The 57,671-nt window shown below is 45.0% G+C and carries 52 protein-coding genes and 1 pseudogene (1 of these 53 running past the window's edge); 28 read left to right on the plus strand and 25 right to left on the minus strand.

What is annotated here, in order from left to right:
* Nucleotides 1–2,867 (plus strand): S-layer homology domain-containing protein (locus tag ACFVSO_RS05470; protein WP_387470917.1); only part of this gene is annotated, 2,867 nt, incomplete at its 5' end.
* A 77-nt stretch (nt 2,868–2,944) separates the two neighbouring features.
* Here the strand turns inward: ACFVSO_RS05470 and ACFVSO_RS05475 are convergent.
* Nucleotides 2,945–3,433: a YfbM family protein gene (locus tag ACFVSO_RS05475; RefSeq protein WP_387470919.1), complete on the minus strand. Its 489-nt coding sequence runs from the start codon at nt 3,431–3,433 to the stop codon at nt 2,945–2,947.
* 334 nt (nt 3,434–3,767) lie between these two features.
* On the opposite strand from ACFVSO_RS05475, the gene ACFVSO_RS05480 reads away from it, so the two are divergent.
* The 6 genes from ACFVSO_RS05480 (at nt 3,768) to ACFVSO_RS05505 (ending at nt 15,808) form a co-directional block, all read left to right on the plus strand.
* Nucleotides 3,768–4,736 (plus strand): ABC transporter substrate-binding protein, encoded by a 969-nt coding sequence (locus ACFVSO_RS05480; RefSeq protein ID WP_387470921.1) that lies wholly within the window; start codon nt 3,768–3,770, stop codon nt 4,734–4,736.
* A gap of 256 nt (nt 4,737–4,992) precedes the next feature.
* Nucleotides 4,993–6,459, plus strand: a complete 1,467-nt coding sequence (locus tag ACFVSO_RS05485; protein WP_387470923.1) for a helix-turn-helix domain-containing protein — start codon at nt 4,993–4,995, stop codon at nt 6,457–6,459.
* A gap of 78 nt (nt 6,460–6,537) precedes the next feature.
* Nucleotides 6,538–7,062 (plus strand): HNH endonuclease, encoded by a 525-nt coding sequence (locus tag ACFVSO_RS05490; protein WP_387470925.1) that lies wholly within the window; start codon nt 6,538–6,540, stop codon nt 7,060–7,062.
* A 413-nt stretch (nt 7,063–7,475) separates the two neighbouring features.
* The gene (locus ACFVSO_RS05495; protein ID WP_387470927.1) at nt 7,476–14,261 is read left to right on the plus strand and encodes an S-layer homology domain-containing protein; all 6,786 of its coding nucleotides are present in this window, start codon (nt 7,476–7,478) and stop codon (nt 14,259–14,261) included.
* Nucleotides 14,262–14,478: 217 nt separating this feature from the next.
* A complete protein-coding gene (locus ACFVSO_RS05500) occupies nt 14,479–15,039 on the plus strand; it encodes an RNA polymerase sigma factor (RefSeq protein ID WP_387470929.1) in 561 nt (186 codons plus the stop codon).
* The gene (locus tag ACFVSO_RS05505; protein WP_387470931.1) at nt 15,017–15,808 is read left to right on the plus strand and encodes a hypothetical protein; all 792 of its coding nucleotides are present in this window, start codon (nt 15,017–15,019) and stop codon (nt 15,806–15,808) included. The genes ACFVSO_RS05500 and ACFVSO_RS05505 overlap by 23 nt, the downstream gene beginning before the upstream one ends.
* 68 nt (nt 15,809–15,876) lie before the next feature.
* Here ACFVSO_RS05505 and ACFVSO_RS05510 read toward each other — a convergent pair whose 3' ends face one another.
* The 6 genes from ACFVSO_RS05510 to ACFVSO_RS05535 all read right to left on the minus strand — a co-directional run bounded on the left by ACFVSO_RS05510 (nt 15,877) and on the right by ACFVSO_RS05535 (nt 22,211).
* The gene (locus tag ACFVSO_RS05510) at nt 15,877–16,875 is read right to left on the minus strand and encodes a FecCD family ABC transporter permease (RefSeq protein ID WP_387470933.1); all 999 of its coding nucleotides are present in this window, start codon (nt 16,873–16,875) and stop codon (nt 15,877–15,879) included.
* The gene (locus ACFVSO_RS05515; protein WP_387470935.1) at nt 16,868–17,878 is read right to left on the minus strand and encodes a FecCD family ABC transporter permease; all 1,011 of its coding nucleotides are present in this window, start codon (nt 17,876–17,878) and stop codon (nt 16,868–16,870) included. The genes ACFVSO_RS05510 and ACFVSO_RS05515 overlap by 8 nt, the downstream gene beginning before the upstream one ends.
* Before the next feature lie 77 nt (nt 17,879–17,955).
* Complete coding sequence (locus ACFVSO_RS05520; protein WP_387470937.1) at nt 17,956–19,917, minus strand: ABC transporter substrate-binding protein; 1,962 nt, start codon at nt 19,915–19,917, stop codon at nt 17,956–17,958.
* Nucleotides 19,918–20,241: 324 nt separating this feature from the next.
* Nucleotides 20,242–20,943 (minus strand): hypothetical protein, encoded by a 702-nt coding sequence (locus ACFVSO_RS05525; RefSeq protein ID WP_387470939.1) that lies wholly within the window; start codon nt 20,941–20,943, stop codon nt 20,242–20,244.
* Nucleotides 20,933–21,400 carry an RNA polymerase sigma factor gene (locus ACFVSO_RS05530; RefSeq protein ID WP_387470941.1) on the minus strand — a complete coding sequence of 156 codons (468 nt, stop codon included), beginning with the start codon at nt 21,398–21,400 and terminating at the stop codon, nt 20,933–20,935. Before ACFVSO_RS05530 ends, ACFVSO_RS05525 begins: the two co-directional genes overlap by 11 nt.
* A 109-nt stretch (nt 21,401–21,509) precedes the next feature.
* Entirely contained in the window at nt 21,510–22,211 is a 702-nt protein-coding gene (locus ACFVSO_RS05535) for a CatB-related O-acetyltransferase (protein WP_387470943.1), read from the minus strand.
* A gap of 170 nt (nt 22,212–22,381) precedes the next feature.
* Between ACFVSO_RS05535 and ACFVSO_RS05540 the strand changes: the two genes are divergently transcribed.
* The 4 genes from ACFVSO_RS05540 to ACFVSO_RS05555 all read left to right on the plus strand — a co-directional run bounded on the left by ACFVSO_RS05540 (nt 22,382) and on the right by ACFVSO_RS05555 (nt 24,646).
* Complete coding sequence (locus ACFVSO_RS05540) at nt 22,382–22,960, plus strand: DUF4256 domain-containing protein (protein ID WP_387470945.1); 579 nt, start codon at nt 22,382–22,384, stop codon at nt 22,958–22,960.
* 112 nt (nt 22,961–23,072) lie between these two features.
* Nucleotides 23,073–23,546 carry a hypothetical protein gene (locus tag ACFVSO_RS05545; protein ID WP_387470947.1) on the plus strand — a complete coding sequence of 158 codons (474 nt, stop codon included), beginning with the start codon at nt 23,073–23,075 and terminating at the stop codon, nt 23,544–23,546.
* Nucleotides 23,547–23,607: 61 nt separating this feature from the next.
* Nucleotides 23,608–24,090, plus strand: coding sequence for a CDI toxin immunity protein (locus ACFVSO_RS05550; RefSeq protein ID WP_387470949.1), 483 nt, complete (start codon nt 23,608–23,610; stop codon nt 24,088–24,090).
* Between the two features lie 25 nt (nt 24,091–24,115).
* Complete coding sequence (locus ACFVSO_RS05555) at nt 24,116–24,646, plus strand: GNAT family N-acetyltransferase (RefSeq protein ID WP_387470951.1); 531 nt, start codon at nt 24,116–24,118, stop codon at nt 24,644–24,646.
* Between the two features lie 83 nt (nt 24,647–24,729).
* On the opposite strand, the gene ACFVSO_RS05560 is transcribed toward ACFVSO_RS05555, so the two are convergent.
* Nucleotides 24,730–25,809: a DUF418 domain-containing protein gene (locus ACFVSO_RS05560; RefSeq protein ID WP_387470953.1), complete on the minus strand. Its 1,080-nt coding sequence runs from the start codon at nt 25,807–25,809 to the stop codon at nt 24,730–24,732.
* A 210-nt stretch (nt 25,810–26,019) separates the two neighbouring features.
* Between ACFVSO_RS05560 and ACFVSO_RS05565 the strand changes: the two genes are divergently transcribed.
* From ACFVSO_RS05565 to ACFVSO_RS05605, 9 genes and pseudogenes are all read left to right on the plus strand, one after another.
* The gene (locus ACFVSO_RS05565) at nt 26,020–28,029 is read left to right on the plus strand and encodes a copper amine oxidase N-terminal domain-containing protein (protein WP_387470955.1); all 2,010 of its coding nucleotides are present in this window, start codon (nt 26,020–26,022) and stop codon (nt 28,027–28,029) included.
* A 63-nt stretch (nt 28,030–28,092) separates the two neighbouring features.
* Nucleotides 28,093–28,392: pseudogene (locus ACFVSO_RS05570) on the plus strand (NUDIX domain-containing protein); the annotation flags it as partial.
* A 34-nt stretch (nt 28,393–28,426) separates the two neighbouring features.
* Entirely contained in the window at nt 28,427–28,714 is a 288-nt protein-coding gene (locus ACFVSO_RS05575; protein ID WP_387471648.1) for a histidine phosphatase family protein, read from the plus strand.
* A 295-nt stretch (nt 28,715–29,009) separates the two neighbouring features.
* Complete coding sequence (locus ACFVSO_RS05580) at nt 29,010–30,191, plus strand: MFS transporter (RefSeq protein ID WP_387470957.1); 1,182 nt, start codon at nt 29,010–29,012, stop codon at nt 30,189–30,191.
* A 115-nt stretch (nt 30,192–30,306) separates the two neighbouring features.
* Nucleotides 30,307–31,098 carry a sensor domain-containing protein gene (locus ACFVSO_RS05585; protein WP_387470959.1) on the plus strand — a complete coding sequence of 264 codons (792 nt, stop codon included), beginning with the start codon at nt 30,307–30,309 and terminating at the stop codon, nt 31,096–31,098.
* 106 nt (nt 31,099–31,204) lie between these two features.
* Nucleotides 31,205–31,969, plus strand: coding sequence for a helix-turn-helix domain-containing protein (locus ACFVSO_RS05590; protein WP_387470961.1), 765 nt, complete (start codon nt 31,205–31,207; stop codon nt 31,967–31,969).
* 29 nt (nt 31,970–31,998) lie between these two features.
* Entirely contained in the window at nt 31,999–32,700 is a 702-nt protein-coding gene (locus tag ACFVSO_RS05595; protein ID WP_387470963.1) for a transglutaminase-like domain-containing protein, read from the plus strand.
* A gap of 229 nt (nt 32,701–32,929) precedes the next feature.
* Nucleotides 32,930–33,634 (plus strand): ABC transporter ATP-binding protein, encoded by a 705-nt coding sequence (locus ACFVSO_RS05600; RefSeq protein ID WP_387470965.1) that lies wholly within the window; start codon nt 32,930–32,932, stop codon nt 33,632–33,634.
* Nucleotides 33,634–35,958: an ABC transporter permease gene (locus ACFVSO_RS05605; protein ID WP_387471650.1), complete on the plus strand. Its 2,325-nt coding sequence runs from the start codon at nt 33,634–33,636 to the stop codon at nt 35,956–35,958. Before ACFVSO_RS05600 ends, ACFVSO_RS05605 begins: the two co-directional genes overlap by 1 nt.
* A gap of 85 nt (nt 35,959–36,043) precedes the next feature.
* Here the strand turns inward: ACFVSO_RS05605 and rbsK are convergent, their stop codons facing one another.
* From rbsK to ACFVSO_RS05640, 7 genes are read right to left on the minus strand one after another with little or no spacing between them, the layout of a single operon-like run.
* Complete coding sequence (gene rbsK, locus ACFVSO_RS05610) at nt 36,044–36,979, minus strand: ribokinase (RefSeq protein ID WP_387470967.1); 936 nt, start codon at nt 36,977–36,979, stop codon at nt 36,044–36,046.
* Between the two features lie 55 nt (nt 36,980–37,034).
* Nucleotides 37,035–37,982, minus strand: a complete 948-nt coding sequence (locus ACFVSO_RS05615; RefSeq protein WP_387470969.1) for a nucleoside hydrolase — start codon at nt 37,980–37,982, stop codon at nt 37,035–37,037.
* Between the two features lie 18 nt (nt 37,983–38,000).
* Entirely contained in the window at nt 38,001–39,431 is a 1,431-nt protein-coding gene (locus ACFVSO_RS05620) for an MFS transporter (RefSeq protein WP_387470971.1), read from the minus strand.
* An 11-nt stretch (nt 39,432–39,442) separates the two neighbouring features.
* Nucleotides 39,443–40,255 carry an energy-coupling factor ABC transporter ATP-binding protein gene (locus ACFVSO_RS05625; RefSeq protein ID WP_387470973.1) on the minus strand — a complete coding sequence of 271 codons (813 nt, stop codon included), beginning with the start codon at nt 40,253–40,255 and terminating at the stop codon, nt 39,443–39,445.
* The gene (locus tag ACFVSO_RS05630; RefSeq protein ID WP_387470975.1) at nt 40,224–41,105 is read right to left on the minus strand and encodes an energy-coupling factor ABC transporter ATP-binding protein; all 882 of its coding nucleotides are present in this window, start codon (nt 41,103–41,105) and stop codon (nt 40,224–40,226) included. Before ACFVSO_RS05630 ends, ACFVSO_RS05625 begins: the two co-directional genes overlap by 32 nt.
* Nucleotides 41,106–41,135: 30 nt before the next feature.
* The gene (locus ACFVSO_RS05635; RefSeq protein ID WP_387470977.1) at nt 41,136–41,900 is read right to left on the minus strand and encodes an energy-coupling factor transporter transmembrane component T; all 765 of its coding nucleotides are present in this window, start codon (nt 41,898–41,900) and stop codon (nt 41,136–41,138) included.
* Between the two features lie 13 nt (nt 41,901–41,913).
* A complete protein-coding gene (locus ACFVSO_RS05640) occupies nt 41,914–42,543 on the minus strand; it encodes an ECF transporter S component (protein ID WP_054401102.1) in 630 nt (209 codons plus the stop codon).
* Between the two features lie 217 nt (nt 42,544–42,760).
* Here ACFVSO_RS05640 and ACFVSO_RS05645 point away from each other — a divergent pair, with 217 nt between their 5' ends.
* Nucleotides 42,761–44,659, plus strand: coding sequence for a PfkB family carbohydrate kinase (locus ACFVSO_RS05645; protein WP_387470980.1), 1,899 nt, complete (start codon nt 42,761–42,763; stop codon nt 44,657–44,659).
* A gap of 149 nt (nt 44,660–44,808) precedes the next feature.
* On the opposite strand, the gene ACFVSO_RS05650 is transcribed toward ACFVSO_RS05645, so the two are convergent.
* Complete coding sequence (locus tag ACFVSO_RS05650; RefSeq protein WP_387470982.1) at nt 44,809–46,176, minus strand: MFS transporter; 1,368 nt, start codon at nt 46,174–46,176, stop codon at nt 44,809–44,811.
* 887 nt (nt 46,177–47,063) lie between these two features.
* Here ACFVSO_RS05650 and ACFVSO_RS05655 point away from each other — a divergent pair.
* Nucleotides 47,064–47,945, plus strand: a complete 882-nt coding sequence (locus ACFVSO_RS05655) for a phosphotransferase family protein (RefSeq protein ID WP_387470984.1) — start codon at nt 47,064–47,066, stop codon at nt 47,943–47,945.
* A 376-nt stretch (nt 47,946–48,321) separates the two neighbouring features.
* On the opposite strand, the gene ACFVSO_RS05660 is transcribed toward ACFVSO_RS05655, so the two are convergent.
* A complete protein-coding gene (locus ACFVSO_RS05660; RefSeq protein WP_387470986.1) occupies nt 48,322–48,834 on the minus strand; it encodes an RrF2 family transcriptional regulator in 513 nt (170 codons plus the stop codon).
* 217 nt (nt 48,835–49,051) lie between these two features.
* Here ACFVSO_RS05660 and ACFVSO_RS05665 point away from each other — a divergent pair, with 217 nt between their 5' ends.
* Complete coding sequence (locus ACFVSO_RS05665; RefSeq protein WP_387470988.1) at nt 49,052–49,693, plus strand: FMN-dependent NADH-azoreductase; 642 nt, start codon at nt 49,052–49,054, stop codon at nt 49,691–49,693.
* A gap of 120 nt (nt 49,694–49,813) precedes the next feature.
* On the opposite strand, the gene ACFVSO_RS05670 is transcribed toward ACFVSO_RS05665, so the two are convergent.
* Genes ACFVSO_RS05670 through ACFVSO_RS05690 form a run of 5 tightly spaced genes read right to left on the minus strand, consistent with a single transcriptional unit; the run spans nt 49,814 to nt 52,136 of the window.
* Entirely contained in the window at nt 49,814–50,110 is a 297-nt protein-coding gene (locus ACFVSO_RS05670) for a spore coat protein (RefSeq protein ID WP_387470990.1), read from the minus strand.
* A 14-nt stretch (nt 50,111–50,124) separates the two neighbouring features.
* Nucleotides 50,125–50,328 carry a hypothetical protein gene (locus ACFVSO_RS05675; protein ID WP_387470992.1) on the minus strand — a complete coding sequence of 68 codons (204 nt, stop codon included), beginning with the start codon at nt 50,326–50,328 and terminating at the stop codon, nt 50,125–50,127.
* A gap of 32 nt (nt 50,329–50,360) precedes the next feature.
* A complete protein-coding gene (locus tag ACFVSO_RS05680) occupies nt 50,361–51,497 on the minus strand; it encodes a zinc-dependent alcohol dehydrogenase (protein WP_387470994.1) in 1,137 nt (378 codons plus the stop codon).
* Complete coding sequence (locus ACFVSO_RS05685; RefSeq protein ID WP_387470996.1) at nt 51,494–51,880, minus strand: spore coat protein; 387 nt, start codon at nt 51,878–51,880, stop codon at nt 51,494–51,496. Before ACFVSO_RS05685 ends, ACFVSO_RS05680 begins: the two co-directional genes overlap by 4 nt.
* A gap of 13 nt (nt 51,881–51,893) precedes the next feature.
* The gene (locus tag ACFVSO_RS05690) at nt 51,894–52,136 is read right to left on the minus strand and encodes a spore gernimation protein GerQ (protein ID WP_087568447.1); all 243 of its coding nucleotides are present in this window, start codon (nt 52,134–52,136) and stop codon (nt 51,894–51,896) included.
* A 192-nt stretch (nt 52,137–52,328) separates the two neighbouring features.
* On the opposite strand from ACFVSO_RS05690, the gene ACFVSO_RS05695 reads away from it, so the two are divergent.
* Both ACFVSO_RS05695 and ACFVSO_RS05700 read left to right on the plus strand, forming a co-directional pair.
* Nucleotides 52,329–52,610: a hypothetical protein gene (locus tag ACFVSO_RS05695; protein WP_387470999.1), complete on the plus strand. Its 282-nt coding sequence runs from the start codon at nt 52,329–52,331 to the stop codon at nt 52,608–52,610.
* A 361-nt stretch (nt 52,611–52,971) separates the two neighbouring features.
* Nucleotides 52,972–54,057 carry an L-dopachrome tautomerase-related protein gene (locus ACFVSO_RS05700; RefSeq protein ID WP_387471652.1) on the plus strand — a complete coding sequence of 362 codons (1,086 nt, stop codon included), beginning with the start codon at nt 52,972–52,974 and terminating at the stop codon, nt 54,055–54,057.
* Between the two features lie 307 nt (nt 54,058–54,364).
* Here the strand turns inward: ACFVSO_RS05700 and ACFVSO_RS05705 are convergent, their stop codons facing one another.
* From ACFVSO_RS05705 to ACFVSO_RS05715, 3 genes are read right to left on the minus strand one after another with little or no spacing between them, the layout of a single operon-like run.
* The gene (locus tag ACFVSO_RS05705) at nt 54,365–54,553 is read right to left on the minus strand and encodes a hypothetical protein (RefSeq protein ID WP_387471001.1); all 189 of its coding nucleotides are present in this window, start codon (nt 54,551–54,553) and stop codon (nt 54,365–54,367) included.
* Nucleotides 54,554–54,608: 55 nt separating this feature from the next.
* Nucleotides 54,609–55,040: a hypothetical protein gene (locus ACFVSO_RS05710; RefSeq protein ID WP_387471003.1), complete on the minus strand. Its 432-nt coding sequence runs from the start codon at nt 55,038–55,040 to the stop codon at nt 54,609–54,611.
* Nucleotides 55,037–55,243 carry a helix-turn-helix transcriptional regulator gene (locus ACFVSO_RS05715; protein WP_387471005.1) on the minus strand — a complete coding sequence of 69 codons (207 nt, stop codon included), beginning with the start codon at nt 55,241–55,243 and terminating at the stop codon, nt 55,037–55,039. The genes ACFVSO_RS05710 and ACFVSO_RS05715 overlap by 4 nt, the downstream gene beginning before the upstream one ends.
* 252 nt (nt 55,244–55,495) lie before the next feature.
* On the opposite strand from ACFVSO_RS05715, the gene ACFVSO_RS05720 reads away from it, so the two are divergent.
* The 3 genes from ACFVSO_RS05720 to ACFVSO_RS05730 form a co-directional block, all read left to right on the plus strand.
* A complete protein-coding gene (locus ACFVSO_RS05720; RefSeq protein WP_387471007.1) occupies nt 55,496–56,143 on the plus strand; it encodes a GntR family transcriptional regulator in 648 nt (215 codons plus the stop codon).
* A gap of 176 nt (nt 56,144–56,319) precedes the next feature.
* Complete coding sequence (locus tag ACFVSO_RS05725; RefSeq protein ID WP_387471009.1) at nt 56,320–57,318, plus strand: metallophosphoesterase family protein; 999 nt, start codon at nt 56,320–56,322, stop codon at nt 57,316–57,318.
* Nucleotides 57,318–57,671: the 5' portion of a metallophosphoesterase family protein gene (locus tag ACFVSO_RS05730; RefSeq protein ID WP_387471011.1), read on the plus strand. 471 nt of this gene lie beyond the right edge of the window; the window shows 354 of its 825 coding nt (coding positions 1–354); its start codon is at nt 57,318–57,320; its stop codon lies beyond the right edge, outside the window. The genes ACFVSO_RS05725 and ACFVSO_RS05730 overlap by 1 nt, the downstream gene beginning before the upstream one ends.

Here is a 57,671-nt window from a genome sequence, read left to right on the forward strand (position 1 = left end):
CCGTAACGGCGACGTTCCAGAAGCAAACGTGGAATGGTACGGCGTGGAGCGATGTGAGCGGAGCGACGGATACGAAGACGACAACGGTGACAGTAACAGCTGCACCTGAGCCGACGGAACCGACAGAAGCAAAATCAAGCAACAACAGTGTTAACGCAAATCCAAGCAACGTAACATCGGGCGGAAAGGTCACGCTGACGGCTGATGGCGACCGCCAAACGGCGGACGGCGCATTGGTTGGTGACGAGCGTTTCGTGCCGGTGAGCTGGAGTTCGACAGAGAGCGGCAAGATGGGTACATTCACGAAGGACAATAATGGCAAATACACGGCTAATTACAAGCCTTCGGCCGCTGGAAATCATACGGTAACCGCAATATTCCAGAAGGAAACGTGGAACGGTACCTCGTGGGTGGCGGTCGCTGGAGCGACGGATACGAAGACGACAACGGTGACGGTCACGGCCGCACCAGAACCGACGGAGCCGACGGAAGCGAAAGCCGACAACAACAGTGTCAGCGCAAGTCCGAGCAGCATAAAGCCAGGCACAGCAGTCACACTGACGGCTGAAGGCGACAGGCAGTCAGAGGACGGAGCGTTTGTCGGTGACGAGCGTTATGTACCGGTAGGCTGGAGCTCGACAGAGAACGGCAAGACGGGTACGTTCACGAAGGACAATAACGGCAAGTACACAACAGCTTACACACCTTCGGCCGCTGGAAGCTACACGGTAACGGCGACGTTCCAGAAGCAGAAGTGGGATGGTACGACGTGGAGCGATGTTAGCGGAGCGACAGATACGAAGACGACAACGGTGACGGTCACGGCCGCACCAGAACCGACGGAGCCGACGGAAGCGAAAGCCGACAACAACAGTGTCAGCGCAAGCCCGAGCAGCGTAACGCCGGGTGGAAAGGTCACAATGACGGCTTCGGGCGACCGGCAATTGGCGGACGGAGCATTTGTCGGTGACGAGCGTTACGTGCCGGTAAGCTGGAGCTCGACAGAGAACGGCAAGACGGGTACGTTCACGAAGGACAATAATGGCAAGTACACGGCTGCTTACACACCTTCGGCCGCTGGAAGCTACACGGTAACGGCGACGTTCCAGAAGCAGAAGTGGGATGGTACGACGTGGAGCGATGTAAGCGGAGCGACGGATACGAAGACGACAACAGTGAAGGTAACGGCCACACCTGAACCGACGGAACCGATGGAAGCGAATGCTGGCAACAACAGTGTCAGCGCAAGCTCGAGCAGTGTAACCTCGGGCGGGACGGTCACGATGACGGCTGCAGGCGACCGGCAATCGGCGGACGGAGCATTAGTCGGTGACGAGCGTTACGTGCCGGTAGGCTGGAGCTCGACAGAGAGCGGTAAGACGGGTACGTTCACGAAGGATAATAACGGCAAGTACACGGCTTCTTACAAGCCTTCGGCCGCTGGAAGCTATACGGTAACAGCGACATTCCAGAAGCAAACGTGGGACGGTACTACGTGGGTAGAAATCACCGGAGCAACGGATATCAAAACGATAGTTGTAACCGTTAGGAACGGTGGCTCAACTCCGTTGCCGTCACAGGACCCTTCAGAATCCACAGATTCAAGCGAATCTGAATCCAGCGTCATTGTTTTGGTTAATGGCAAAGCCGAAAATGCAGGCACAGCAAAAGCGGCTACAATTAACGGTCAATCGGCGACGATCATCATCGTTAATCAAAAGAAAATTGAAGAGAAGCTTGCGACTGAAGGGTTTGGCGCGGTCGTGACGGTTCCGGTGAAAACCAATTCCGATGTGGTGGTAGCTCAGCTTAATGGTCAGTTGATTCAAGAAATGGAAGACTTGCAGGCTACTCTTGTTGTAAAGACTGATCGTGCAATATACACCGTGCCTTCCGTTCAGATCAACATGAATGAGTTATCGAAGCAATTCGGAACAAATGTTTCGCTGCAGGACATCAAGGTAGAGCTTCAATTTGGCTCAACGCCGGCTGATATGGCGAAGGTTGTCGCGCAAGCGGCAGCGAACGGAGGCTTTACGCCTGTAATGCCAGCGATGGACTTTATCGTCAAGGGTACCTATGGCGACAAGACGATAGAGATTTCAACCTTCAGCGTATATGTTGAACGTGCTATTGCAATTCCGGATGGCGTCGATCCGAACAAGATTACGACTGGTGTTGTGGTCGATCCGGATGGCACTTCTCGCCATGTGCCGACCAAGATCACGGTGATCGATGGCAGGTATTACGCCGTCATCAACAGCTTGACCAACAGCACGTACTCGGTCGTGTGGCATCCTCTCGAATTCAGCGATGTCGAGAAACATTGGGCCAAAGATGCGGTGAACGACATGGGGTCCCGCATGGTTGCGAGTGGCACGGGCGATGGCAAGTTCAGTCCAAATCGGGACATTACCCGCGCCGAATTTGTGGCGATTATCGTCCGTGGACTGGGGTTGAAACCGAGCAAAGAAGCCGCTCCTTTCTTGGATGTCAAAGGGACGGATTGGTATAATAACGCAATCAGTACGGCAGTCGCATACCAATTGATTGACGGATTCGGGGACGGTACGTTCCGCCCGAACGACAAGATTACGCGTGAACAGGCAATGGTTATCGTCGTCAGGGCGATGAAGATTACCGGCCTAAACGCTAAACTATTGGCGCAATCGGCTGAATCGCTGCTTCATCCGTTTGCAGACGCACCCGCTTTGTCCGATTGGGCGAAGAGCAGCGTTGCGGATAACATTCAAGCAGGCATTATTATGGGAAGAAGCAATACGCAACTCGCACCTAAGGCTTACATTACGAGAGCCGAGGTTGCGACGGTTATCCAGCGTCTGCTTCAAAAATCCGATCTGATTTAATAGCAACGCTCAAAAAGAGACCTGGAATCCATTGAGATCCAGGTCTCTTTTGCCTTGTACACTCAGCTTGGGCGTAATCAGAAAATATAGAAGATGAGACCTTTGCCCTCCGTTGCAGATTGGCTGAAGAAACGCCGAATTTCGTTAAAATGCTGCAGTAGGTAAGTGAAGAACGCGTCCGCATCCTCGTCTGAAACGACGCCCGGCTCAAGAGGATATACTTCTTCCTTGAGCATGGTGGGAAAATCATAACGCAAGCGGAGCTGAGCTTCATCTAGCTCAGACATAGCCTGCAGCGCTGCTGCAACTTGCTCGGCACGCAAGGAAAACGCCCCGAATGAGCCAAATTCGATGCCCTTGTCTGATGTCAGCGGAACCACATAGCCAAGAGGGGGCTCTCCATCGGAAATATTTCCACATAGCAAGTAGTGAATCGCCTCCCAGGATCTATCAATGTCTAATCCAGGATAATTGTCTATTTTTAAACTCTTTAATGTAATGTCTCCCGCAGCGACTTGCTGCACCAGGTTGTCAGCCATAGCAAAGTAATATCCCCGCATTCCCATGTTGTCAGCCTTCCTCCCAAATTTAGTAGTCACTATACTGCATGATCTAAATGTAACATCTGGAAATTATGTGTTTCAAGGAACAAAGGACATAAGCGAATCTTATACACTTTATCCAAAACTTCTAAGCGCAGTCATAATACGGGTCTAAAGTCCTGGAAATTAATCGAAAGTATGAGGATACGCCGAGGCAAAGAGCTATTTTCGGACGAATCGAAAGCCCGAAAGTCCAGATAAATTGCCCATTTGTGTATTGAGTAAACGGACTAATCACTCTATAATAAACCATGTAATTAATAATGATTATCATTCTTGATTGATGGAGGTTAGAGGAGTGAGTGGAATTAAGATCGTTGTCGCGCGTCTATGCGTGATAGGAGTTATAACAGCATTGCTCGCCGCTTGTGGCCAGCAGTCTGGGCAACAGTCAGGGCAGCAGCCTGAGCAGGCTATGCGTTCGTTCGAGCATGCCTCAGGTGTGACCGATGTGCCATTTGAACCTATGAGAGTAGCGGCTGATCAGCATATGGGGCAGTTGCTGAAGCTGGGCATTAAACCGATAGCCGTGCGCGAGAATATGCTGAAGGAAACCTGGATTCCTTACGCGAATCTGGAGGAGGGCGCATTGGATGGCATAGAGGATTTGGGAGGATTCCCGCTTAATCTGGAGAAGCTGACATTGGTAGAGCCGGATCTGATTATTAACGCATTGCCGGCTAATCAAGAGCAATATAGCAAAATCGCTCCAACCGTTCATATGCCTTATTGGTCGGAGAAATACAAATCGCCGATGGATAAATTTCTGGACATTGCTGATTTGTTCAACAAAACCGATGTGGCCAATCAATGGATATCAGAGTTCGATGCCAAACTCGCAACTGCAGGCGAGAAAATTGTAAGCGCCGGCCGATTAAAGCCAGGCGAGACCGTATCGGTCATGGCCGTCTTCCAAAACAATGTGTATGTATTCGGCCCTAACGGAGCATATGGCGGCTATTTGATTTATGACGCCCTCAAGCTTCCGACAACGGAACATGCGGAAGTGCTGCGCGGTAAGGATATGGGAAGCTCGGAGCTGTCCATGGAAGTGGTTCCGGAATATATGGGCGATCATGCCTTTATTACGGTGGTCGATGAAAGCAAGGCAGATGAACTGATGAAAAGCGATTTCTGGAAAAGCGTTCCCGCTGTCAAAAATAATCAAGTGTACTTTTACGATTCCAAGATTTTTGCAATGGATGATCCCTATTCACTGGAAGCGCAGCTCGGCATTGTCACCGATCTGCTAACTCAAAGCCAATAAAAATGACCAAACCTATCAACTCGTTATCCGCCTAATGCGGATGGCGAGTTGATTATGTTCTCGGAAAGGAAAAAGTCTCATGGCAGAACAATCGGACCTAGACGTTCCCTACGCACAATCGATATCATTCAGATTGCATCAAATTCAGAGCTGCACTGCATCCCAAAGCGAAGCCTCCTATTCCTTAGACCAATATTCATTGATTGCTGTCTTAAGAGGAGAACTACTAATTTCCGGCGCGTGGGGAGAGTCAAGCTTGTCGGCTGGCGAGGTGATGTCCTTCGCTTCACCGGCAACTTTCCGTATTCAGCCTGTCGATCCTTATGCCAGTGACTGGTATATGGTATCGTATTCGATGCATGTCACGGGTGGTGATCCCAACAGGCTGGAAGCTCAGCACCCCATGCTTGTGCCTAATCGAGAACAATGGAAGGTCTCGTCGCAGCGGCTGACGACGGGGTTGAATCAGCTATATGACAATCGGCTGCATACGGACCCCTTCATGCAAATGGCGTATCATATTCAATTTCAAGAATGGATGATGTGGCTTTTGATGGAACGCAGGCTTCACGCCGGGCGATTGCAGGAGCAGAATAGCGTTAATGCCGTGCAGCTTACCGTGAAATATATGCAAAGCGCCTACTATGAGGATATTACGGTGGACAAGCTGGCCAATGAAGCCCAGATGAGCAGGCGGCAATTCACGCAGTTATTCCGACAAATGACCAGCAGAAGCGTCAATGAGTATTTGACGGAGCTCCGCATCAGGAAAGCGAAGCAACTGTTGCTTGGTGGCGGTCAACTGGCGGATATCGCACAAGCCGTCGGTTATCGGGAAGAAAGCTATTTCTATCGCCGATTCAAACAAACTGTCGGATTGTCTCCGCGCCAATATGCGCGCACCAAGCAGCAGCAGTATCGTATTTTCACGCCGACGATGACCCCGATGCGCGTTGTAGCCGATCAATATATGGGGGAGTTATTGAAGCTGGATGTTGTTCCAGTAGGCGTGCGGACCCAGATGCTCAAAGAGAGCTTTCTATCTGCAGGGCAGCGCAAAAAATGTGTGGAGAAGGGGACAATTGATTTGGGTACAGGATTTCCCGTCAGTCTGTCTCGTATATCCATGCTGCAGCCCGATCTTATCGTCACGCAAAACGAGCAGCAATACAACGATCTGATGCAAATTGCTCCTACCGTGCTGATCCCCTATCAAAGCCTGGAACCGCTTGAAAAGCTGCGGAAGATGAGTCGAATTTTTGAAAAAAACAAGCTCGCGGAGGAATGGATCGGGGATTATGAGTGGCGCGCAGAACAGACGCGTAAGCAGATTCAGAATAAACATGGCGTCTTCTGCTCCGTAACCAACTTGCTGCTGATGCAAGGCAAGCTATTCGTATTGGGTGAACATGGGGGATACGGGAGTTACAGTCTATATCGATCGCTCGGGCTCGAGGTGCCTCCTGTCCAACGGAAAATCATGAATGAAACGGTGGTCAGCGTTCCTATTGAAGTGAATGATCTGCCTGCTTATGCCGGCGAGCATATTTTCGTATCCAGCTATGACGATATATCCGCATTGACGGGAAGTGAAATCTGGAACAGCCTCCCCGCTGTACAAGCGGGGCAGGTCTACTTCAGCAATCCTTACCGTTTTTCATTCGAGGATCCCTATTCGCTGGATGACCAGCTTTCATATATTCGCTCCTGTCTACTTGTCTAAAAGAAAGCCGAAACTATCGGAATTAAATAGTTGATACAAGAAACAGTCGTTAATATTAATGATGAGAGGAGCATGAACATGGCAAATCAAAATATTAAAACTTCCATAAAGGAAATTGTGGGGTATTGGTTTTCTATTGTAGATGAGTGTGGATTAAGTGTAGATGCATCCGAAGCGCATGAAAGATGTTGGAGATGTGGATACAAACAGTCATTAGAACGATGTCATATTATTCCTCATTCTTTGGGTGGTGAAGATAAGGCTTCTAATCTTGTTTTATTATGCCACAGATGTCATTTGGAGAATCCTAACATTGCCGATAGGGATATTATGTGGGATTGGCTCCGTGCTTATGGCACATCATTTTATGACACATTTTGGGTGAAACAAGGGATCAAAGAATATGAATTTATATATGGTAAGTCTTTAGAAGAAGAGTTAGCAGATAGAAGAATGACTGATGCAAGTAAGTTTAATGAAATTGTTGGAGAACAAATGGAAAAAACAACGTATCATTTTGGACATCCTTATCTGAATTCTGCAACATTGGCAGGTGTATTTAGAGTCTCGTTGAAAAAATATGATAGATGTATGTTGAGGTAAAAACTTGTTAGTAGGTTAATCATAGGCGGAGAAAAGAAGGTGTATGAAGATCAAATTGATTCGATTCCTCCCTCCTTTATCGGAATACCTTTCATTCTCATTCTAATGATTTGCTTCTGAATTACGAGCGGGAAGTAGTCTTAACGACTGCTTCCTTTCTTATTAAAATGTACAACTTTAGTAGGACTACAAATTCTATTAAATCGAATTATAATGGCTGATGGAGTAATTAACGGGTATCGGATAAGGAGAATGGTCAATTCGTAGGTGTGGGTATAACGGGTGCAGGAGGGCAATTCGGCAAATGAGTTTAAAAAACTACCTTTAAATGGATAAAAGTGTTACTATGAAATTAAATTAACTATCTTAAATATTATTTTAAATAGTACCTAGTGCGGAAGGAAGTGTAATTGGTGAAAAAGAAGCTTGTTGCCATCGTGCTTTTAGTTGCTAGTATTGGACTCATCTTTACTTTTAATAATCAAGATGTTGTGTCTGCAAATATAGTCACGACACCTATTTATGCAATAGAAGATACAACAATCGTTTACGAAGGAATTGGTGCAGGAAAGTTTATGTATGAAGATGGTGGTTTGGGCTATCTTGATGTAGGCTATCAAGGAAGCTTTGGAGGACCCCTTGAAGTTCAATCCCTGCTCAAATATGATTTGCCACCGACCCCAGCCGGGTATGAGATTGAAAGTGCAAATCTGTACTTTCCTGTAACTGGAGGCAGTCTGAGAAGTGGAGTTCCCTTCACATTCAAAGCTTCAGCAAGCACAAGTCATGGATGGACTCAAGATCTTGTAACTTCCTATACATTACCAGCACCTGCTCCTGGCTCCACACAATCTATTTCTGTAGCAAACAATGTTCCTCTTAACAAGCCAACTCTTGGTCCTATCGATTTTACGAGCTATATTACACAAGAATCTCTTAAATCCACCCCAAGAGCTACATTTATCCTCTCAGGCTTTTCAGCTGAAGAAGCACAAGATGCTAATATTGCATTTCTAGATCATTATATTCAAACAAACGAAAGTAATGTTACCACTAGCATTCGACCATATTTAATAGTTACCTATACGGAAAAAATTAGCATTGAAATAACAGGTGTTATCAATGGTGGTGTATACAATACCAATGTAACGCCACTATTTAATATGGGTACGGCGACGATTAATGGAGCCTTCTTTACGAGCGGTACAACATTAACTGTTGAGGGCTCATACACCCTTGTCGTTACATATGGAAGCAAATCAGAAACGATCCAATTTAGAATAGACAAGACCCCCCCGACAGGGAGGGTGATTGTGAATCTAGGCCAACAGTATACGAATTCTGCTGGTGTATCGGTTCACGTGACGCCAGATGTGGGAGTAAATGATGTTACTCATATACGATATTCGGTTAATGGGAACCCATTTACTCAGATGCCTTATATTCCAAGCTTTATGCTAGCCATAGGAGCCGCTAACGGAGATAAGGTTTTGGCTTTCCAGCTCGTTGATGGTGCAGGAAATGAATCTCCAATATACCAAAGAACCGTTACACTCGATACGGTTCCGCCAACAGGTTCTGTTGTTATTAATAATGGCAATTCCTATACAACAACTCGTGAAGTGATGTTGAATCTAGCGTTAGACAGCGGTGTGACCGATGTGGTAGGCGTACAATATTCAGATAACAATAGTTCTTGGTCAGGTATCGAAACCTTTAGCACAAGTAGAACTTATATGTTGCCAGCAGGAGATGGCAATAAAACGGTATATGTACGTTTGATTGATCGAGCAGGTAATATTACGGTTATTCAAGATAGCATACTGTTGGACACAACAGCGCCAACAGGGACAGTTGTTGTGAATGATGGCAGAGCCTATACGAATAATGCCAATGTATACGTTGATGTGACGCCAGCCACAGGAGTAACAGATATTGTGAGCGTTCGCTATACAATTAACGGAGCAGCGCCAACGACTTTTGCTTACACGGATAACTTTACGATTAATGTAGGTAGCACGGATGGAGCAAAAATCATTACGATAGAGCTTATTGATGGAGCAGGGCATGTATCTCCAGTTTATAGCGCTACAGTGACGCTGGATACAGTAGCGCCAACAGGATCAGTAGTTATCAATAGCGGAGCAGCGTATACAACAGCTGCTGAGGTAACGCTTAACTTCACGTTAGGAGCAGGTGTAACGGATGTCGTCGGCGTACAGTTCTCGAACGACAATCTAACGTGGTCAAGTGAACAAGCGTACAGCGCAAGTATGAGCTATACACTCTCTGGAGGCGATGGCAGCAAAACTGTCTACGTTAGGTTCATTGACCGGGCGGGCAATATAGGCACAGCTCAAGACAGCATTGTGATGGATACAACAGCGCCAACAGGAACGTTAGCTATCGCATCAGCAATAACGAATGATACAAGCGTGACACTCACGGTAACTAGCGGCGATGCCAACTTTATGGAGCTGGGCGAAGCGGGTCAGCCTTACGGAGCGCGAGTAGCTTATAGCAATAGCGCGCAGACATACACGCTTCAGGATACGCAGGATGATGGCGTGAAAACTTTGCAGGTTCGCTTGTCGGACCTGGCTGGAAACACAACCGTATTAACAGTAACGGTTATCCTGGATCGAGTTGCGCCAACAGGCACTGTAGTGGTTAATAATGGAAAGTTATATACAAATGATGCAAATGTTGCAGTTGAAGTGACGCCAGCAACAGGTGTAACGGATATTGCGGATATGAGATACGCCATAAATGGATCAACACCAACAACGATCGCTTATACGAATAGCTTCATCATAGACGTAGGAAGCACAGATGGAGAGAAAGAAATTACGGTTGAGCTTATCGATGAGGCAGGCAATGTATCGCCGGTATATACCTCAACTATTACACTAGACACAGTGGCTCCAACTGGAACCGTTGCGATTAATGGAGGAGCTGCTTATACAACATCTGCGGAGGTAACCCTAAACTTCACTTTAGGAGCAGGTGTGACGGATGTTGCCAGCTTACAGTTCTCGAATGACAATCTGACATGGTCGAGTGAACAAGCGTACAGCCCAAGCATGAGCTACACATTGCCGGCAGGTGACGGCAGCAAAACCGTCTATGTCCGATTCATAGACCGTGCAGGCAATACAAGCGCAGCTCAAGACAGCATTACGTTGGATACAACAGCGCCAACAGGCACGCTAACCATCACATCACCTGTCCTCACGAATGATACCAGCGTGACACTTATGATTACAAGCAGCGATGCCAACTTTATGGAGCTGGGCGAGGCTGGTCAGCCTTACAAAGCTAGAGCAGCTTACAGCAATAGCGCACAGACGTACACACTGCAAGATACAGAGAAAGACGGCGTAAAAACCTTGCAGGTCCGCTTGTCAGACCTGGCAGGCAACACAACGGTATTAACTGTAACGATTACCCTTGATCGAGTTGCTCCAATAGGCAACGTCGTGGTGAATGAGGGTAAATCGTTTACGAATGATGCGAATGTTGCAGTTGAAGTGACGCCAGCAACGGGTGTAACGGATATTGTTAGTATGAGATACACTATCAATGGATCAACGCCAACAACGATCGCTTATACGAATAGCTTCATCCTAGATGTGGGAAGCACAGATGGAGAGAAAGAAATTACGGTTGAGCTTATGGACGGGGCGGGCAATGTATCGCCTGTGTATAGTTCAACCCTTACATTAGACACAGAAGCACCAACAGGGACAGTCGCGATTAATGCAGGAGCTGCCTATACAACAACTGCTGAAGTGACTCTTAACTTTACATTAGGAGCAGGCGTGAACGATGTCGTTAAGGTACAGTTCTCGAATGATAATTTGACATGGTCGAGTGAACAAGCGTATAGCCCAAGCATGAGCTACACATTGCCGGCAGGTGACGGCAGCAAGACCGTCTACGTTCGGTTCATAGACCGGGCAGGCAATACAGGCACAGCTCAAGACAGCATTGTGATGGATACAACAGCGCCAACAGGCACGCTTACCATCACATCACCTGTCCTCACGAATGATACAAGCGTGGCACTTACGGTTACAAGCAGCGATGCCAGCTTTATGGAGCTGGGCGAGGCTGGTCAGCCTTACAAAGCTAGAGCAGCTTACAGCAATAGTGCACAGACGTACCCACTGCAAGATACAGAGAAAGACGGCGTAAAAACCTTGCAGGTCCGCTTGTCAGACCTGGCAGGCAACACAACGGTATTAACGGCAACCGTTATCCTGGATCGAGTTGCGCCAACAGGCAACGTCGTGGTGAACGAGGGTAAATTGTATACGAATGATGCGAATGTTACGGTTGAAGTGAAGCCAGCAACCGGAGTAACGGATATTGTACACATTCGATACGCCATCAATGGAACAACGCCAATAACGATCGCTTATACGGATAGCTTCATCATAGACGTAGGAAGCACAAATGAAGAGAAAAAGATAACAGTTGAGCTTATGGATGGGGCGGGCAATGTATCGCCTGTATACACTTCAACCCTTACATTAGACGCGGTGGCGCCAACAGGAACAGTTGCAATAAATGGCGGAGCTGCTTATACAACAGCTGCGGAGGTAACCCTTAACTTCATGTTAGGAGCAGGTGTGAACGATGTCGTTAAGGTACAGATCTCTAATGACAATGTGACATGGTCAGGTGAACAAGCGTACAGCCCAAGCATAAGCTATACATTGCCGGCAGGTGACGGCAGTAAAACCGTTTATGTCCAATTCATTGACCGAGCGGGCAATACAGGCGCAGCTCAGGCAAGCATTACACTGGACACGGTAGCGCCAACAGGACAGCTAGTCATTAACCATAACGATGATTTCACAAATTCGCTAAAGCTTGAGCTAACAGTAACAACAACTTCTGATCCAAGTGAACTGGCTGGAATTCAGTTCTCATCGGATGGAGCAACGTGGTCAGCGCTTGAAGCGTATACGAATGCAAAGCAATGGTCTGTAGAAGGCAATGGCAAAAAAACCGTTTATGTTAGATTTGTTGATCATGCTGGAAACGAATATACGACTTCTAGTTCAATCTATGTAGATACAGTAAAACCAATTGTATTTATTGCGGTTGAAGATGAAGCAGAGCTTACATTCAGCAATATTGTTGATTTGATGATTGAAGCATCTGACCCAGGGCGAGATCTGAAGACGGCCAAGCTAGTCATGGAATTGTCTCATGATGGCATTAGCTGGCTGCCTGCGGAAAGCTATACTCAACATAAAAAGTGGACGGTAAGCAGTGGATTTGGTACCAAGCAAATCTATGTACGAATTACGGACGAGGCGGGCAATGTTTCCGACATCGCAAGTGCCACGATTATTTATCGCTCTATTCCTAAACTGAATAATAATACGGTAAATGCGATCGAAGATACGCAGTATACATTGGCACTGTCAGATTTCACCTATACGAATGACGATGGCATGAAGCCGGACTCCTATACGCTAGTCACATTGCCGGAGCATGGCTTGCTTATGCTGGAGGATCAAGAGATTAAAGCTGGAGCAGTCATTACAGCCGATCAGCTTGTCAAGCTTGTCTATGTACCGCAATTACATTGGTTTGGAACTGAGCAGCTAGTGTGGAATGCCAGCGCAGATGGTGTTGCAGCAGCTGCGGACGCCGTTCTGACTATTGAGGTTGCAGCGGTAAATGATGCTCCAGTGGTTGAAGATTTGGATCTGACCAAAACGAATTTTAGCCCGGCAGAAGGAACTCTTGCCGCCAAGGATATAGAAGGGGATACATTAACCTATCATATGGTGGATGCTCCATCAAAGGGGAAAGTCGTGCTTAATACTAACACAGGAGCATTTACTTTTACACTGGATCATAATCAAAATGGCACTTATGCATTTACTTATCGGGTATTTGACGGTACAGACTATTCGGATACCGCTACAGTAACCATCAAGTACGCAGTGAACATACCTATTACCGAAACTCCAGCACCAACGCATGGTGTACTGAAGCTAGGTGAACAGGGACCTGAAATTTCAATTGAAGGTCAGATCAATGATCAGGGAAGCTCTATTGAGGTTCATGTAACAGAGGAGCAGCTTACGTCGTTAAATAAATCGCATGAAAATCAGACTGTTGAATTGAGCTTAACTGGGGAATATTCAGATGCCAAGTTCATAATCTCCGATAAAGCGCTGGATAAGCTTGCCGCAAACGGCAATAGTCTACTATTTGTAACACCAGGTTTACAATATCTATTGAGCAATCAGGATTTAAAGCAAATGCTAACGGCAAATCGCAACAGCTTTGTAGTTGGCATAAAGCATGAAGCCGGAGAAGTGCTGACTCATGCACAGGAGCAAGCAGTAAAAGGCGCTTATCAATTAATTGGAGCTCCGATCACAATTGAGCTATCGGCACGTAGTGAAGGAGTTCATCCGCTGCAGCTGCAAGAGCTTGGAACAATCGTGCTAAGCTCAATGGGGGCGGGGGAACTGCCAACAGCCTTGTTGAAGCTTCTGCCTAATGAAGTACAAAGCCCGGTATTAGCGACAATCTCAATAGATGGTCAAAGCTATCAGGTTCATGTAACCAACTACGGAGCAGGCACCTATACGCTGATTCGCAAGCAGCCTGGATTTACAGACATTTCTGGCTGGTCAGTTGCAGCTATTGAGAAATTGGCCTCCAAGCTTATCCTGAATGGTGTGAATGAATCAATCTTTGAACCGACTCGCGCTATAACCAGAGCAGAATTTGCTAGTATCATTAGCAAGGCTCTTGGGCTAGTAAACATCTCCGGCAGCGTGAATTATACCGATGTTGCTGCAGGGGCATGGTATTCAGATGCTGTAGCAGCGGTGGCGGAGCTTGGTTTTATGAATGGTTACCCGGACGGAGCTTATCGACCAACACAGCAGATTACAAGAGAAGAAACGATGGTCATTGTAGCGAGAGTGCTGGACTATCTTGATTCTAAAAATGGATTATCCGACTCTGAAGTTGACCGAATCCTTGGAGGATACAGCGATCTAGAGCAGCTTAGCGACTGGTCCAGAAAAGATATTGCCTTCACCGTACGAGAAGGGATTATTATGGGCAACAACGGAAAGCTGTCCGTAAAAGATCAAGTGACGAGAGAGCAGGTTGCTGCAATTATCGTTCGTTTGCTAGAATATGCAGAAATTCTCTAGCGTTATGAAGGAATGGTTCGAAAATGAGATGTGGCAGGCTTGAATCAATTAGTTGAATGGATGTGCTATGGTAGTACTATAATGAGAGTTCAGGGGAACATACCTGAACTCTTTTGTATTTAATTGAAATATTGCCATGCGGTCACATTAGGCCCACTTGGATAGTTATACATGGTAAGCAGACAAGAAAATGAAAAGAGAAAGGAGGTTCATAATCATGGATTTTAAGAAACACATTGATCAGGTTCTGCACGGAGATGTTCATGCATTTGAGATAATTGTTCGCCATTTTGAAAGAAAGATATTTGCGTTTTGTTATTTCATGCTTGGCAATCGGCAGGAAGCTGAGGACGCAGCGCAAGAGGTCTTTTTTAAGGCATATCGGAATTTGGCAAGCTACCGGCATGAAAGTGACGAGTTGCTATTGGCATGGTTGTATAAGATTGCGTCGAATCATTGCAGGACATTGCTCAAAAGGAATAATAAATGGTACCACCTGATGCCTTTGTTTAGGAATGACGGTAATGAAAAGAGTGCCGAACAGGCATTTTCCGATAAAGCGGATGTACAGCTGCAGCTGCTTGAGGGTTTAAACGCGGCAGAGAAGGAGATTCTGGCATTGCGAGTCATCGAAGATCGGCCTTTCCAAGAAATTTCAGCTATCTTGGGTATTAGCTCTGCTACAGTGCGGAAGCGATTCGAACGCATTAAGGTGAAGTTAATAAAAAATCGAAACCAATTGGAGGGCACCCGATATGAACAACGATTTGAATATTGATCGATTAATTCACAATATGAAAGAAACCAGGATACCCGAGGCTGAGATAGCTGGTAAAGTGATGCAAAAAGTACATGCCTGCCATAGGAATCAACGCATTGAAAAACGGCAGTGGTTCAGGATCAGCCCCATCTGGGCTACGGTGTGTGTCCTGTTATTGATTTCTACTGCATCGGTAAGCGCGGCTGCTCTCCTCAAAACCAATTGGAATGGAATCCAAATTCATATTAGTAATAATGGAAAGAGTATACCCGTGCTTGCGAATAAGGATGGACTATCCTTTAAGGAGGAGCTTGAGGCGTTTTTATCCAAAATGTCAGATGTTTGGGTGACGCTATCCGTGGATGAAGCTGCAAAGCAATTGTCATACCCTTTATTGAGGCCGCAAGATAGCAAGTTCACACTTGTGAATTCGTTTGGTGTCGTGCCGAGGGACCCTAATTATCGCGTGAAGACAGCAGACGAATGGTTTGTGAGCGGATTTTACGATTTCTTTCAGTGGAAACAAACAGATATTGTGGTAAGACAATATCTAGACGGGCATATGACGGATTCTTTGCGAGATCCCAGCAAGACGCTGGAAATGAACTATGGAGCTTCATGGGAATATGTTGAGATTACAGATGATATATTGGCAATGTTTAATGGAGAGAATTACTTAGTAGTTAGCTATAAAACGGCTGATCTTAACGTCATTACTTTAGAAATAAGCGGAGATTTGAAAAAAGCCGATATGGTCGCACTCGCAAAGACATACGTAGGGAAATAATGATAGATAATAGGGCACTTCGAGGTGCCCTATTATGCCGTTTACATCATGCAGCGGCAGATGCCTCATCACGCAGCTTTCCGCTTAAATAGCAGGTACATAAAGAAAGGCGCGCCGATTCCGGCGGTGAAGACGCCCGCAGGGATATCGAGCGGCAGGAAGAGCATTCGCCCGGCTAGATCCGCGAGCAACAAAATGATGGCGCCTAGCACTGCCGATAAGGGGATGATCAGCTTATACGAATGACCGACAAGCTTCCTGGCCATATGCGGCGCCAATAATCCGATAAACGAGACCATACCTGCAACGCCGACAGCAGCTCCCGCGAGCGCCACGCTGAAGAACAACAAGACCATCCGGCTAAGCTGAAGCCTGCTACCAAGTCCGACGGCAGTCGCTTCTCCTAGTGATTGGACATTAAGTTCTTTGGCGAAAAGAAAGGATAACGGGATAAATACAGCGACCCACGGCCAAAGCACCTCGATATACGTCCAATTCGTCCCGTAAATACTTCCTGTCATCCAGTTCAGCACTTGTGCGGCTAAGTAGGCGGGACCGCTGATAAGTAAAAACATCGTCAGCGCGCCCATTGCGGTAGATATGCCTATGCCGATTAGGACGAGTCTAAAAGGGGAAATCCCCTTTTTCCAAGCTAATACATAGTTGATCAAAGCGGTAAGAAACGCCCCGGCAACAGCGATAACCGGTACCCAGTGAATGCTATAACCGGTGACCAGAGTCATGAATGCGACGACAGCTACCGAAGCTCCTCCTGTCACACCCAGCAGATCGGGGGAGGCGAGCGGATTACGAATGACCCCTTGAAGTACGGCACCGGCAACCGCCAGAGCAGCTCCAACCAATATGGCGGCGAGGATACGCGGCAAACGGAACTGTATAATGATCAAGTCGCTTGCTTCTTCGTTCTTGCCGATGAGCGACAGAAAGGTTTCCTTAAAAGGGATGCTCGTCCCGCCAAAAGACAAGCAGACGATAGATAATGCCAACATGGCGAGGCTAAATCCGGCTATGATGAAAACGGCCTTTTGGGTTTTTCCTTTATGCATGTTTCCTCCTTCTCGCCACATGGATCAGGAATGGCACGCCGATAATAGCGGTTGCCACGCCGACCGGAACTTCCTTGGGCATAAGGATGAAACGCGAGACAAGATCTGCACATACAAGCAGAAGGCCCCCCGTTAATGCGCAGTAGGGCAGGAGCCAGCGGTAGTCGTTCCCCACCAGATATCGGCATAGATGCGGCACAATTAAGCCGATGAAGGCGATAGGACCAGCAGTGGCAACCGAGCTGCCTGCCAGAAGCACAACCGCAATTACAGATAGTACCCGGATGAGCAGCATGCGCTGTCCCAGGCTCTTGGCACTCTCATCGCCAAGTGCCATCACATTAAGCGAGCCCGACAATAGCAGTGACAAGACCCAGCCGATAACGAGATAAGGCAGTACAATGAGCAGATGATCCATTTTCCTGTCTGCCACCGAACCGATCATCCAGAACAAGGCCGCCTCAAGCGATTGCTTGTTCACTAGCATAATTCCGGAAGTGATAGACGAGGCGAATGCCGCAATGGATGCACCGGCCAGTGTGAGCCTAATCGGCTCAAAGCCGCTTCTGCCCTGAAAGCCAAGCGTGAACACAAGCAGCGATGTGACTGCAGCGCCAGCCAAGGCGATCCAAACCATTCCGCTCATCGTCAGAGATGAACCGAGAACGGCCAGCGCGATCACGATAAATAATACAGCGCCAGCATTAATGCCGAATATGGAAGGAGAGGCGAGCGGATTCCTGGTCAGCACCTGCATAATGGCGCCCGCAATCGCGAGGCTTCCTCCTACCGCTGCTGCAATGAGCGCACGAGGCATCCGGGTGTTCGTAATGATAATGTGAGCGTCGGAGCCGTCATATTGGGTATAGGCCAGCCATACATCTCTGATCTCAAAGGTATGGATGCCGTACAAGATACTGGCAAGCATGCCGGCGAGCAGCAGCAGGAAGCCAATGATCAAGCCCGCTTGCTTGCTTCTGCGGCTGTGCAGCCCTAAAGCCATATGGATTCATTCCTTTCATCATAAACAAGCTGACGTCTCATAAGCACGACGTCAGCTTGCGTATTCCTTATGTCAAATTACTTGATGTCAAAATAGGCCACGATCTCATCAAGCAGCAGGTTTGCAGCTTTGTAGCCGCCCGCTGTATTCCAAATCGCTTCATCCACTTGGACGACCTTATTGTTTTGCACGACATTTAATTTTTTGAACAGGGGATCATTCATCCACTCTTCGACCACTTTGGCGGCATCCGTCTTGCCGGCTGCTTCCGTCACAAAGTAGAACAAGACATCGCCGTCCATGCTAGGAATGGTTTCTTTGGACATGACTTCAATGAAGGAATCCTTGTCCTGCGATTCCGGACGTGCGAAGCCAAGATCGTTCAAGAGTACGCCTGAGAACGTTTGCTTCTGATAAATCCGGACCTGAGACGCTGAGAAGCGGGCTACCGATACTTTGGTATTCGCTTTGTCGCCAATTTTGGCTTTTACCTCAGTCACGCGCTGGTCGAACTCTGCCATTGCCTTGTCGCCTTCTTCAGTCTTATTGACAGCTTCCATGTACAGCTTGAAGTTAACTTTCCAGTCTCCGCCCAAGTCCTCCGCGAATACTGTTGGAGCAATCTGATTCAGCTGCTCATAGATCTTTTCCTGTCTAACTTTATTCCCGATAATCAGATCCGGCTTCAAGCTGGCGATCAATTCAATATTCGGCTGCAGCTCGTCGCCGACCGCTGTAACCTCTTGCATGTCATCCTTGATATGGTCATACCATGGATCGCCAATCCAGGACTGGACGGCTCCGATCGGTGTAATGCCTACGGCAAGCAGCGCCTCCGTACCTTCGTTCGTAAGGATAACGACACGCTCAGGCGTGCCTGTCAGCGTGGTTTCTCCCATTGCATGCTTAATGACGCGAGATGCTTCGGCAGATGGCGCCTCTGAAGGAGCGGGACTCGCAGTCGAGACATTGGTGCTCACGGCATTAGAGCCGCCATTCCCTGAATTTGTATTTGACGGACCGGTTGAGCAAGCGCTAAGTAACAAAATAAAACAAAGCAATAAGGATGCAGCCATCGGTGTTCTTTTTCCGCTGTACATAGGTGAGATTCCCTCTTTCTTGTAATGATAATGATTTTCATAACCATTACCACTATAACGTCTGAGTCTGCGAGGGACAATTGCATATCTTGAACGATCGGCAGGATTATTTTGAACTTTTGCTTTGAATTGACCTAGCGAAAGGCCGACATGCTTTTTGAACATCCGATTAAAATAACTGTCATCCGAGAAGCCAACGCTCTCCGCAATTTCTTGCAACGTGGCATCTGTGTTCAGCAGAAGCTCCTTTGCCTTGTCGATACGAAGTGCAATCATATAGTCAATGGGGCTCTTACCAACAGTCTGCTTAAACTTCCGCGACAAGTAGCTCACGCTGCAATCAAGTCGTTCGGCAAGCTCGTCGAGTGTGACACGATCCCCATAATTCTCTTGAAGGTATCGCATGGCTTGTGAGACAAGATCGACCTTTTTGCCTTGAATGCCTTGCTTGCTCATCTGACTTAAAAGCTCATGTACAAATTGATAGAATAAGATTTTTATATGTAATTTTTCTAACATGCTCGGCTGCAGCCACTCTTTCTCCATTCGTTCCACTAGGTGGTATAGAGGGAGCGGATAGTCTGGAGCAAAGCTATATTGCAATTGGAATGGATTGTTCGACTCCATCAGCTTCACTAAGGGCTGGCGTGCAGGCAAGGCCAGAACGGCTTTATAAAAAATCATATAATATTCGAAAAAGTGCTCAACCGCAATATCCAGGCACATTCCTTTGCCGCCATGCAGCACATGAAACCGATCTACGAAGCTTGCGTTTCCGTCCATCCACACCTGCGCACTGCCGCGAATCGTATACACAAAAGTGCTGGCAGGCAACCGATAGGATCGCAGCTCATCTCCCGGCTCCAAGACCGTGTGGCGAACATCTATCACTTTGATCGAAGCTTGATTCCATAGCAATAGGTGATCACTCATGTTCATGGAGTCATTTCATTCCCTTCCAAACGTATCAGCATAGCGATGAGAAACTATCTTTTATTATAAATGATAACGATTCTCAATTACAACAGATAGATGCTTTTTTAAGCGAAATAACTCTAGTAAGGGCTAATCGCAAGCACTAGAGCTTGCCAGTCGGCTGATCTGAAAGAATAAATGAGATGTGACTTGGACTATATATTGGTGCGTATGAAAAGATTGAGGCTATCCGAGCGGATAGCCTCTGTTCATTAATATGGCCATTCTAGATAGCGCTGAGTATTATAAGCATAAGGCAAGGCCTGTCTCAGAAGGTCCAAATGAGATCTAATTTCCATACTCTTTCCAATACTTCTCAAGGCGGTCCTTAAGTGCGGTATCCAGATCTTTTCCATCGTCTGCATCCCATTGAGCCCTTACGATGACATCCGACAAAGGTCCGCTAAGTCCTCTCCGGCCACCTGTCATGCCCAGCTCGGGCAACCATTCAATTTGGGAGTACCACCGTTCCGCGTAATCTTTGGTCCCGCCGGCATTCTTGACGATAAACAAGCGGTGCAGGATGTTAGCTTCGTCTCGATAGTTGTAGTAAAAATAGCCCTTCTTTTTAAGCGCATCTGTAATATCGAATTTTTCGCCGTTTACGCTTGCGATGAGGCGTCCCCAGGATTTCTTCACGAGCCAAGGCCCATCGCCATCGCCCCCCATCACCTTTGTAGAATTGCCGTTTATTTCATAGTGTAAGCTGTCGCCGTTTGCAAAGGTAACCGTTTGTCCTTTACCTTTAAAAAAGTGATCGTACATCTTTTCAATGTCACCTGATACTGCAGCATAGGCCGTTGCCGAGATGAGGATTAGAAGTAAGCTGGCAGATAGCGAGATAAGTATTTTGCGATAGACAACTCGGCCTCTTCGAGTTGATGGATACGAAGTCTGGCGCGGTTGTTCGATGGCTGTCCACATCTTCTCTTTCTGGTCCTCGTTGGGAGCAATAGCCTTGAATAGTTCATTGATATGATTATTTGCCATAATATCCTCCTAAGCTTAGCTTCATGAGCTTGCGACCCTTCGCCAGTTGGGTTTGGATCGTGCTTTCTTTTCGGTTGATCATGCTTGCGATTTCTTTGACCGAATAATCTTCGAAATAATAGAGATAGAGTACGATTTTGTATTTCTCGGGCAACGCCAGCAGGTATTCAAGCACCTCTCCGGGTTGTCCAATCTCATCCTCAAAAACCCCTTCAGGCAAGCGCGTGATCTCGACTCTTCGCGTTCTCCACCAGTTTTTCAGCAAATCTCTGCAGTGGTTCTTGGCTGTTACGATCAACCATGCCTTCTCATGCTCGTGATCAGAAAAAGACGTGTTGGAATGTACTAATTTCGTGAAAATGGATTGAACGGCATCCTCTGTATCTGTTGGATTTTTGAGATACATAAAACAAATGCGGTAAATCATTTCTACATTTCGTTTATAAATGTCATGCATGCTTTCACCCCGTATATGTATAACACGATCGTGGATCAAGAAATATCCTTGTGAACATGGGCAGAATAAATAAAGAGGGGCAAGGAGCCCCTCTTTTTCTTTTATCCGACTAACTATCGTTCCTGTTAGTTGAATCTATATGAATAAGATTACCATTGGTTTTTATTTCTCTTTGATACAAGTCATACAGCTTATCAATTGAAGAGCTTGATAGGATGTGGCTGGCTCGCTCAATATCCTTACGTTCCCAATCGAACCAACGCATTTCTTTTAACATGTCGATTTCTTGATCCGAGAAGCGTTTCTTTATCTCCTTGGCAGGATTGCCGCCAACGATTGTATAGGGCGGCACATCTTTAATCACAACGGATCCCGCTGCTACAATGGCGCCTTCGCCGATTCTCACACCCGGCATAATCATGGCGTTCATGCCAATCCAGGCATCACTTTCAATGATGGTATCCCCTTTGGGCTCGTAAGAGGCTGCAATCTGCTCGACAAAGGGATAGACGGTAATCCAATCCGAACGATGATTGTGATTTCCACCCATTAAAATGATGACGCCACTTGCAATGCATACGTAATTTCCTATAATTAATTTATCTAAAATCCAGCCGAAGTCTTCGGAGGGATTAAATAATGCTCTTGATTTTTCATCTCCCCAAAGGTATCTCACGCATCCATCTTGAAAATCATGATTATTGTAATAACCAGAGTAGTAGGAGTATTCCCCTACCTCGATCATTGGATTGGTGACGATATCCTTCAGATATTTGATTTCCGACCAGTGGTTGAACCGATGCTGTGTCATGTATATTCCTCGCTTCCAAGTAATTTAAATTCTTTTACTTAGAAGCGCAATTCAATGGCAACGTTCTTAAACCTTTTCAAACGACGAATCATCGTCCTCATCCTTTTCCTGTTGATGGGGACATTGTAACAATGAATCTTTTGCAGGTCAATTCGAAGGGAGTCATTACCATGGCCAATAACAATGAAATCGCTGCAGCAGAGCTATCGGCAGAGCAACGCGAGGCATTATTCAAAGCATTGAAAGCACGGTTTGAGAAAAACATGATCCGTCATGAGGGTCTTGATTGGGCGAGTGTACAAGCGAAGCTTGAGGCCAACGCCGGAAAACTGTGGTCGCTCAATGAGATGGAGAGAACGGGCGGCGAGCCTGATGTTGTTCATTATGAGAATAAAACAGGCGAATATTTCTTCTATGATTGTTCGGTGGAAAGCCCGAAAGGCCGCAGAAGCCTGTGCTACGACCATGCAGCGCTGGAGTCGAGAAAGGAACATAAGCCGGCTAATAGTGCGGTCGGAATGGCCGCTGAGATGGGCATTGAGCTGTTAACGGAGGCACAATACCGGGCGCTGCAGCAGCTTGGGAATTTTGATGCAAAATCATCGAGCTGGGTCATCACGCCTGACCCTATAAGAAAGCTCGGCGGAGCCCTCTTTTGCGACCGTCGCTACGATACTGTCTTTGTGTACCACAATGGGGCAGAGTCCTATTATGCTGCAAGGGGCTTTCGTGGTTCGCTGAGAATCTAAGTGGTGAGCAGAGTCTCTGGAATGGGAAGGAAATCTTATAGAGGTAAGAGTGGAAGACACAGGGGTACCGGCGCCCGAATCTGTATCTAGAGCACAACAAGAAGAACATGTAATGAACATAACAGTTTTCATTAATGGGAATAGAGCAGCTGAACCGACTGAAGCTTGGTTGAAGTCTGAAGCAACGGGAGATAGCCGGTTTTTGTCTTGGCTGCATATCGTAAAGGTAAAGGATAAAAAGAAAAGTCAGGAGCATTTGGCAATTGTTCAAAGGTTATCTGGCAAGTGGCTAAAGGGTCAAAACAGGGAAGAATTTAAAAATTCTCAGTCGTGGCGAATAATGAGTCTGAATGCTCAAGGGAAAACGAGTGAGGAAGTGTTCACCTATTCTGAAAGAGGGAGCCACTGGCTAGGCGTTAAGCTAATATTGCTATCCTCGCAGTCGGACTATATGGGATATAAATCAGATGTATCGGCTTATTTGCCTAATCTTTTCTACCCGGTTGTATTTCCATTAGGCACATTTATCATAGGGGGATTCATGGTTTCTTTTGTAATTATCTATAGAATAAAACTAAAAAAATGATGTAGCTTCGCCAACAGAAACGGTAAGCAGCGTTTATTTGCTCCTGCAATGAGGTGGTAACATGGATGATAAACAGTCGAGAAGATGGAGAATGGAACAGCTATTACGAAGGCAAAAGGCTAAGCAAACTCGCTCGTATGGGCTTTTATTTGAAGAATGCTTGCAGGAGCTGGGCGATAATGTGCGTATTTTCTCAGAGGAAGCAAGCGAGTCTATGCGGGAAGAATTAGTGAGAGCATATCCATTCACGGCCTGGGGGAGAATCCATTGGGATCAGATTGCGCATCATGAGGTACGGGCAGCACAAGATATACCCACATTATTAGAGGCGTTGAACATCGATCATAGCTTGCCGATATTTATAATATGGAGCGGTGACCATCCGGTTCTCCACGCTAATCTTCAAAGCGTTCTTCGTGCACTAGACCATGTATTGGCTGTAGACTTCGATACTTTTGTGTATAATCCATTGCAATATGTGATCGAGTTTTACCATGAGGGTGATATTACGGTTGCTATAGAGCAATGTGTTAAAATGAAATAACAGTATTCATATTGGAGGCACTACATTGAACCCAGAGCTGCACACAGAACGCCTTTATTTGCGTAAAATGGACGTTTCGGATTCGGCCAGTTTGTTTCGCATTTGGTCTGATCCGGATGTAATCGAATTTATGAATATTGATCCATTTGCAGATGAGAACCAGGCTAGAGAAATGATTCAGTTCCTGAACAATCTCTCTGAGGATGACCAGGCGATTCGTTTCACCATAATCGAGAAGGAGTCCGGCCAGATCATTGGCTCTGGCGGATACAATTTCCTGGATATGGAGCATGCCAAGGCAGAAATCGGTTATGACATTGCAAAAGGCTATTGGGGCAAGGGCTACGCAACGGAAGCTATCGGTGCGTTGGTAGAGTACGCCTTTTCGACTTTGAAGCTGAATCGAATTGAAGCCAAAGTTGAACCCCCAAATGTGAATTCTATTAGAGTGTTACAAAAGCTGAGCTTTACACACGAGGGCACCTTAAGACAGTATGAAAAAATAAAAGGGACCTTTAAGGATATCAGTATCTATTCAAAACTTGCAACGGATTAAGCATCAAGGCAAATGAGCCTTTCGCATCTTGAAGTTTCTTATTCAACATGCGAGAGGTTTCTTTTGTTGAGCGCTCCACAGCGTTAGCCTAGTTTCCTCATCACCCACTCGATTGGCCCTCTTGCCATCCGTTTTCTCCACCAATGCGAGAAGACAATAGCTGCTATAAAATACAAGCTTGCGTAAGCTATTGCAAACACTAGGCTGCCATTCTCCAAATAGCTTGCCGATTCAAGCAGCCCTAGACCAAGCAAGATATGTCCAATATAGTGGGACAAAGAGAGCTGCCCGGTATGAATCATCGCTTGGGTCAGCATAGAGTGTTCGAATTTCTCTACGATATACAGGCAGAGCGCAAGGAATGCCATAGCGGTACAAATGCCGGAGAGCACATACAGCATAGTAGAAGGCATCGGTTTTGTCCCAAATAGATAAATCGCCGCTTCGCTTCCCAGTACGGGAGAGGCCCATTTAATCAGGAAATAGGAAAGAGATTCAATCACAACGGCCCCAGACAAGGAATACAGCAATACTTTCAAACGGTTATGCGGATTCAGCCACTCCTTTCTGCCTATCCACATGCCAATGAGGAGAAAGCCGAACCAAGGAAAAAGAGGATGGAAGCCGTTCAATAACAGATTGCGGGTGAAGCCTTCCAAGGTCCAAAAGCCTGCGTACGATTGAAAGTCCGCGTCCCATCCCTTGGTGTAATCGAACAGGACCAGCAATAACTGAGCAGTAATCAGGACAAAGATAAACAGTCCCAATACACGTCTGTCTGACGTCGTTATGAGCAGCGTTGCGGCAAGCAAGAATACCGCATAGTAATGCAAAATATCTGCGTTCCATTCCAGCAACAGTAAGAGCATGCCAGCGATGAACAGGAAAGCCGCCCTTTTATATAGGCTATACCGATTGCGCCGAATCAACTCCTCACTCTTTGTCATCCGGGCTTTCGAGGTCATGAGCGACACCCCGATACCGGCAAGCAGGACAAATAGGGCAGATGCCCTCCCCTCTAATAAACCTGCGATCTTTTGCAATAGTTCCGATCCGTCATTCCCTGCTTGCATGGCAAGCTTATAGTTAACGATTATCATGCCAAAGATTGCCCACGCTCTTGCATAATCAAGAGCTGTTATCCGCGTTTTCAACTGGTTCATTCCGCTTCATCCTCTGTTCGTGTAGGGTATGAAATCCACGATACAGCTTAGGTTAGACCTAAGGTCAAGCGGCTCCAGAGTTTACTTGCTACTAATAACCCATATTTTGAATGGGATAAGTGAAAGCTTTTGTCAAAAAAGAAGGAATTTTTGGCATATATATCGAATTATCTCGATTGTCTGGATGACTATGGAAAAGGGGATAGTAAGATGAGGAAGTTGGCAGCAATGATGTTGAGCTTGTTCCTGCTGGTCAGTTTGATTCCGACAGTTGGGGCAGCACAGGCGGAGACAAAAGCTACAAGGATTGCGGATGTAAAAGGCGATATGATTTTGATGGAGGATGGCACTCTTTGGCTGAAGCGGCCTTGGGTAGCAACCGGGTATATGAAAGCCAGTATAGACGCCACTTCTTTTGGCAAACCGTATGGCTATGCTTTAACAAGCAAAGGAGAGCTTATTTCCTGGGACAATCATGGTCTTCCAACAGTTGACAAGAGCCAAAACGGTATCAAGTACTTAGCGTACGGTGCTTATATAAAAAAGGATGGAACGGTTTGGTATTATAACGGCGAGCAAATAGAGGGACTGAAGAATATTGTCCTTTACGAAAGAAATTCTATGGACCACGTTTATTTGACGACTAGCGGTGAGATCTATCATTCGTATATTCGTGACGCTGTGGTGGATAAGGTTGAAGATCCTAACTCCATTGTGTCTTTACTAATGACGGGCGATAATGACGTTGCTTATATGGACAACACAGGCAAAGTTGTGGTGGTGAAAGTTCATCACTTCGATTACAACGACGGAAAGGTTACCTTCCGTCCCAAAGTATTAACGAATGATGCCGCTCATATCCAATACAACTCGGACAATGCGCTTGTGGTTACCAAGAAAGACGGAACCGTGTGGTTGTCTGGCAGCTACACAGACCAAGATAAACTCGTGAAGCAAGTGAAAGGAATTCAAACAGCAGTAAAAGCTGTTCCTTATTCTGGAACCTTGCATGAAACCAAAAAACCGGACGATTCCAATAGTTCGATTATTGTAAAGAGTAATGACATCACTATGCTAGTCAAGCATCAAGATGGCAGCTGGAAGGTTCATGTCGGCGATAAAGTTACCAACATCCAGGCCCCAGGAGCGACCGGGATTACATTCACAACATCGAATGCGCAGCCGTCAGTAGGGAATACAATATACTTCAAGGTTGTTCAACAATACAGCAACGGGTATAAAGAGACTTTATCGAACAAGAGCTATTCCATTGAGATTGACAAGCCGCAATTGTTAAAAGTAACAAAGGACGGCTCTTATAAGGTGACAGGTGTAGGTGAGGCGAAGGTAACCGTAAAGGCAGGCGGGAAAAGCCAAACTCTTTCGATTACAGCCAAGCTTGGAAAAAGTTTAACTGGGGCCGTCAATATCAACAACGTCACTTATTTGCCGATTCAATCCGTGTTCCAATCGCTTGGAGGCACCGTCGCTTACACGGCAGCCAGCAAGACATATGACGTCACGATTGGTACGACGACTATTCAACTAAAGGTTGGGCAGAAGAACGCGAAGGTGAACGGCAAAGATACTGCCATGGAACAGGCAGTTCGCGAAGAGAAGGGCAAAGCATTGTTCCCGGCAAGCCTATTGTCCAAGTCATTGGGTGCGAAGCTGCAGTGGGATGCCAAGCTCAAGCAAATGAAAGTATCGTTTGGTTCTGCATTTATGATTATAGAGTCGGCTGACACGCCGAAAATCAAGAAGCAAGATGCGCAGGGCACGCTTGTTAAGTATTTGAATAAGTCGTTATGGGTGAACAGTTATAAAAACTGGGAGCGATTCTCCAAGGTTACGGTAACAGACATCGTTCCAGTAGGCAGCGACAATTTCCAGGTAGTCTTTAAGGATGCCAAAGGGAATACGCTGCAATCTGACATCATGTCGAAGGACTTTGTCTCGCGAGTTTTGGATGATTCGTATACGTTCTTGTCGTACGACCCGTATAAGAAGTATAACTGGTCGGCCGCAACATGGAATTCCATTAAGGCATCAAAGATTTCCATTGGAATGAACAAGACGCAAGTGGAGTTTTCATGGGGACGGCCTAATGATATTTCCAAATTAACGAGCGAGAAGACAACGATTGAAGTGTGGAGCTACGGCAGTAGTCAATATGTCGCTTTTACAAATGGCACGGTAACACAAATTTATACGCTATAAGCTAGTGAGCCGCGCAGACGCCCAAAAGGGCTGGTGTGCGGCTCTTTAAGTAACGAAGGAGGCATATTCCATGGGCAATTTATTGCAGGTGAGGGTAACAGGGAGGACGGGAAAGTTTTATTGGTGAAGCAAAGGGTGACGTCTGAGCGGGCATGGTCGTTGCCGGGAGGCAGAGTAGAGCAGGGGGAGACGCTGGAAGAGGCTATCGTAAGAGAACTAGAGGAGGAGACAGGTCTAATGACAAGAGTGTCCAATCTGTTATATCTATGCGACAAACCGGACGCTGACCCGTCACTCCTGCATATTACATTCCAGGTAGAGCGGATCGGCGGAGAGCTGAGACTTCCATTCTATCATTTCGAGTCTGTTCAATAGAGCTTACTGGACAATAACCCCACTGGCCGATAAGCTTGGCATTGAGATCGTTTTGGAGGAAAGATTGTCTGAGAGGGTCTTATCAGGTAAGAACCATCCCGAGTGGCGTGATAGGCTTCTTCAGACATACGAAGATCTCGACTTATGTTATGAAGGCGGGGAATCCAGCAATGCCGCAATGGGCCGTGCCATCAGTGTGGTCAAGGAAGTACTGAATAGCCAGAACAGCAATATTGTAGTCGTGTCACATGGCAACCTGATATCGCTTATGTTAAAGTATTTCGATCATCGAATCGGGTTCAAAGAATGAGAGACACTATCCAATCCTGATGTATATCGGCTCTCCTTCTTAGAGGATGAACCGAATATACATAGAATATGGGTGGATTAGTATCAGAGAACGTCCCTCAATTCCAGGGGTGTTCTTTTTTTTGTACAGAGGCATTCTCCATATATATCAAAAATATTAAGTCTGCAAATGTTTTTCATATTAGGATTGTCGAAGGCGACATGCTAACATATACAAATGCACAGCTAGAGAGGGGACTGTTGTTTGCTTAGTTTCCGCTGCATGTTTTTTATCCAATTCGTATAGGTGGTCCTTTATGTTAAAGAAGTCAGCATTCCCGTTACTGTTGTTGAATATGTTCCTCGCTAATCTAAGTATGGGTCTTGTCATTCCGATCGTGCCGGAGCTTCTCGAGATGTTTTCGGCAAGCGGACAGGCTGCGGGTTATTTGGTCGCTTGCTTCGGCCTGACCCAGTTTCTATTCTCACCCCTTGCAGGCAATTTATCAGACCGTTACGGCCGTAAACCGATGATTATTATCGGTTTGATCCTGTTCGCACTATCCAACCTGCTTGCAGCGTTAGCAAGCGATCTTACTTTATTATTCGTATCGCGATTAATCGGCGGAGTAGGCTCAGCAGCCTTAATCCCGTCCATTATTGCGTACATTGCCGACATTACTACAGCTGATCAGCGCAGCAAGTCTATGTCCTGGTTAGGCGCGTCGATGACGTCCGGGTTTATTATTGGACCGGGAGTCGGAGGACTGCTTGCAGAATGGGGCATCAAGGCGCCATTCTATGTATCTGCATGTGTAGGGCTTGTGGCGATGATTTGCAGTCTGTGGGGATTACCTGAATCGCTGTCGGCGGACATACGCAAGATGCGTCAGCAAGTGAAGGAAAAGAAGGAGAATGTTTTCCGGCAAATTGTGCTTTCGGTTCGTACTCGCTACTTTTTCCTGTTGCTCATTGTTTTCGCTATGACCTTTGGTTTGACGCATTTTGAAGCGATTTTTCCGCTGTTTGTCGTACAGGTGTATGGATTCTCGACGCGTGAAATCGCTATACTGCTGACCGTATGCTCGCTCATCGGCACATTGAACCAACTATTGTTGACCGAGCGAATTACACAACGATTCGGGGAAAAACGGATTATTGGCGCCATGCTGTTGTTGTCGGCGGTATCCCTTGTATGTTTATTATTTTCAGGCCATTTCTATTATGTCATGGCAGTGACGATGCTTTTCTTTACCTTCACCAATATTTTGCGTCCCACGATCAATACGCTGCTGTCGAAAGTAGCTGGAGATGAGCAAGGGTTTGTGGCAGGGATGAATAATGCGTATACGAGTCTTGGCATGATATTTGGACCGATGCTGGCCGGTATTTTGTTTGAGGTTCATGTCAACCTGCCTTATCTGTTTGGCGGATTTGTACTGCTGGTGAGCAGCATCTTCTCGGGAAGCCGATTGAGAAAGGTATTCGCGGGGTCCTAGACTAAAGGCGGGGTTTTTGACACTTCCAAAGACGGTTATAACGATGGACTATGGCGGTTACAATGGATTTATAACTTTGAGCGTGAACTTATGAATCCAAAGGAAGTGTTTGAATATGAAGTCAACTGAAGCGGCAGCCAAAGCACCGACAGGCAAAGTAAACTGGGTGCTCTTTAATCCCAAAACCTATGCAACGATTCTTTATTTGTTGCTGTCTCTCCCGTTAGGGATTATCTATTTTACAGTAGCGATAACGGGGCTTACTCTATCGATCGGTTTAACGCCAATCTTTATCGGAATACCGCTGTTCTTTGGAGTAGCTAAAATGTTGAACGGGATTGTGAGTTTTGAACAAAGCATGATTCGCCACATTTTGGGCTTGCCGGCAGCTCCTGTTACGCATAGCAACAATCAAGAGTCTGAAGCCGGGTATAGCTGGTTTATGCGAATGGTGAGGGGTTTTGACGGCGGTCTGTTCATTCGTAACCTGATGCTCATCCTGCTGAGATTTGTAACAGGCATTGTATTCTTTGTCATTATGGTAACGGTGCTTTCACTAGGGCTTGGGCTTATTGCTCTTCCAGTCGTGCACATCATTTTGATGAAAGAAATTCAGGTTGATATTTTGGAGAATAGCCTGTTCAGTTATTTCAATATCGATTGGACCTATAATCAGCAATATATGCTGTACGTAGGCGTGGGTCTTGTACTGTTTTGGATCGCGCTTCGCGTCGTGAATGGGCTCATGCAGATTCAGCGCAGAATCATGTATGTGGATGAGCCGTATCAAGCCACTCAGCCAGCAGCGCCATTGCGAGATCAAATGCAATCGCCTTTTCAGTCGCAATATTATGATCAACCAGTGAATGATAAAGGGTTAATGCAACCAGCTTATAGAGAGCCTTAGGGGCTCTCTATTTTTATACACAGGTATGAACTAAGTTAGACAGAAAAAATAAGGGCTAGTAGAATAGCGATAAAGCTATGCATATATTACATGGAGTGATTAGACGATGATGATTTTGTATGGAGCGGATCATCACTTGCTGGTGCTATCCGATACGATTGCTGCGGAAGAACATCGGCATTCTTTTTTGCAGGTGACCATTTCCTTGGAGAATGAATTTGAAATTGATGTAGAAGGGCAAAGCTTAAGCTGCTCCGGCATTATTATCAATTCCAACGTTGTTCATCGGTTAAAAGGATCAGGACACCCGTTAATGCTGCTTCTAATGGACAGCACTTCTGATATGGCAGCAAGCTTTAAGCGAGTAATGGGGAATCAGAAGTATGGAGTGCTTCCGCCGGGGAAGATAAAGGCCGTTCGCGAATTTGTGGCCAAAGAGTATCCTAACGTGAAGGATAGCGAAAGCTATCTTTCTTTTCTGGGACAACTTATGGAGCTATTGGGTGTGGAGCATGTGAACGCAGCTATTGCTGATCCGAGGATAAGGGAGTTCATACAGCTTGTGAAAGCATGCACCGATTCTGAGCACTCCGTTAGTCTCTATGCCCGAAGCTTGGGGTTGTCAGGCAGCAGATTGTCGCATCTTTTTAAAGAAAATACAGGCATACCGCTGAGCGGATATATGCTGCTGCATAAGCTTCAGAAGGCAACTTACTGTATATTTAAAGGGCTTAGTATAACAGATGCAGCTATGGCGGCGGGATTTGACAGCCCATCGCATTTGGCCGCCACCAGCAAGAGGCTGCTGGGGATGACGGCGAAGGATATTCGCAAAGATAGCGTCTTTTTGCAAGTTTCTTGTCTGCATTGACCGTACAATAGGTGCAGGAGGTGTTTCCAATGAGAGCATACCTGCAGGAAACGGAGTTGTTGAATTACTCTCACCCACTAATCCAGCAACTCATGAACAGTCGCCAATGGGACCGCTTGCCCAAGAAAGAACAAATTCTTGGCATTTATAACTACGTCCGCGACGAGATCCTGTTTGGCTATAACCGTGAGGATACGATTCCAGCATCGGAAGTGCTGCAGAATGGTTACGGACAGTGTAATACAAAGGGGATTCTTTTTATGGCATTGCTAAGGGCTGTGGGGGTGCCTTGCCGTATGCATGGATTTGCCATAGATAAACAGCTTCAAAAAGGGGCGATGAGAGGATGGTACTATCAACTGTCGCCCAAGGAAATCGTTCATAGCTGGGTTGAAGTGCAATATGAAGACAAGTGGTTGAATATCGAGGGGTTTATATTGGACATTCCTTATCTAACTAAGCTACAGCAAAAATTTGGTCAGTGTACAGGTTCGTTCTGCGGGTATGGTATTGCTACTGATGATTTTCAAAATCCGGACATTTATTGGGATGAAAATGATACATACGTGCAGAAGGAAGGAATTGTTCGGGACTTCGGAATTTACGATAGTCCAGATGCGTTCTTTTCAGTTCACCAACAAAGGCTGAGTCCGTTTAGAAAAATGATGTTTAGCCGAGTTGTACGACATCTGATGAACCGAAACGTCAGGCGCATCAGGCAGGGTAAATAAAACACGAGCCTCCTCCAAATCACTCATCCGGACGAGGATTAATGCGATCGGAGCAGCCTTTAAAAAGGCTGCTCTTTTTTTATGCGAGGAAGCTGGATGCAACGTAATCAAACTCCATCTGGGGACGGATAACAAAATACATCGGCTGCAGGAGGTAGCATTTTTTGGTTGCTATATTATGGTACTTAAGTCCAAATTGTCGATAACAGATTGCGAGGAGATGTCATACGTGAAAACGCTAATTGAATTCAAAAACGTAACGAAAGAATACCAAATTGGAGAAGTGCCAATCAAGGCTCTGGATGGTGTAGACTTTTCCATATCGGAGGGGGAATTCGTCGTTATTCTGGGCGCAAGCGGAGCTGGGAAGAGCACCATTCTGAATATTCTTGGCGGCATGGATACGGCTACCACGGGACAAGTGTTTGTAGGCGGTCAGGAAATTACACAGCTCAGCGAAAAGAAATTGACCGAATATCGCGGCGAGAGTGTCGGCTTTGTCTTTCAATTCTATAACTTGATTCCGAATCTCAACGCTTTGGAGAATGTTGAATTTGCTGCTGAAGTTTGTAGTGACCATCTGGATGCCAAAGATATTTTACATAAAGTCGGATTATCGGACCGAATCAAAAACTTTCCTTCCCAGCTCTCGGGAGGAGAACAACAAAGAGTGGCTATCGCTAGAGCCGTTGCCAAAAATCCGTTGCTTTTACTCTGTGACGAACCAACCGGAGCTCTGGATTATATGACAGGCAAGTCCGTTCTAAAGCTTCTGCAAAATTTGAATACGGAAACGAAGAAATGCATTGTACTGGTCACGCATAACTCCGCAATTGCTCCAATGGCGGATAAAATTATTAAGGTCAAAAGCGGAAAAATAGAAAGCATCATGATCAATCATCAGAAACAAAGGGTTGAAGGGATTGAGTGGTGATGAAGCTATTTTTGAAGCTATTGAGGGATATTAAACAATCCATAGGCCAAATGCTAGCGTTGGTGTTGGTTATCGCAGTAGGCGCTTTTTTCTATGCGGGGCTGGTAACGTATAGCGATAGTCTGAGCGCTTATACGGAGGTTTATTTTAAAGAGCATCGGTTAAGCGACTTGAATGTCTATTACAGTCAAATTTCCAAGGATGATGTGGCAAGATTGAACAAGGTGGAAGGTATTAAGAAGCTAGAAGGACGCTATAACTTTGATGCGGAGCAAGCCTTTGAGAATTCTAAAGCTTCTCTGAAAATTCATTCCATCCCGGAACAAAATGGAATAAACACGCCTGCTATGATTGAGGGCAGCATCCCGTCAAAAAAAGGCGAGATCATGTTGGATTCCCATTATGCAGAGGAACATGGCTATCGTGTCGGCGATCAAATCAGCCTGAGAGCGAATGAAAAAGACATCACGCTTACTATTAGCGGCTTGGGCGAGAATGTTGAGTATGCCAAAAAGAACGAAATCCAAGACCATAAAAACTACGGTACAGGTTATATAGCCGAAGAGACTATATCCGCAATTGCAGACCATTTTTATTATAACGAAATTATGATTGAAGTCCAGGAAGGTTACGACACGGCTGAATTGGGGAAGTCGATTGAGCTGCAATCCAAGGAGCTCCCTTACTTGGATCAGGTAAGCAAAGAACGTACGTTCAATTACTCTCAAATCCATCAAACGATACATAATAATAAATTGATGAGTAAGGTTATACCTTTAGTCCTCTTTGTAATTGAAGCGATTATTCTGTTTCTTGTTATGTCGCGGGTTATCGATTCGCAAAGAAATCAAGTTGGCATCATGAAGGCTTTGGGTGTGAAAAATAGAAGCATCATGCTTCATTACATGGGATATCCTGTGCTCGTAAGCATTATAGGCTCAATTATAGGTTGTGCGATTGCCGCTGCTGTATTTGTTCCAATGGTGACGGTATCGAACGCAAGGGCCTACTCGCTGCCTGATATCACGTTCTCTCTTTCATTGTTTTCGATCTTTCCTCCCATTATTTTCTCCAGCGCATTCGGAATCGCGGCCTGTTATTTAAGCGGCAGAGCCCTATTAAAAGAACATGCGGCTCAGGCCATGCGCCCGAAACCGCCGAAGAAGATGAAACGGCTGCTAGTAGAAAGAATCCCCGGACTTTGGAGCCGGATCCCCTACAGCTACAAGCTCATACTGAGAAACCTGTTTTTAAATAAGCAAAAAGCTTTGGCTAGCTCCATTGGTGTTGTGATAAGCACCGTGTTGTTAATAACGGCTTTCGGCACCCAATCAGCTTTGCTGAAGGTGGCTAACCAGGTTGAAGAGGTGTATACCTATGATCTAAGAGTAGATTACAAGGCGGGAGAGTCTCTAGCTTCAGTTCAATTGCCCTCCGGTATTAAACAGAGCTATGCCTTATCTACCCTTCCTGTAGAGTTCGTTAATCATAATGAACGAGAAAGTGCAACTTTAGTTGTTACAGAAAAAGAGAACAGTCTCATTCATTTCTTTGACGAAAGGGACAACAGAATCGCTTTAGAGGATCATGGTTTGCTGGTACCCAAATCCTATGCCGACAAACATCATATTTCAGTAGGAGATATGATTAACATCAAGTTCACGGCACCAGAGCTGAATCATAAAGCGGTAGATATGAAGGTTTTGAACATTTCCAATCAGTACTCGAATCCTTCATTTTATAGCACTCCGGACTATATGGAGAGCTTTGGCGTGGATTACCGACCAACCTCGCTATTCATTCAAGCCAACAATTCAGCGGATCTGATAAGCATTCGCAGTTTTTTTGAACAAGATCAACAAGTAGATGTGATAGCGGATAAGAGTGATCTAAAAAAATCAGCTCAATATATTTTGCAACAAAACAGCTTTGTATTCATCATGTTTATCATTAGTGCCGTCACGCTTTCCTTTGGCGCCATCTATACGATATCCTCCATCAACATTTATGAGAGGAATCGCGAGCTTGCCACGCTTAAGGTATTAGGCTATCAAAAAAATAAAATAAACAGGCTTATCTTCTTCGAAAATATCATATTGACCACGTTCGCGGTCATTGTGGCTTTACCGATAAGCGGCTATGTGTATGCCGTCATTGTAAAGGCACTATCTAGCGCCCATCAGCAAATCCCGGATCAATTGAATATGGTGAACATGTTGATATCCATTATGCTAGCGTTCTTGCTTACCATTCTATCCAATATGCTGCTCAGGGGGAAAGTGACTCGCATCCATATGATTGAATCGTTAAAGAGCGTAGAATAACACGTTGAATGATTGGAGATAGCTTATCTAGTTGCCAACGAAAAAACACCTCCAAGATGTTCTTGGAGGTGTTAGAAATGTTTAGTTACTCTGTCACAAAGCTGTTTGATTCAGACAGGATTTCAGATTCGTATGGGATAGATTGCTGTGCTCCATATCTTTGAACGGTTAACGATGCGGCTTTGCATCCATAGATAATGGCTTCTTTGATATTACTAAAATCCGCTGAAATTTTGGTCGCTAATGCGCCAATGAATGTATCCCCGGCAGCCGTAGTGTCCACTGCCTTAACGTCGAATGCCGGCACAAAGCCTGTATGTCCATTTGCAAAGGAATAGAACGCGCCTTTACTTCCCAAAGTGACAATCACGGTTGGAATCCCCATATCATGCACCTTTTGTGTTGCGGCAATCAACTCTTGTTCATTCGTAATAGCTTGTCCGGAGATGGTTTCTAACTCCGTCTCGTTAGGAATCAACATATCGGTTAATTGAATAATCCGTTCAGGAATTATGGCTCTCGCAGGTGCCGGATTTAAAATCGTTGTCACCTGATGTTGTTTTGCGATTTCAAAACTTCTCTCGATACTGGACAAATTGGTTTCAAATTGAGCGATGACATAGTCACTCTCAGCGATCAAACCGCGCATCTCATCGATATGATCGTCTGTAATCGCTTGATTGGCACCGCCATAGATGATAATACTGTTCTCGCCTTCATCGTTGACCGTGACATAAGCACTGCCTGTTCTGGTTGTATCTAACTTCCTGACACCTGCAGTATGGATATGATCTTGTTCGAGCAATCCAAGCAAAGCTTTTCCCGTATCATCATTTCCTATTGCACCGATAAAGTTAACTTGTCCGCCATTTCTGGCGGCAGCAATGGCTTGATTAGCTCCTTTGCCGCCGCCATTCGTAAACATTTCTTTAGAATGAACGGTTTCACCTGGTTTTGGTAGTTGCTCTGTTCGGACAGTGGTATCAAAGTTAATGCTGCCAACTACTGTAATTTTATTCATTTTTTCGTCTCCACTTGTTACCGCCCTTTGCACGAGTGGCAAACATGATTTTGTTTTAGGAAAAATACTTAATCGTATCCATCATTAGTTTTTTGAATTTAGGCAAGTCAAGATCAAACGCCACAAGGACATTTTTCTCTTTTTTATACAGATTGTCATAATCAACAACTGTACTGCCCAGTGCCAGTGATTCACTAGTCTCCACTTGTACATTCATCGGATAAACCGTAAACATATCGGGATCAATGATATACGCAACGGCACAAGGATCGTGCATATGAATGCCTTCAACATGATCTTCAGCTGCCCAGAATGGACGAGTTGTTGTTAAATTGAAGAAATCCAATAAGTCAGCCATGGTTCGTGCAACATCATTCCCGACTTCTCTGATTTCCTTGATGTCATGTTCAAACACTTGAGCTTTTAATGTAACATCTAGACCAAACATCGCTACAGGGACACCTGATTTCACCACAATATCTGCGGCTTCCGGGTCAACATAGATGTTGAACTCGGCATGGGGAGTAATATTTCCTCCGAAGCATGCACCGCCCATGAATGAAATCATTTCAATTTTTTCTTTCAGTTCAGGATGTGACAACAGGAAAATAGCGATATTGGTTAAAGGTCCTGTCGCAATAAGCGTAACCTTCTCCTCAGATTCTCTTAATATCTTAGCGATCAATTCATTCGCAGAGATATCCAAATCCTGAATAGTAGATTCAGGCAATTCTGCGCCATCAATTCCTGACTCTCCATGAACATCATCCGCAATAATCAAATTTCGACGCAAAGGCTTTGAAGCACCTTGTGCAACGGGGATATTTTCGCTTTTTGCCAAGGTCAACAATCGTTTAGCGTTTACGTATGTTTTTTCGGGAATTTGATTGCCGGCAGAAGTCGTTACGGCAAGTAAATCAATTTTTTCAGAGGCGATAGCCATCAATAGAGCTAATGCATCATCATGTCCGGGATCACAATCCAAAATCACTTTCTTTGTCATAGTTATCTCCTCCGTCAATCAGTTTTTTTGTTGAATTTTTTCAGCATGTGCATAAATCATTTTTTTGGTGAAGAGGAAAATGATCAATGCTAAGAATATAACGCCGCCGCCAACCATGAAAACATTGGCATAGGTGGATGCTAGTCCAGCTTCCGTACCAGCCACACTTCCTCCGTTCATAAAACCTGAAGACATCATTCCCACAAATACAGCTACACCAACAGAGCCAGTAATGGCTTGAACCAGGTCATTAACACCAAGTACACGACCGGATTCTTCCGGTGTTACGGTTAGTGTTGCGGTATCCACGATTGGCGAATAGAGGAAGGAGGTACCAAAGTAATAAATACAAGGTGCTACAGCCAAAGCCAGAACTTTACCGTAAGGAATGAGGAATGCAACTGCTAGCAATCCAAGTCCCATGAAGGTTAAAGCCATAATGATGGAAGCTGAGCGGCCAATCCTCTTCACAACGGGACCAGACACAAATCCCAGAACAGCCGCCAGGAGAATGGACCAAACTAATAGCAAGGAAACTTGGGCAGAGTCAATCCCAAATACGTTCAATCCGATCGCATTTACACCCGCATTCAGGGTATAACTGAAGAAGTAACCAATGAAGATAACCGTCATCGTTGCGACAAAAGCGGGATTCTTCAAGAATTTAGGCGTAATAAATGGATTTTTAGCTTTGTTGATGTAGATAAGGAACAGAATCAAAGTAACAACAGAGGAGATAGCCCAGAACAGATTCATATCTGTAAAGAACATGGTCATCGCAGCGGCGAAAGCGCCAATAAGGGTAAATCCGGCCCAATCGATATTTGCACCCTTAGCGCGTTCATTCGGCAAGTTTTTCAATAAAGAAGGAATGAACAGGATAGCAATCAGAGGTACTGCAAAAAGCCAGCGCCAGTCGATGTTTGTGATATATCCAGCAGCTACTACGCCTAGTGCGGCAGAAAAGCGGAACACAGCAACGAAAATGCCGTAGTAAATAACGCGATTTACTTTTTTGATATATTTAGAAACAAGTACCAGGAATACGGAGCCTGCCACCTGACCGCCTGCAGACTGCAACACGCGAGCAATAACGACTGCCCAAATACTGCTTGGTCCAAATATAAACCCAATCGCTGAACCAGCAATAAGAAGGATTATACCCAAAAGGGTCATTTTCTTCAGTGAAACAAAATCACCTAATGCACCATAAATAACACACACAATGCCCAATACAATACCAGGAATTGACGTGATTAACGAAGATAAGTTGGGTACTCCTAGCTGTTCGCCAATATTAACAAAAATCATGCCAAACGCTTGCTGTTCCAAAATACCTAATGTGAAAATCAATAACACCAGCGGAATGGCCCTCTTTGCCATTTTATTCATTCGTTCGAATTCTTCTGTCCCTTCTTTGGGAACAGGAACACCAATTACTTTTTCCATTTCATTTGTCCTCATCTCTGTTGTATTCTTGTTGCGAAATGATCGATAAACTCCTCTTTACTGAATGAGATATCTTTAAGCCTCAACGCTTGCCCTACACGAGTGATAGGCGGCGGTGCAACATGGCTCTCTAATAAAGTCTTGACATCAGAAAAAACATTATACTTATTGCCTGACTTCAAAATCTCACCTTTTGCCATCACGATGATCTGATCAAAGTTACGAACTACAAATTTCATATCATGAGTAATCGTTATACAAAGTCGATCATTGTTCTTAAGATAGTTGATGATCTCGGCTAATCGTTGGTTGCCTTCAACATCCTGACCGCAAGTTGGTTCATCCAAGATGATTATTTTGGGATCCATCATGAGTATAGAACCAATCGTACAAAACTTTTTCTCAGTCGCATTGAGATCAAAGGGATGTGTGGAAAGCCGATGTTTTAGTCCAACCAAATCTGAGATAAAGTCAATGCGGTCATTAATTTCATGTCTGGACAAGCCTTGTTGCTTAGGTCCAAATTCAAATTCTTTTCTTACCGTTTCTAGAAAAAGTTGATTATCGGGATTTTGAAACACATAGCCGATATACTTGGACCAGTAGGCAGTCGTGTGATCATGGATACTCTCACCATCAATCAGAATTTGGCCTTCGGTAGGCCGCAATAAACCGTTGAGGTGCTTAGCAAAAGTCGTCTTGCCGGCTCCATTTTGGCCGATTATGGCTACAGGGTTACTTCCCTCAAAAGTAGTATTTATTCCTCTGAGAGCCTCACCTCCAGAAGGGTATTTATGTTTGAGGTTTTTGATTTCTATCTTCATAGAGAATCACCTCCTGTAATAATGAAATCGCTTGACTTTCTGTTAAAGCAAAATCTCGTTCACTATAGCCGGGTTTGATCAATTTCTTGGTTATCTCATAATAATCAGGCGGATTTACTGAGAACTCTGCTAGATGCGGTGAACAAAACACTTCTTCGGGTGTGCCTCCCAGAACAATCGTGCCATGCTGTAAGACGTAGACTTTATCTGCTAACTTAGCTACCCTTTCCATGTCATGATCTACCATTACAATCGTGATTCCGCTTTCATTTAACTTTTTAATAATATTCATGATTTGTCTACTGCCAATAGGATCCAACTGTGTTGTACACTCATCCAAGACGAGAATTTTCGGCTCTAGAATGATTGCCGATGCCAATGCGACTCTTTGAACCTGACCTCCGGAAAGCTCAAGAGGGTTTTTATCCAATAATTCATCGATCTGCATCAGCTCGGCTATTTCCTTTATCTTGCTAAACATCTGCTCCCTGGGAACCCCGCGATTGCCAAGCCCAAATGCTAATTCTTCAGCAACAGTATCTGCGGTATAAGACAACTGATTAAAAGGGTTTTGAAAAACAAGCCCAATCGTTTGCGAAAGTTCCCCTACACTCACGGCAGCCGTATCTTTTTCATCAACGATTATGCTCCCTTCACTAAATCCAACAAAATAATTAGGAATCAGCCCTACCAATGCATTACATAAGGTTGATTTTCCGGAACCATTCGCGCCAATTATTGCAACAAATTCACCCGATGCAACTTCAAAATGGACATTCCTCAAAGCAACTTCTGTTTCTTGGTTGTAACGATAAGAAAAATGATTGACTTGTATTAATGTACTCGTCATTCTTGTCACCTCCACTATTTTTCCAATGCATCAGAGGATCCTTGGGAGCAAACTCGAGATTAAGAAACAAATTGCAATCATTCTTAGGACGATATCGAGGCCTGTCGTTTCAACCTTTATATAACTCGTCGGTTTGTCCCCACTGATTCCAAAACCACGGGTCTCAAGTGTCATTCCTCTTTCTTGAGCGTCTGTCAGAGAGGAGAGAACAACCGGTCCGATAAGCGGCAAAAATGCTTTCGCCCGTTGTATGAATGATCCTGAGGTTTCAACACCACGTGATTCTTGCGCTTCTTGAATAACCTTGACTTTTCTCTGCATTTGAGGAACAACATTAAGGCTTGCTAAAATTAAATATCCTATTTTCATGTTAAGCCCCGACTGTGTTAAGGCGGCTACAGTCTCTGAATTTTTTGTTGTTTGCAGCATTAAGTAGAATGCGGCTAAAAAGATTAAAAGAGTGGACGAAATCTTTAATGCGTACATCGTGCCCTCTAGTCCCATTTGTGCAAAACCGAAGTCAGCAATCATTGTTTTGTTTTTAGGACTATATAAGCCTTGGATGAAAAGCAACATTAACGTTACCGGAATACCAAAACCCAAAATCAACTTTAAAACCTTTTTTCCTTGTCCGATTAATATTCCCAGTATGACAAGTAAACATAATATTCCGTATCCAACAAAGGGCAGCGGGTAAATGAGACAGCCAATTCCTAAACAAAATACGATAAGCAGCTTCGTGATCGGATTTAAATTTCCAACTAAAACAGCTATAGAGTTGTTGTTCGTTTCCATTGTTCCATCACCTTCATGACCCTTTGCGGCCTTTAAGTAAATAATCCTTGTCCAGCGGAGCGTACTGACTTGAAAAACGTCGGGGGATTTTCTTTACTAACCAATAAGCGATTAGAAATACAATCCCTTTGTCGATGAGATTTTCGAGTATCGAAGTTGAAAATACCGAAAGCATGATTTCTTTTGTCGTTGCGATCAATGCTGCTGTAAAGAGGGAGCTGCTATTAATCCCAGTAGCGCCGCCATAAATAAAGATCGTGATGAAAGCGGCACTTATCGCATTCGTTAACGTACAGGCCAACCAAGTAATCACTACACCAAGCTTATTCTTAAAGAAGCCTGCTTTAACCAAGTAGCCTGTTACCAAACCACATAAAACGCTTACAATCGAAAAAGGAAGAAATACTGGATTGGTGACGATGGATAAGAATAAATTTGTTGCCAATCCACAAAGTGCGGCGACCCAAGGACCTGCAAGACATGCAATCAAGACCGTTCCGATCATATCCAAAAAAAGCGGCAACTTTAAGGTTGAGGATAGGGTGCCTCCAATTAAATTAATCCCTACAGCGATCGGTATCAAAACTAACGCTTTCGTGGAAAATTGGGTTTGAAGAAACCTTCGAAAAAAAGATTGTCTCATAGTAGCCCTTCTCTTAAAAAATGTAATATAATGATTTAAGAAATCGCTTTCGGAAAACGCTTTCCTGTTACTGAGACTATCATCGATAAATTGATATGTCAACTAGATTATTTATCCAGTCCCTCCGTTCTAATTTATTGTAAAATAAAAAGGACAAACAAAAACGTTGATGCAACTGCTTGGCAGGTTTCAAAAGATACGATGAGGGGAGAAGGTTATGAATATTAAAGATATAGCCAAATTGGCAGGAGTTTCCGTTTCCACCGTTTCCAAAATTGTAAATAAAAAAGATCAAAGCATTAGTAAAGATACTCGTGAACGTGTATTAAAAATAGTCCATGAATACAACTACACTCCTTATTCATCTAGTATTAGCAAATCGACTTCTACTGGAATAATTGGGGTTTTGATAAATTCAACCATTTCGACAGACTCGATGCTAAACGGAATTATTAACGAAGCCCAGCGCAAAGGTTATAGTCCACTGATTTTGAATAGCTGTGGAGATTTGAACCAAGAGTTAAAAAACATGACTTCACTCATTACAAAGCAAGTGGACGGGATTATCTGGGAACCTGTAGATGGCGAAAGCCTAAAAAATCGTATTCATTTTAATTCTTTAGACATCCCCGTTGTAATAGTCGGAGGGGGCGGAGAAGCAAATTCTCTGGAATTGCCTTATAAGCTGGCAGCTTACTTCCTTACCAAGCAGTTGATTGATAAGAAACACACGAAGATCGCATGTATCATAGGGGAAGGACACCGAAAGAATGCCTTTATAGAGGGGTATAAGCATGCGCTTTTTGACACTAATCTAAAATTCGAAGAATCTATGGTGCTTTCATCGCTTGACGAAACCATTAATGACTTTATCATAGGCGGACAAATGACAGGATTTATTTCCTCACATTTATACAAGTCTATTGAACTTTATAATCTAGCTATCCAGAGCGGTCTGAAATCACCAAAGGACTATTCATTGCTTTCCATACAAAATGACTACGACTTCTCTTTGGTTACAGATCAAAAGACGATATCGACCGTCACCGTCAATAATGCTAACTTTGGCGCCTATATCTGTAATGTACTGATCAACTCTATAGCTGGAGCGGATGCCATACAACCTTATGAGGAAAAAATGGTATTAGACAACACCAACACGTTAGGTTTCCCAGATGAGGGCGGGAAGCCTAAAATCCTTGTTGTGGGAAGTATAAATATGGATACTTATCTCTATTCCCCTCAACTGCCGCACAATGGAGCAACGAATTTTATATCCAGCCTTACAAAACTTCCAGGCGGAAAAGGGTTCAATCAAGCAGTAGGAACGGCAATGCTTGGACACCGGGTCAGGCTGATTGGATGCTTAGGTTCAGATATGGACTCAAATAGCATCTTCCAAGAGTTAGAGAAAAATGGTGTCAGTACGATTGGAATCACACGTTCAAGTGATACGGAGACAGGTCAGGCCTATATTTTTGTCGAATCTAGCGGCGATTCTATGATATCCGTCCTTCCAGGGGCAAATGCAGATCTTTCACCCCAAAAAATAGAACAACAGACAGGATTATTTTCTGATGCAGAGTTTTGTTTGATTCAAACCGAAATTCCGGTCAATACTGTTGAAAAGGTCTGCTCCATAGCAAAAAATGAGGGACTAACCATCATTCTCAAACCTTCAGCATCCAAGATCATTCCAGATCCGATCTTGAAACAAATCGATTATTTGATTCCGAACGAAGACGAGCTCTTGGAGATATGCCCACAGTTCAATTCTATAGAACAAAAAGCGGATTTTCTTCTATCCCAAGGAGTCAAAAATGTCATAGTCACATTAGGTAAAAAAGGATGTTATTTGAAAAATGCAGATGTTGAAAGATTCTTCCCTGCATCAGAGTTTGCTGCTGTCGACAGTACGGGTGCAAGTGATGCTTTCATTAGTGCATTAGCATCTTATTTGCTAAGAGGATGCTCTTTGGTGGATGCGATTCAAATCGCGACCTATGCCGCTGGTTTTTCCGTTTCCCGCGATGGAGTCATCAATTCATTAGCTGATCGGGTTACTCTAGAAAGCTATATTGCAAAGAAGGATCCCAAATTATTATCCTCACATTAGAAACGAGGCGGCGGCTTAGATGTATCGAGTGGAAGCGATCGTTATAAAGGGAATAAACGAAGCATGAAGAAGCCTCCAAATCCATTGTCGAAATGGTTTTGGAGGCTTTCTGTTTCAATCAATGAAGTCCTGAAAATCCCTGGAGCAAATCAATGACGTTTGCGCTTGTACGACAAGACGAACAGAAGGCCGCCAAACGTGATGAGTGCAATGAAAATCAGCATGATATTGCTGAAAAGCGCAGCTGCTTGACTGGTTACGGTCGCGATCAGCGAGGAGTCCAACCATGGCTTAGTCAGCAGCCCGCCCACACCGGCAATGCCAATGCCCTCGGCAAGGAAACAAGCGAAGTTGAGCATGCCCATGCCGGAGCCTGCTTCATCCGGCTCCAGCGTCTTGGCGACACTTGCGGAAATGACCGTTTTGACAAACGAAAGGCCGCCAAACGTCAGGACCACCGAACCTGTAATAAGCCAAGGAGCCCGATCCGTATAGAAGAGCACGATCAGGAAACCGGTGGCAATCATGCCGAGCCCGGACAACATCGCGGCGATATGGCCCCGGCGGTCAGCCAGCATCCCGCCGAGCATCCCGAACAAGATGACGCTGAGTGTGCCCGGGAACAGGATGGCGCTTCCGATGAGGCCGGACGGCATATGGTATACCGCTCTCATCAGATAAGGCACCATGGAGAAGAAACCGGCAACCGTGCCGAGCAGTAAGGCACCGGTGAGCACACCGGCCATATACCTTTTCTTCCGAAACAGGGACGGCTCCAGGAACGGTGCTTGTTGCCGGCGGATATGACGAGCGAGAAGCCCGAACAGGACCAGGCTTGCAGTCAGGTAAATCCAATGGTACAGCGTCATGAACAGCGCAAACGAGAGAATGCCGATGGACAGCAGAGCGGCACCGGTCATATCGAATGATTTTCTTTCCGAAATCTCGTCAGGCATGGTCCGCAGTACGAAAGGAAGGGCCAGCAGCGACAGCAATGGCAGTGCGAATAACAGGGACCAATGAATATAGCCGGAAATCGCACCTCCGATGACCGGGCCGATCCCTTCGCCGAATGCTACCACAGAGCCAATCAGACCGAATGCTCTGCCTTGTTTCTCCGGTTCGACAATCTTGACGATGATCACCATAATAAGCGATGGAACGGCTGAAGCGCCGACTCCCTGAAAAAACCGCGCGATCAGCACGCCCGGATACCAGGCATGACACAATAGGCCGACAATCGAACCGAAGCCGTAGATTAACATGCCGAATAACAGCAGCTTTCTCATACCTATATGTTCCGATATCCTGCCGTACACCGCGATGCCGATGGCGAAGGATAGCGAGAAGCAGGTATTGGTCCAATTGGCCGCCGACGGTGCAATATCAAAATAAGCGGCGATATCCGGCAATGATACGTTAAACATGGTTTCGTTCATCACGCTGAAAAACGTCAAAATGCTCAGCCAAAGGATGAATCGTGAATCGAGAACTTTATTTCGATGTAACACTTGCATATATACCCCTTTAAGATCAAGGGGAATCGCAGTTTATAGGGCCAATTATGCGCCTTCCCCTAATTGTTGTACCCTAACAGAATAGTTTTGTCGCATGTTCAAATACGCCTCCAAATAAGTGAAATGTAAAACAATTCAATTGTATCATAGCCAGAAGGCTGAAAAGAGGATTTTGGAAAGATTTGCCGAATAGTTCCACATACCTACAAAAGATCATCAGGAGGGAGTCAAAAGAAGTGCAACGTGATACTAGAACCACATTCAATCAGCCCAATAGGTCAACGCCCACTCAAGCAAATAGGGCTGTTGGCGGGCAATCTAGGGCTGTTAACGGGCAATCTAGGACGGCCAGTCCCCAAGTAAATAGGACTACACCCAGCCAGACAGAGAGAGCGGGAAGTCAGGCGAACACCGCAAGTAAAGTGAATACCGTTATTTGCCGCAAATGCAAGTCACAGCAAATTGTAGCTAATAAAAGGGGCTACAGCTTTGCAAACATGTTCAAAACACTTGGGTTGATGGTATTACTTCCTCTTATATTACTGTTTAGCGATATGCTTGATGGAGCGGCAGCTGTCATTGGCATTATGTGTTGGTATTCATTTAGTTTGTCCTTACCTGTAAGTATCCTAGTCGGGTTCGCTGGAAGAAGTGCAATTGTCAACGGCTGTATGAACTGTGGCTTTAAGTGGAGACCTGGCATGAAGAAGTGAAATTTGCTGGAGATGGGTCGAATTATAGAGTAACAATGGGTGAAGAGCCGTCTTCTGCGTCAACAGAAGGCGGCTTTTTCTTTTTTGACAGGTGTGATATATGTAAGATGTTGGATTCCATTCGACTTTCAGAGAAACAAATCGGAAGAATCGCTCCAAAACAGGAGGTTACCTATGAGTTCTATTCTAAAAGTTATAGAAGAGCTAAAGTTGAACGTTTTGAGCATTGATGATGTTCCAGAATCATATAGTTCCGATGTATACAAACTTACTCTTGCCAGTGGAGAAAATGTTTTTGTGAAAATTCCATTTAACAAGGAAAAATTAAATCGTGAATTTCAAATGCTTGAGGCATTAGAGGGTATATTACCTGTTCCTAAGGTATTGGACATTTGGTACGGGGATGAAAGGACGACGGGAGCATTGCTTCTTTCGGCAATTCAAGGCACGCCTTGTACAGGAGACATTGATGAGAAGCGCTCTTATCAAATTGGCATGTATCTGGCTATGCTCCATGAGGTTAAAGCTCCTGGGTATGGTTACTATGTAACCGACGGGTTTAAGTTGCTTGACCAAAATAATTGGAGATTATATATCAAAAGTACTTTTGAAAAGTGGACAGAGCCATGCAAAGAGATTCTCGACCCAGCATTGTATGAAAGATGTATTCTTCACTTTGATGAAATTTTCTCTGCTTTACCGGAACCTGACGGACCATGTATGGTTCACATGGATTTTAGACCAGGTAATATATTGGTGAATGGAAGTGAGGTTGCTGGCATTATCGATTTCGAGAGTGCCCGTGGCGGATCGTCGGAAATAGATTTCACAAAGGTCAATCGATATATTTGGGAAGCCAATCCGAAAACAAAGCTACCGTTCATTGAAGGTTACCAATCGATTCGACCTATGATGGTTTTGGAAAATGTGCTGCCATTATATGATATTTACGATGCTTTCAGCTCCGTTGTTTGGTGTGAAAACAGAGGGATGGAGAAAAACGAAACGTTCCTTCAGGAAAATATTCTTATTTTAAGGAATTCGGTGGGTTATTGAGGAAACCCTTATTAAGGAAAAACATCTTTTTACAGTCATTATTAGTACGTTATAATATAATCATCAACTAGCTTGAGCCGCTTATCAAAGAATAGATATTGGAGGTATGGTCATGGTCAATCGCAATAGAAATATGATTTCCATAGCCCTCAGCACAGAATCAGTCTGTTACCAATCAGACTACGTTAGTGTTGGAGAAGTCACCAGGAGCTAAAAAGGTTGAAATTATTAAAGGATGATTGTTAATGAAATAACATACTAAACTGTGAAGACAGCCTTGTCATATCATGAGGGCTGTCTTTCTATTGGCGAGAAAAAAAGTTAAGGAGGGGCGGCGTCCCCTCCTTTTTTGTTGCTTGAAAAGATGATAATTGAGTTAGTTAGTATTTTTTCTTATAAAGTATTCTCGGGTACCTGTCTGCACCTTTTCGGGTAAAGTATGAGCGAGCTCCTTATTTAACCACGCAAGTGTTTTCTTACGAAGAAACTCACGCATATATCCTTCTGCTTCCAGCATCGTTAAGTTAATCGTACAAGAAGGATTGCCGGAACTACAGTCACAGGAAGACCAATCTTTATCTGCATACATAAGATTCGTTTTTAATATATTTTTACATTGAAAAATGGGGTTTGTTCCTTCAACTGCTTCTATGACATCCCAAAAAGAAATCTCTTCGGGAGACTTAGCTAATTTATATCCACCCTTTACGCCAGGTGTAGAACTCACAATACCCGCCTTGGTCAGTTTACCTAAGACCTTCGAAAGATACGTTTCTGAAAGTCCTTGAAATTCTGAAAGGTCTTTTATTCCAATACTTTCCTCTTCGGGTATGTCTATTAAATAAACAAGGCTATGCAAAGCATATTCAACCATAACACTATACTGCATATAAAAAGACACCTGCTTTCATGTTAAAAAAGCTTTATTAAAAATAGTATAGCACCATTTTCATTTTTGCCAATTTACATAAATTACAAAACGGAATGAATTGACACTAAATTGGGGAAGTTATATTATAGATTAAGTCAATCGACGATTAAATTAATCGATGATTATATTGATCGACAATAATAGAGATGGAAATTCAACTAGGAGGAAAACATCCATGAGTAAACTACTTATTATCAATGCACATCCAGAATTTGATTCTAAAACCTCAGCAAGTCTGGATGTATTTAATTACTTTCTGAAGGTATATAAAGAGAAGCATTCAAATGACGAAGTAATTGAGCAGATTAATCTATACGAAGAAGAAGTCCCCATGTTAGATAAATCCGTTTTTAGCGCATGGCAGAAACAAAGAGCTGGTGAAGAATTAACGAGTCAAGAAATAGAACTAACGGACCGCATGAATGAGATATTAAAACAATTCAAAAGCGCTAATAAATATGTCATTGTGTATCCTTTGCATAACTTTAATATCCCATCAAAGCTAAAGGATTATATGGATAATATTATGATTGCAAGGGAAACGTTTAAATATACCGATACGGGTTCAGTCGGTCTTCTTAACGATGGAAGAAGTATCGTTGTTATTCAAGCTAGCGGGTCCATCTACACCAATAATGATTGGTATACGGAAGTGGAATACTCCCATAAGTATCTAAAGTCCATGTTTCATTTCTTTGGCATTGAGGATTATCAAATGGTTCGCGTGCAAGGGACTGCTTTACTGGATAGAGATGAAGTATTACAAAAGGGGTATAAAGAAGCTGAAGAAGCCGCTTCTGAATTAGCAGTGAAGTAAGAGGGGCACTATTGAAAAAGAAACGCCGCCTGACATTTTATTCTCTAAAGTCTTCGGCTAAAATCAAAAACGCGCCTGAACCATGGTGGTTTTGCGCGTTTTGTTGGGACGAATACGTTGTCAGGACGGAATGTTCATAGCGGTCTGAATATTTTTCAGATCAAGCTGAATTTGCTCCGGAATATGGTAGGGATGGTATTGACCCCGCTGCATCATGTAGTTTGTTATCTTTTCATGGGAGTCTATAGCTTCACCCAGCTGTTTCATCAAAATTTGCTTGATTTCGGGGGTGACACATTCGGTTACGGCCATGGCGTAGTTTCTGACTCCGCTCTTGGCGTTCATCAATAAATCCATTGCGATCACGTCGTCGGTCAGCGTATGAAGCCCTGTCATGTGTTCTAGTAGGGTATTCATGTTTCCATCCTCCTTTAGGTTAGGGTCACTTTAGACAACACTCCACCGAGCTCCTGAAGCTGCTGCTGTGATAATTGCACATCTTGCTGCAAAATTTGCCTGAGCTCCGGGTCGGTTACCAGAGCTTGCAGGGTTTTGGATTTGGTCATGCAAACGGTCTTGAACGCAGCCATCTCATGAACCTCCAGCATCTCATGCAAAGCGTAATTGGAATTCATTCGGATTGTCCTCCCCTGTTATTTACCCATATTCAGGGCTTTAAGATGACTTTGATGCAATCGTCCGTTTTCGTATCGAACACTTCATAGCCGCGCTTGGCCTCACTGAGCGGGATGACGTGCGTAACAATGTCCCCAGGGTCTACTTTGCCCGACGTAACCAGCTCGTACATATACGGCATGTAGTGAATGACTGGAGCTTGTCCGGAACGGATATTCACGTTGCGCTGCATGATGTCACCGAGCGGGAATCCGTTATAGCGTCCGCCGTATACCCCAGTGACTTGGATGGTCCCGCCTTTGCGGACAGCCTGAGAAGCAATGATAAATGCGCTCATGGTGCCACCTTGCAGTTTCAAACCGCTTGCTAGAAATTCGAGATCGCTCATCTTGCCGTCCATTCCTACCGCATCAATCACGACATCGGCGCCGCCTTTGGTCATTTCCTTGAGAGTGTTGCCGATATTCTTATCCTGTTCGAAGTTTACGATTTCCACATTGTTCGTTCGCTTCGCATGCTGTAAGCGGTAATCGACATAGTCGACGGCGATGACCCGCTTTGCTCCTTTCAGCCAGCAGAATTTCTGGGCCAGAAGTCCGACCGGACCGCAGCCGAGCACGATGACGGTATCACCATTCTTGACGCCGGCGTTATCTACGCTCCAGAATGCCGTCGTCATGGCATCGGCGATCAAGCTTAGCTTTTCGTCCGGCTGCTCGCAGTTTTCAGGAATCTTGAAGTGGGTGAAATTAGCAAACGGAACTCGCAAATACTCGGCTTGCCCGCCAGGGTAACCACCGGTCGTTCCGGAGTAGCCGAAATATGCGCCCATATCCCCGTGATCGTTTGAATTATCGCATTGGCTTTCTAGCTGATTTTTGCAAAAAAAGCATTCTCCGCAAGCGATGTTGAACGGGATGATCACCCGGTCGCCTTTCTTCACCTTTGTTACGCCAGGGCCTACTTCTTCTACGATCCCCATCGGTTCATGCCCGATGACATAGTTCTCCTGAAGGTTAGGGATCATTCCGTGAATTAGGTGAAGGTCCGAACCGCAAATGGCGGAACTGGTGACTCTTACGATCATATCGTCCGGTTTCTCAATCTTCGGATCCGGCACCTCTTTGACCACGACATTTTTAATCCCTTGATAGGTTACCGCCTTCATGCTTTATGTCCTCCAATATGTTCATCTGGGGTCCGATCAAACATCCCTTTACGCGACGTATCATCCGGGAACAAATTCATCTGCCCGATCATCACTGTATTTTTCGCTGAAAGCTGGTCGAGTTGGTACTGTTCGTTCAGTTCATAAGGATGAAACCATTTTTTGCGAATCATAAGCTCCGTGATTTCTTGGTGCAGTGCAATCCCCTGCATAAGATGATTGCGCAGCATCGCTCTTACATCGGGAGAAGCCGTTTCCGTCAGGGCGATGGACAAATTTCGCACACCTTCCTTGGCGCGCATAAGGAAGTCCATTGCGAATGTCATATCTGCCATCTCCGGCATATTTAATGAATTAATCGGGTCTAAATAATCGGTGTTCATTGGCGCTCCCCCTTTAATGAGTGATAGGTGTCGGGCTATTCGGAACAGGCGCTTGGAATGGAGCTCTTGCGTAGATGGCCTGGAGCTCGGCGATCTGTTGTGTGGATAGAATGACGTCCTTCTGCATTAACGCTTTCAACTCCTGGTCAAAGACCAAGCCTTGCATAAGTTTTGACTTAGCGAGGCAGAGCGTTTTGAAGTTTAACGCTTCGTGCAGTTCCATCGATTCGTGTGGCGCTAGCGTTGACATATTCACTGAGTAATGATCCCTTCCTTTCTTAGATCAAAGTTAGACTTTCCAACGCATTGGATCCCTATACTAAAATGGATTGCCGGAAATGTGGGGTCCGAATATTCCCATGCAGTCGCAAGAATATAAACAAAATCTCAACCGCATACTTATTTCTGTTTAAGTTATTGATCTTTGCTCAAGGAAGGAGGAATCATCTTGCCAAATGAAAACAAAATTGATCTAGCTACCGAAAATGCAAGAAAACCGGCAGAAGGTACACTTCACTCGAGCGGCAATACGCTGGAGCAGCATGCTTCTAACGCGGTTTCTGAGGTGCAAACCGCTTTAAATCAGGCGATAAGCTCGATTAATGAATCTAATGCGGCAACAAATTCACAAGCTTTGGAGACGGCCCGGCAGCAATTGACCCAAGCAGAGGAATTTCTAGATCAAGCGCAAACTTCAGCAAACGCATTACATCTGCCGGACCAACAATAAAACGGTAGCTTTGGTAGTGGCAGAGTTTCTCCTTCTTTCTCGGATACAAGTGGAGTCAAGCTCACTAATGCAGAGGTATGGTCGTCTGTCTATGTAGACGCTGCGTATGATGTTTTCCGAATTTGTTTTTTTGTCCCCTCAAACTTTAAATGGTCAATTCTAACAAAGGGAGCCTTCAATTCCACTTAAATAATGGTTTTGAAGGCTTCTTCTATACCCTCAGCTCCTCGTTGTCCGTCATAGACACGAACCTTCCGGGGGGCCCGTAAAATTATTTTATTATTTAGGCACTTGAACCACATTCAGACATATAAATAGGTGATAGTAGTTCGAACTTGTTGAGGAGGATTTTATACAAGTGATGTTACCGAGTGAAAAGTATTTCGGTACGTTTGAGGCGGTTTTTTTATTTTACGGAGCCATGCCTACAGGTGTTACTGTTTCTGAAACCGGGCGCATATTTATTTGCTTTCCGAAATGGGGAGACGATGTTAAATTTACGGTGGCTGAAATCGTTAGCGGCACTTTGCAGCCTTATCCTAGTTTAGACGTCAATGTGGTAAGCCCATCGAATATTACAACGTCCTTCGTTAGTGTCCAAAGTGTTGTTGCGGATGGACAGGGAACGCTTTGGGTACTGGATACGGGAGCTCCTAATTTCTCAGAACCCATCAAAGGGGGGGCGAAGTTAGTCGCTGTAGATTTAAATTCAAATACCATAAGAAGGGTATATTCATTTACGGAGGATGTTGTCCTTCCAACCACTTATTTGAATGATGTCCGAGTTGACTTTCGTGTTGGTAAAGCAGGTTATGCGTATATAACGGATTCGTCTTCCCGAGGACCAGGAGCTATTATTGTCGTTGATATAGAAACCGGTTATGCCTGGAGACGGTTAAACGGGGCAAATTCAACTTCGCCCGATCGCTTTTTCTTACCAAAAGTCGAAGGTCAAATTCTGATGAATCGAAACAAAGACGGATCTGCTTCACCTTTTAGATTGGCATCCGATGGTATAGCGATTTCCCCGGACGGCAAGATGTTGTATTTTTGTCCTCTCTCCAGTCGTCATCTGTTCTCGATTTCAACGGAAGCCCTAAGAGACCGAACGATACCGGATATGAATTTACAATCTCACGTGAAGTATTGGGGAGAAAAAGGTGCTTCAGATGGAATGATCACCGATGCAAAAGGAAACGTTTATGCTGGAGACTATGAAAACAATAGTATTCGAAAGATATTGCCGAATGGAATAATGGAAACCATCGCACATGATCCGAGGCTTTTATGGCCGGATACTTTTTCTATTGGTCCAGATCAATACTTATATTTCATCGTGAACCAATTACATCGGCAGGCAAGATTTCATTATGGAGATGACCTGCGGCAGAAGCCATATAGTTTACTCCGTATGAAAATAGACGAACCACCTGCTCCTACCTTGTGAATATTTCGATTTACAAAGTTGACTCTATTCCATGAAAAATGTATTTATTCCAAACCCGGACCTTACTATAGGCTGGGTTTGTTTCGTTTATAACGGCATAAAACGACCCTTGCTATCGGGCAATAATGCGTTTGGAGGCTTATTTATCTCCCTAACAAGTTCTATACCAGCTCCGCCAGGAAACCGTCGGAATTTCGCCGATAGACCTGTTACGGTGAATCGTATCATAAATAAGGGCAAGTTTTTTGCGGAATTCCCTGCGGGGCATGAATTTATATATATGGTGAAGAGTGACTGTTTCTTCGTGTTATGAAGCAGCCTCATATTTCAAGGTGTTCCGAGTTATTATGATATATTCACCTGTTGATTTATTCATGATTTGAGACACTTCCTTAGTGTGCGTGATCTCAAACCAATCATTTTGTACATCCACCAATAATTTTATTTCCACATTGCTTTCTCCATATTTTAGTCCACTAAAAGATAATTTTGTCACGTCATCATTCCTTTCCATTACTATGTGTCAGATATGATTTTTTGATCTCCATTTGTTACATCTCTTTATAGTACTTGAAGCGGTAATAAGAGTTATATACAAGGATAAACAGATAGGCAAAAACTAATAGCACTACTACTGTTAAATCTAAATTCATTAAGGCCAATGCTGTAATTAAGGCTCCAAACACAAAAATCATCATGTCATATGCTTTCGCTTTTGCCCGATTGGCGATTGCCAAATTACGCTCATCATTCTTCTCAATCTCTAGCTGCTTTGCGGCGGCAGGGTTATGCTTCATAGCGTAACGGAGCATTATTTCTCCCATACCGTGACCGAACATACCAGCGCCAAGTCCAACGCAGATATAAGGCAATGCTCGCAGCAAACCTTGCGGATCTTCAATTGTTTTGATGAAGTACACACCGACTGCTAGTATTGCTATACCTGCAACTGTGATCAAATAAGACAAAATCGTTTTGTTCATATATGCTCATCCTCCTCATAAATAAAGATTTCTTCGATACTCATACCGAAAAAACGAGCAATCTTGAACGCTAAAAGGATTGATGGGTTATAACGTCCGTTTTCCAGCGAACCGATCGTTTGCCTGGACACTTCAAGAGCGGCCGCTAATTCTTCTTGCTTAATTCCGCGTTTCTTGCGAATTTCTTCTAAGCGGTTGTTCAATGCGTTTCCCTCCTGATGGAAAGCTAACTTTCCATGATCAAAATATATCGTGCAACGCAATCGATGTCAAGCACACTTTCCATTTTGATAAAGGGTCATCTTAGTCCACGCAGGATAGATTAAGATCAGACACGGTGAGTCGTATAGTGGTAAAGCACACAATTATTCACTTCACTTTACAATATCTTTACTATCCTTATGACTATCGGTTTGCTAGTATAAAGTCCAAATGAAGAAGAAGGATAGGATAGCATGCGGGCGACTTCGTTAGAATGGGAAGCATACAATCAAATCAAGGACCGGATCGTGCGGGCAGAAGTCATGCCGGGCATGCTCCTGTCGGAGAACGAGTTGGCGGGTGAGCTTGGCATGAGCCGGACGCCGGTCCGTGCGGCGATCTCGCTGCTGGAGAAGGAAGGGCTCGTCGAAAGCTTTAAAGGGCGCGGCGTTCTCGTGAAGGAGATCTCTTTTCGGCAATTCAGCCAGATGCTTGAGGTTCTCGTATCGATGCAGCTATTTGTATTGGAAGTGGCTAAGCAAAGAGAGCTGGCATTCGATCTAGAAGCGCTTCATCTTTATTTACAGCGCCAGTACGCTTCCCGCGAGAACGGAGACTATCTAGGCTACTACAACAATTCGTTAATGAGTATCGAGACAATCTTAAGCGCCATTGGCAACGACTACATGCTGCAGGTGCTGGAGTCTTACCGTGGCAAGTTCGTCTGCCGGATGGTTACCTTCCGCAAGCAATTCCCGCAGCACAAGCCGCAGTGGGCCAATGTAATGAACGGTAAAATTTATCAAGCCTTGCTGCGCAAAGATTATGACGGGGCGAAAGAAGCCATTGAAGAGAATTATAAGTATACGACGGAGCAGCTGATTCTGAGCGGCGTCATCTAAAACCATACCTAATATACAAGAAGGGTGCCTATAAACAGGCATCCTTTTTTTGCATTTTAGCCCAGCATGGAGATTTACATATCATTTAGACTGCGATAACAATCCACTTACATACAACCTGCATACTGAACTCGAGCGATCAAACAACATCCATTGTTCTGAGAGGAGAAAGACTTGTGACAATACTTCAAGCAAGCCGATATGCTGGTAAGTTATGGTATGATGATGTCCATTTCCAAACGGACAAGCGGCCTTGGTTCGGCCAATTGCGGGAGGTTGCGGCAGGAGATTTTACATTTGCAGTATTGGGCGATCGTTGCGGTATGGCAACGGCAGGAGTATTCGAGAAAGCGCTGGAGGTTGTAGCGGATTTGAAACCGGATTTCGTCCTGTCAGTAGGAGATTTGATCGAAGGCTACTGGAAGGATGCTGCGGACGCAAGAGCGGAATGGGAGTATATCGATGAGAAAATCGAGGCCACTGGATTGCCTTTCTTCCATGTCGTCGGCAACCATGATTACGGCAATCAAGTGATGCTGGACGTCTGGCGGGAAAGAAAAGGCTTCGAATATTATGCTTTTCGGGCAGGAGACGCGTTGTTCCTCATACTTAACACGGAAGATCCTCCGACAGAGCTTTCTGATGAATTTATCGACATTATTAAAAAAACGACGTTCAACGTTCAGAACGATCCGGAACAGATGACGGCGCATATGCAAGCTTTCTACAATGACATGGTAAGCCGCATGTCTCCGGAGCAGCTGGAAGGAATGTCCCGCATTGATCTCGCGTTCAGTGACGAGCAAATGGCTTTCGCCGAGCGTGTGCTGGAAGAGAACCGCGATGCGAAATGGACGTTTGTCAGCATGCACAAACCGGGATGGAAGTCGGAGAACGAGCGGTACAATAAGCTGATCGGCTTGCTGGACGGACGGCCTCATACCATCTTCGCCGGTCACCTTCACGCGATGGAATACTCCGTATCCGGCAATGGCGAACATATTCAGCTCGGCAGAACCGGCGGACATGCCCATGGCGAAGGGCCGGAAAGCGATAATGTACTGTTATGGGTTAACGTGCGTGATGGAAAGCCAACTTACCGGGTTATACATTTGGACGGAATTGGCGAGATCGGCAGCTACAAGCCGCAAAAACATTCCAAGGAGGCAAAATAATGACACAACCCATTTTCTTCGCACATCTGACTGATACGCATATTAACGTACCTGGTAAAAACCCGCTGTTCGAAATGGACATGACCAAGAAGCTGCGTGAAACGTTCGTGGAGCTCGGAAGACTCAGTCAAAAGCCAGCGTTCGTCGTCATCAGCGGCGACTTGACACAAGACGGCGACACGGAAGATTACCGCCACCTTCGTATGGTGCTGGACGAGGAGAAAGAGAAGCTCGGCGTACCGGTCTATGTCGCGCTTGGCAATCACGACACGAGATCCTTTTTCCGCGAAGGCTACTTGCAGGAAGAGCCTTCCGAACAATCCTACTATTACACGGTGATGGAAGGCGGACTG

Source organism: Paenibacillus sp. NPDC057967, assembly GCF_042887015.1.
Lineage (GTDB): Bacteria > Bacillota > Bacilli > Paenibacillales > Paenibacillaceae > Pristimantibacillus.

Coding starts and splice junctions, on each gene's coding strand:
- ACFVSO_RS05475 (WP_387470919.1), bottom strand. CDS start 3,433: ATGGGAATGCGGGGATATTACTTTGCTATGGCTGACAACCTGGTGCAG.
- ACFVSO_RS05490 (WP_387470925.1), top strand. CDS start 6,538: ATGGCAAATCAAAATATTAAAACTTCCATAAAGGAAATTGTGGGGTAT.
- ACFVSO_RS05500 (WP_387470929.1), top strand. CDS start 14,479: ATGGATTTTAAGAAACACATTGATCAGGTTCTGCACGGAGATGTTCAT.
- ACFVSO_RS05505 (WP_387470931.1), top strand. CDS start 15,017: ATGAACAACGATTTGAATATTGATCGATTAATTCACAATATGAAAGAA.
- ACFVSO_RS05510 (WP_387470933.1), bottom strand. CDS start 16,875: ATGCATAAAGGAAAAACCCAAAAGGCCGTTTTCATCATAGCCGGATTT.
- ACFVSO_RS05515 (WP_387470935.1), bottom strand. CDS start 17,878: ATGGCTTTAGGGCTGCACAGCCGCAGAAGCAAGCAAGCGGGCTTGATC.
- ACFVSO_RS05520 (WP_387470937.1), bottom strand. CDS start 19,917: ATGAACATGAGTGATCACCTATTGCTATGGAATCAAGCTTCGATCAAA.
- ACFVSO_RS05525 (WP_387470939.1), bottom strand. CDS start 20,943: ATGGCAAATAATCATATCAATGAACTATTCAAGGCTATTGCTCCCAAC.
- ACFVSO_RS05530 (WP_387470941.1), bottom strand. CDS start 21,400: ATGCATGACATTTATAAACGAAATGTAGAAATGATTTACCGCATTTGT.
- ACFVSO_RS05535 (WP_387470943.1), bottom strand. CDS start 22,211: ATGACACAGCATCGGTTCAACCACTGGTCGGAAATCAAATATCTGAAG.
- ACFVSO_RS05540 (WP_387470945.1), top strand. CDS start 22,382: ATGGCCAATAACAATGAAATCGCTGCAGCAGAGCTATCGGCAGAGCAA.
- ACFVSO_RS05545 (WP_387470947.1), top strand. CDS start 23,073: ATGAACATAACAGTTTTCATTAATGGGAATAGAGCAGCTGAACCGACT.
- ACFVSO_RS05550 (WP_387470949.1), top strand. CDS start 23,608: ATGGATGATAAACAGTCGAGAAGATGGAGAATGGAACAGCTATTACGA.
- ACFVSO_RS05560 (WP_387470953.1), bottom strand. CDS start 25,809: ATGAACCAGTTGAAAACGCGGATAACAGCTCTTGATTATGCAAGAGCG.
- ACFVSO_RS05565 (WP_387470955.1), top strand. CDS start 26,020: ATGAGGAAGTTGGCAGCAATGATGTTGAGCTTGTTCCTGCTGGTCAGT.
- ACFVSO_RS05580 (WP_387470957.1), top strand. CDS start 29,010: ATGTTAAAGAAGTCAGCATTCCCGTTACTGTTGTTGAATATGTTCCTC.
- ACFVSO_RS05585 (WP_387470959.1), top strand. CDS start 30,307: ATGAAGTCAACTGAAGCGGCAGCCAAAGCACCGACAGGCAAAGTAAAC.
- ACFVSO_RS05590 (WP_387470961.1), top strand. CDS start 31,205: ATGATGATTTTGTATGGAGCGGATCATCACTTGCTGGTGCTATCCGAT.
- ACFVSO_RS05595 (WP_387470963.1), top strand. CDS start 31,999: ATGAGAGCATACCTGCAGGAAACGGAGTTGTTGAATTACTCTCACCCA.
- ACFVSO_RS05605 (WP_387471650.1), top strand. CDS start 33,634: ATGAAGCTATTTTTGAAGCTATTGAGGGATATTAAACAATCCATAGGC.
- rbsK (WP_387470967.1), bottom strand. CDS start 36,979: ATGAATAAAATTACAGTAGTTGGCAGCATTAACTTTGATACCACTGTC.
- ACFVSO_RS05615 (WP_387470969.1), bottom strand. CDS start 37,982: ATGACAAAGAAAGTGATTTTGGATTGTGATCCCGGACATGATGATGCA.
- ACFVSO_RS05620 (WP_387470971.1), bottom strand. CDS start 39,431: ATGGAAAAAGTAATTGGTGTTCCTGTTCCCAAAGAAGGGACAGAAGAA.
- ACFVSO_RS05625 (WP_387470973.1), bottom strand. CDS start 40,255: ATGAAGATAGAAATCAAAAACCTCAAACATAAATACCCTTCTGGAGGT.
- ACFVSO_RS05630 (WP_387470975.1), bottom strand. CDS start 41,105: ATGACGAGTACATTAATACAAGTCAATCATTTTTCTTATCGTTACAAC.
- ACFVSO_RS05635 (WP_387470977.1), bottom strand. CDS start 41,900: ATGGAAACGAACAACAACTCTATAGCTGTTTTAGTTGGAAATTTAAAT.
- ACFVSO_RS05640 (WP_054401102.1), bottom strand. CDS start 42,543: ATGAGACAATCTTTTTTTCGAAGGTTTCTTCAAACCCAATTTTCCACG.
- ACFVSO_RS05645 (WP_387470980.1), top strand. CDS start 42,761: ATGAATATTAAAGATATAGCCAAATTGGCAGGAGTTTCCGTTTCCACC.
- ACFVSO_RS05650 (WP_387470982.1), bottom strand. CDS start 46,176: ATGCAAGTGTTACATCGAAATAAAGTTCTCGATTCACGATTCATCCTT.
- ACFVSO_RS05655 (WP_387470984.1), top strand. CDS start 47,064: ATGAGTTCTATTCTAAAAGTTATAGAAGAGCTAAAGTTGAACGTTTTG.
- ACFVSO_RS05660 (WP_387470986.1), bottom strand. CDS start 48,834: ATGCAGTATAGTGTTATGGTTGAATATGCTTTGCATAGCCTTGTTTAT.
- ACFVSO_RS05665 (WP_387470988.1), top strand. CDS start 49,052: ATGAGTAAACTACTTATTATCAATGCACATCCAGAATTTGATTCTAAA.
- ACFVSO_RS05670 (WP_387470990.1), bottom strand. CDS start 50,110: ATGAATACCCTACTAGAACACATGACAGGGCTTCATACGCTGACCGAC.
- ACFVSO_RS05675 (WP_387470992.1), bottom strand. CDS start 50,328: ATGAATTCCAATTACGCTTTGCATGAGATGCTGGAGGTTCATGAGATG.
- ACFVSO_RS05680 (WP_387470994.1), bottom strand. CDS start 51,497: ATGAAGGCGGTAACCTATCAAGGGATTAAAAATGTCGTGGTCAAAGAG.
- ACFVSO_RS05685 (WP_387470996.1), bottom strand. CDS start 51,880: ATGAACACCGATTATTTAGACCCGATTAATTCATTAAATATGCCGGAG.
- ACFVSO_RS05700 (WP_387471652.1), top strand. CDS start 52,972: ATGTTACCGAGTGAAAAGTATTTCGGTACGTTTGAGGCGGTTTTTTTA.
- ACFVSO_RS05710 (WP_387471003.1), bottom strand. CDS start 55,040: ATGAACAAAACGATTTTGTCTTATTTGATCACAGTTGCAGGTATAGCA.
- ACFVSO_RS05720 (WP_387471007.1), top strand. CDS start 55,496: ATGCGGGCGACTTCGTTAGAATGGGAAGCATACAATCAAATCAAGGAC.